At 61.8% G+C, this 45,737-nt stretch carries 35 protein-coding genes and 1 riboswitch; of the genes, 17 read left to right on the top strand and 18 right to left on the bottom strand.

What is annotated here, in order from left to right; all coding sequences use genetic code 11:
• Positions 1-172 precede the first annotated feature (172 nt).
• On the bottom strand, positions 173-1,114 hold the full coding sequence (gene rpoH, locus GZ093_RS01590) for an RNA polymerase sigma factor RpoH (RefSeq protein WP_296481135.1): 942 nt from the start codon (positions 1,112-1,114) through the stop codon (positions 173-175).
• A gap of 262 nt (positions 1,115-1,376) precedes the next feature.
• On the opposite strand from rpoH, the gene GZ093_RS01585 reads away from it, so the two are divergent.
• From GZ093_RS01585 to GZ093_RS01570, 4 genes are all read left to right on the top strand, one after another.
• Positions 1,377-3,053, top strand: coding sequence for an NAD+ synthase (locus GZ093_RS01585; RefSeq protein ID WP_296481133.1), 1,677 nt, complete (start codon positions 1,377-1,379; stop codon positions 3,051-3,053).
• A 25-nt stretch (positions 3,054-3,078) separates the two neighbouring features.
• Positions 3,079-3,417: a P-II family nitrogen regulator gene (locus tag GZ093_RS01580; protein ID WP_296481130.1), complete on the top strand. Its 339-nt coding sequence runs from the start codon at positions 3,079-3,081 to the stop codon at positions 3,415-3,417.
• A gap of 190 nt (positions 3,418-3,607) precedes the next feature.
• Positions 3,608-5,971: an ABC transporter permease gene (locus GZ093_RS01575; protein WP_296481127.1), complete on the top strand. Its 2,364-nt coding sequence runs from the start codon at positions 3,608-3,610 to the stop codon at positions 5,969-5,971.
• A gap of 4 nt (positions 5,972-5,975) precedes the next feature.
• A complete protein-coding gene (locus GZ093_RS01570; protein WP_296481122.1) occupies positions 5,976-7,172 on the top strand; it encodes an HlyD family efflux transporter periplasmic adaptor subunit in 1,197 nt (398 codons plus the stop codon).
• A gap of 8 nt (positions 7,173-7,180) precedes the next feature.
• On the opposite strand, the gene GZ093_RS01565 is transcribed toward GZ093_RS01570, so the two are convergent.
• Together GZ093_RS01565 and GZ093_RS01560 are read right to left on the bottom strand one after the other, a co-directional pair.
• Entirely contained in the window at positions 7,181-7,561 is a 381-nt protein-coding gene (locus GZ093_RS01565; protein WP_296481119.1) for a VOC family protein, read from the bottom strand.
• A gap of 317 nt (positions 7,562-7,878) precedes the next feature.
• On the bottom strand, positions 7,879-8,109 hold the full coding sequence (locus GZ093_RS01560; protein WP_296481116.1) for a hypothetical protein: 231 nt from the start codon (positions 8,107-8,109) through the stop codon (positions 7,879-7,881).
• Positions 8,110-8,438: 329 nt separating this feature from the next.
• Between GZ093_RS01560 and GZ093_RS01555 the strand changes: the two genes are divergently transcribed.
• The 3 genes from GZ093_RS01555 to GZ093_RS01545 all read left to right on the top strand — a co-directional run bounded on the left by GZ093_RS01555 (position 8,439) and on the right by GZ093_RS01545 (position 12,921).
• The gene (locus GZ093_RS01555) at positions 8,439-9,077 is read left to right on the top strand and encodes a hypothetical protein (RefSeq protein ID WP_296481113.1); all 639 of its coding nucleotides are present in this window, start codon (positions 8,439-8,441) and stop codon (positions 9,075-9,077) included.
• 371 nt (positions 9,078-9,448) lie between these two features.
• A riboswitch (TPP riboswitch) is annotated at positions 9,449-9,551 on the top strand.
• A gap of 105 nt (positions 9,552-9,656) precedes the next feature.
• A complete protein-coding gene (gene thiC, locus GZ093_RS01550) occupies positions 9,657-11,531 on the top strand; it encodes a phosphomethylpyrimidine synthase ThiC (RefSeq protein ID WP_296481111.1) in 1,875 nt (624 codons plus the stop codon).
• Between the two features lie 115 nt (positions 11,532-11,646).
• Positions 11,647-12,921, top strand: coding sequence for an HD domain-containing phosphohydrolase (locus GZ093_RS01545; protein WP_296481108.1), 1,275 nt, complete (start codon positions 11,647-11,649; stop codon positions 12,919-12,921).
• 42 nt (positions 12,922-12,963) lie between these two features.
• Here the strand turns inward: GZ093_RS01545 and GZ093_RS01540 are convergent, their stop codons facing one another.
• Together GZ093_RS01540 and argH are read right to left on the bottom strand one after the other, a co-directional pair.
• Positions 12,964-14,568, bottom strand: coding sequence for a FapA family protein (locus GZ093_RS01540; RefSeq protein ID WP_296481105.1), 1,605 nt, complete (start codon positions 14,566-14,568; stop codon positions 12,964-12,966).
• A 63-nt stretch (positions 14,569-14,631) separates the two neighbouring features.
• Positions 14,632-16,083 (bottom strand): argininosuccinate lyase, encoded by a 1,452-nt coding sequence (argH, locus tag GZ093_RS01535; protein WP_296481102.1) that lies wholly within the window; start codon positions 16,081-16,083, stop codon positions 14,632-14,634.
• A gap of 87 nt (positions 16,084-16,170) precedes the next feature.
• On the opposite strand from argH, the gene GZ093_RS01530 reads away from it, so the two are divergent.
• Positions 16,171-17,214 carry a histidine kinase gene (locus GZ093_RS01530; protein ID WP_296481099.1) on the top strand — a complete coding sequence of 348 codons (1,044 nt, stop codon included), beginning with the start codon at positions 16,171-16,173 and terminating at the stop codon, positions 17,212-17,214.
• Between the two features lie 19 nt (positions 17,215-17,233).
• Positions 17,234-17,974 (top strand): LytTR family DNA-binding domain-containing protein, encoded by a 741-nt coding sequence (locus tag GZ093_RS01525; RefSeq protein ID WP_296481094.1) that lies wholly within the window; start codon positions 17,234-17,236, stop codon positions 17,972-17,974.
• 18 nt (positions 17,975-17,992) lie between these two features.
• On the opposite strand, the gene GZ093_RS01520 is transcribed toward GZ093_RS01525, so the two are convergent.
• The 3 genes from GZ093_RS01520 to GZ093_RS01510 are packed head-to-tail and all read right to left on the bottom strand — an operon-like array spanning position 17,993 to position 22,707.
• A complete protein-coding gene (locus GZ093_RS01520) occupies positions 17,993-18,484 on the bottom strand; it encodes a YfiR family protein (protein WP_296481091.1) in 492 nt (163 codons plus the stop codon).
• A gap of 39 nt (positions 18,485-18,523) precedes the next feature.
• Positions 18,524-20,554, bottom strand: a complete 2,031-nt coding sequence (locus GZ093_RS01515; protein WP_296481088.1) for a TonB-dependent receptor — start codon at positions 20,552-20,554, stop codon at positions 18,524-18,526.
• 35 nt (positions 20,555-20,589) lie between these two features.
• Positions 20,590-22,707 (bottom strand): EAL domain-containing protein, encoded by a 2,118-nt coding sequence (locus GZ093_RS01510; protein ID WP_296481084.1) that lies wholly within the window; start codon positions 22,705-22,707, stop codon positions 20,590-20,592.
• A gap of 516 nt (positions 22,708-23,223) precedes the next feature.
• Between GZ093_RS01510 and GZ093_RS01505 the strand changes: the two genes are divergently transcribed.
• Positions 23,224-23,841 (top strand): hypothetical protein, encoded by a 618-nt coding sequence (locus GZ093_RS01505; protein WP_296481082.1) that lies wholly within the window; start codon positions 23,224-23,226, stop codon positions 23,839-23,841.
• Positions 23,842-24,123: 282 nt separating this feature from the next.
• Here GZ093_RS01505 and GZ093_RS01500 read toward each other — a convergent pair whose 3' ends face one another.
• The 9 genes from GZ093_RS01500 to ppc form a co-directional block, all read right to left on the bottom strand.
• Positions 24,124-25,629: a tripartite tricarboxylate transporter permease gene (locus GZ093_RS01500; protein WP_296481080.1), complete on the bottom strand. Its 1,506-nt coding sequence runs from the start codon at positions 25,627-25,629 to the stop codon at positions 24,124-24,126.
• Positions 25,629-26,075, bottom strand: a complete 447-nt coding sequence (locus GZ093_RS01495) for a tripartite tricarboxylate transporter TctB family protein (RefSeq protein WP_296481078.1) — start codon at positions 26,073-26,075, stop codon at positions 25,629-25,631. The genes GZ093_RS01500 and GZ093_RS01495 overlap by 1 nt, the downstream gene beginning before the upstream one ends.
• A gap of 57 nt (positions 26,076-26,132) precedes the next feature.
• On the bottom strand, positions 26,133-27,113 hold the full coding sequence (locus GZ093_RS01490; protein ID WP_296481075.1) for a tripartite tricarboxylate transporter substrate binding protein: 981 nt from the start codon (positions 27,111-27,113) through the stop codon (positions 26,133-26,135).
• A gap of 134 nt (positions 27,114-27,247) precedes the next feature.
• A complete protein-coding gene (locus GZ093_RS01485; RefSeq protein WP_296481073.1) occupies positions 27,248-28,657 on the bottom strand; it encodes a sensor histidine kinase in 1,410 nt (469 codons plus the stop codon).
• Entirely contained in the window at positions 28,654-29,322 is a 669-nt protein-coding gene (locus GZ093_RS01480) for a response regulator (RefSeq protein ID WP_296481072.1), read from the bottom strand. The genes GZ093_RS01485 and GZ093_RS01480 overlap by 4 nt, the downstream gene beginning before the upstream one ends.
• Before the next feature lie 35 nt (positions 29,323-29,357).
• On the bottom strand, positions 29,358-30,425 hold the full coding sequence (locus GZ093_RS01475; RefSeq protein WP_296481071.1) for an AbrB family transcriptional regulator: 1,068 nt from the start codon (positions 30,423-30,425) through the stop codon (positions 29,358-29,360).
• Positions 30,426-30,940: 515 nt separating this feature from the next.
• On the bottom strand, positions 30,941-31,405 hold the full coding sequence (locus GZ093_RS01470) for an OsmC family protein (protein WP_296481070.1): 465 nt from the start codon (positions 31,403-31,405) through the stop codon (positions 30,941-30,943).
• A gap of 128 nt (positions 31,406-31,533) precedes the next feature.
• Complete coding sequence (locus GZ093_RS01465) at positions 31,534-31,881, bottom strand: hypothetical protein (RefSeq protein ID WP_296481069.1); 348 nt, start codon at positions 31,879-31,881, stop codon at positions 31,534-31,536.
• 286 nt (positions 31,882-32,167) lie between these two features.
• Complete coding sequence (gene ppc, locus GZ093_RS01460; RefSeq protein ID WP_296481067.1) at positions 32,168-35,026, bottom strand: phosphoenolpyruvate carboxylase; 2,859 nt, start codon at positions 35,024-35,026, stop codon at positions 32,168-32,170.
• Positions 35,027-35,128: 102 nt separating this feature from the next.
• Here ppc and hemC point away from each other — a divergent pair, with 102 nt between their 5' ends.
• From hemC to GZ093_RS01435, 5 genes are all read left to right on the top strand, one after another.
• Positions 35,129-36,076, top strand: a complete 948-nt coding sequence (gene hemC / locus GZ093_RS01455; protein ID WP_296481065.1) for a hydroxymethylbilane synthase — start codon at positions 35,129-35,131, stop codon at positions 36,074-36,076.
• A complete protein-coding gene (locus GZ093_RS01450) occupies positions 36,077-36,898 on the top strand; it encodes a uroporphyrinogen-III synthase (protein WP_296481063.1) in 822 nt (273 codons plus the stop codon).
• Between the two features lie 174 nt (positions 36,899-37,072).
• A complete protein-coding gene (locus GZ093_RS01445) occupies positions 37,073-38,068 on the top strand; it encodes a uroporphyrinogen-III C-methyltransferase (protein ID WP_296481148.1) in 996 nt (331 codons plus the stop codon).
• Positions 38,069-38,076: 8 nt separating this feature from the next.
• Positions 38,077-39,366: a heme biosynthesis HemY N-terminal domain-containing protein gene (locus tag GZ093_RS01440; protein WP_296481061.1), complete on the top strand. Its 1,290-nt coding sequence runs from the start codon at positions 38,077-38,079 to the stop codon at positions 39,364-39,366.
• A gap of 34 nt (positions 39,367-39,400) precedes the next feature.
• The gene (locus GZ093_RS01435; RefSeq protein ID WP_296481060.1) at positions 39,401-40,474 is read left to right on the top strand and encodes a GGDEF domain-containing protein; all 1,074 of its coding nucleotides are present in this window, start codon (positions 39,401-39,403) and stop codon (positions 40,472-40,474) included.
• Between the two features lie 74 nt (positions 40,475-40,548).
• Here GZ093_RS01435 and GZ093_RS01430 read toward each other — a convergent pair whose 3' ends face one another.
• A complete protein-coding gene (locus GZ093_RS01430; protein WP_296481058.1) occupies positions 40,549-43,497 on the bottom strand; it encodes an Rne/Rng family ribonuclease in 2,949 nt (982 codons plus the stop codon).
• 526 nt (positions 43,498-44,023) lie between these two features.
• On the opposite strand from GZ093_RS01430, the gene GZ093_RS01425 reads away from it, so the two are divergent.
• Together GZ093_RS01425 and GZ093_RS01420 are read left to right on the top strand one after the other, a co-directional pair.
• Positions 44,024-45,064, top strand: coding sequence for an RluA family pseudouridine synthase (locus GZ093_RS01425; protein ID WP_296481056.1), 1,041 nt, complete (start codon positions 44,024-44,026; stop codon positions 45,062-45,064).
• Positions 45,042-45,728, top strand: coding sequence for an HAD-IA family hydrolase (locus GZ093_RS01420; protein WP_296481054.1), 687 nt, complete (start codon positions 45,042-45,044; stop codon positions 45,726-45,728). The genes GZ093_RS01425 and GZ093_RS01420 overlap by 23 nt, the downstream gene beginning before the upstream one ends.
• Positions 45,729-45,737: the final 9 nt, after the last annotated feature.

Below are 45,737 nucleotides of genomic sequence, written 5' to 3'. Positions count from 1 at the left end.
ATTAAAAAATCCCAAAACCAGAAACTTCCAAACAGGGTCAGTTTCAGTGGTCGGGGAAATTACAGAACGAATGTTGCACTACCAGCATTTTGCTGGGCATGGATATCCCTTGCATGAAAAATGCCCCTGAGGACCGTGACCGTCAGGGGCATTGTGTCGCAGCCGCTGGATGTCAGACGTATTCGACCAAGGTCTTCTTCATTTTCTTCATCGCCGCCACCTCGATCTGGCGAATGCGCTCGGCGCTGACGCCGTACACCGCAGCCAGTTCGTGCAGCGTCATGCCGCCCGAGTTGTCGTCGTTGACCTTCAGCCAGCGCTCTTCGACGATGCGCCGGCTGCGTTCGTCGAGCGCGTCCAGCGCCGTCGCAATGCCGTCGCTGGCCAGCAGGTCGCGCTGGTGCGCCTCGATCATTTCAGTCGGTTCGTGCCGGGTATCGGTCAGGTAGGCAATCGGGCCAAACGCGTCTTCACCGTCGTCAGAGGGGCTGGGGTCGAGCAGCACATCACCGCCCGAGAGCCGGGTCTCCATTTCAATGACCTCTTCGCGCTTGACCCTGAGTTCCAGGGCCATCGCGTCGATTTGGTCTTCATTCAGGGTGTCGCGGTGGGTGCCCAGATCAGCGGCAGCATCGTCCGACTTGTAGCGCTGCTTCATGGAGCGCAGGTTGAAAAAGAGCTTGCGTTGCGCCTTGGTGGTGGCCATCTTGACCATGCGCCAGTTTTTCAGGATGTACTCGTGAATCTCGGCCTTGATCCAGTGCAGCGCATAGCTCACCAAGCGCACGCCATGGTCCGGGTCGAAGCGTTTGACCGCTTTCATCAAGCCCACATTGCCTTCCTGAATCAGGTCGCCATGCGGCAGGCCATAGCCCAGGTACTGGCGCGCCACCGACACCACCAGTCGCAAGTGCGACAAGACCATTTTTCCGGCAGCGCCCAAGTCGTTGTCTTGCCGGAACTTGCGCGCAAACTCCTGCTCTTCTTCCAGGGTGAGCATGGGCAGGCGATTGGCCGCAGAAATATAAGCGTCAAGATTACCCAGCGCGGGCACCATCGACCACGGGTTCGCCACAGTCAAGGCAGCAGCGGATGCACCAGATTGATAAGACATGCCAGAACTCCTTTTTTCCATATTTGTTATGTTAGCACTCTCTGGGAGAGAGTGCTAACTCAGAAGTTCAATGTGGTTGAAGGCGGCAGGGATCGCGAGGGATGGCGAACCATGGGGACTTGCTGGCGCGTCACCAATGGACTGCGCCTGAGGCAGACCTGACGCAATCAGGCGCAGTGGCCTGATTCTGAGATGGTTTCTTGGGATATTCAGGATAATGGTCCAATTTGTGCTCGACCGACCTCTCTCTACTGGCTACCTTATGACACTCAAACTCTGCGTTGCCCAACTCAATTTTCTGGTCGGCGACATGGCCGGCAATGCGCAAAAAATCATTAATGCGGCGCGCACGGCCTATGCGCAAGGCGCGCGTTTGCTGCTGACGCCTGAGTTGTCCATTTGCGGCTACGCCGCGGAAGACCTGTTTCTGCGGGCTGCGTTCATTGCTGCCTGTGACGACGCAGTGAAGACAGTGGCCCGTGAGCTCGCTGGTTTGAAGGACATGAGCGTGGTGGTGGGTCATCCAACCGGGGGCGACAGCCGAACCCGCTCGGTGGCGGTGCAAAACCGCCACAACGCGGCCAGCGTGTTGCGCGAAGGCGTGGTGATAGCCACCTATGCCAAGCGCGAACTACCCAATTACCAGGTATTTGACGAACGCCGTTATTTCACGCCGGGGCAGGGCGTCTGTGTGTTTGAAGCGGGCGAAGCAGGGCACACGGTCAAGGTCGGCCTGCTGATCTGCGAGGACGCCTGGTATGAGGCGCCTGCGCGGGAAACGCAAGCGGCCGGTGCCGAACTGTTGGCCGTCATCAACGCCTCGCCCTTTCACATCGGCAAGGGGGATGAGCGTGAGCAGATGATGCGCGAGCGCGTGCAGGCCTGCGGCTTGCCGCTGGTGTATGCCCATTTGGTGGGCGGCCAGGACGAAGTGGTGTTCGAGGGCCGCTCCTTTGCGCTCAATGCCGATGGTTCGGTTGCCGCCCGTGCCCCAAGTTTTATAGAAAATAGCCTTGTAGCCCGCATCAAGCGTGCGCAGGCAGCTATTTATTTGGAAGCAGAAGTGGCGCCAGAACGAAGCTTGGATGCCGACCTGTGGGACGCGCTGGTGCTGGGTCTGCGCGACTACATTGGCAAAAACGGCTTCCCCAGCGTGATTCTGGGTCTCTCCGGTGGCATCGACTCGGCGCTGGTGCTGGCGCTGGCCGTGGACGCGCTGGGCAAAGACCGGGTGCGCACGCTCATGATGCCCTCGCCCTACACGGCCGACATCAGCTGGATTGATGCGCGCGAGATGGCGGCGCGCCTGGGCGTGCGCTATGACGAAATCTCCATCGTGCCCGAGTTTGAGGCCTTCAAGAAATCTCTGGCCGGTGAGTTCCGCGGCCTGGCCGAGGACACCACCGAGGAGAACATTCAGGCCCGCATTCGCGGCACGCTGCTGATGGCCTTGTCCAACAAGTTTGGCAGCATCGTGCTGACCACCGGCAACAAGTCCGAATTGGCGACGGGCTATTGCACCTTGTATGGCGACATGGCCGGTGGTTTTGCCGTCATCAAGGACCTGGCCAAGACCACAGTGTTCAGATTAGCGCGCTGGCGCAATCAAAACGACCCCTACGGCACGGGCCAGGCGCCGATTCCCGAACGCATCATCACCCGGCCACCGAGCGCCGAGTTGCGCCCGGACCAGACCGACCAGGACAGCCTGCCCGCCTACGCGGTGCTGGACGCGATTCTGGAGCGCTACATGGAGAATGATGAGAGCATCGAAGCCATCGTGGCGGCCGGTTTTGCCAGGACCGACGTCGAGCGGGTCACGCGCCTGATCAAGATCAACGAGTACAAGCGGCGCCAGGCACCGGTGGGTATTCGTGTCACGCACCGCAGTTTTGGCAAGGATTGGCGTTATCCTATTACCAATAAATTTCGCGCCTGACCGCTCACATCACTCAAGGACCACCATGAAACAGATCACCGCCATCGTCAAACCGTTCAAGCTCGAAGAAGTGCGCGAGGCACTGGCCGAATGTGGCGTGACCGGACTCACCGTGACCGAAGTCAAGGGCTTTGGCCGCCAGAAGGGCCACACCGAGCTTTACCGTGGCGCCGAGTATGTGGTGGACTTCCTGCCCAAGGTCAAGATCGAAGTGGTCGTCAAGACCCTGGATGTGGAGCGGTGCGTCGACGCCATCGTCAAAGCAGCTCACACGGGCAAGATCGGCGACGGCAAGATATTCATCACTGCCGTGGAGCGCGTTGTGCGCATCCGCACCGGCGAGCTGGACGAGTCGGCCATCTGAGCCGTTCGGGGGAATTTGCTCAGCTTATTTTGGGGCGGGTGCTGACTGCGCCGCGCAGTTGAGAAAGATCAATGCTGAAGGCGGGGTGTTGCCTAGACTGATGATTTAGTCTGACCTTCATGGCCCTACAACGGCCGGTCCCCATGGCAAACATTGAACAAGTTGCTGCACCTTGCCCGGGGCGGATCTGGTGAAAGCACTTGACCGCAAGCTGCTGCGCGACCTGTGGCAGATGAAGAGCCAGGCACTGGCTATCGCCTTGGTGGTGATGTGCGGCGTTGGCACCTACATCATGTTTCTCAGCACGCTCGGGGCGCTGCGTGCCACCCAGGACCGCTATTACCGCGACTACCGTTTTGCCGAGGTGTTTGCCAGCTTGAAGCGGGCGCCGCAGGCGCTCTTGCCGCGCCTACAGGCCATCGCCGGCGTGGATCAGGTCGAAACGCGGGTGGTGGCCCAGGTGCGGGTGGACATGCCGGGTTTTGCCGAGCCGGTCACAGCCTTGATGGTGTCGGTATCCGACGGCGGGCGCCGCGGTCTCAACGCGCTGCACTTGCGCCAGGGGCGCCTGCCAGCGCCGGGCCAACCAGATGAGGTGGTGGTCAGCAGCGCCCTGGCGCAGGCGCATCACCTGCAACTGGGCGGCCGCTTTGTGGCCATCCTCAACGGGCGGCGCCAGGCGTTGACGCTGGTGGGTACGGCGCTGTCGCCGGAATTCATTCAGCAGATGCGGCCCGGCTCGGTGTTTCCCGACAACAAGCGCTTCGGTGTGATGTGGATGGGGCGTCGCGCGCTGGCGCAAGCCTACGACATGGAGGGTGCGTTCAACGATCTGGCCCTGAGCCTGCGACCCGGCGCGGCCAGTCAAACCGTGATTGACCGCGTCGACGAACTGCTCCAGCCCTATGGCGGCCTGGGCGCTTACAGCCGCAAGGACCAGCTGTCGCACCGCTTTCTCAGCCAGGAGTTGGACCAGCTGGGCACCCTGGCGAGTCTGTTTCCGGTCATGTTCATGGGCATCGCCGCCTTTTTGCTCAATGTGGTGATCGGGCGGCTGGTGGCGATGCAGCGCGAGCAGATCGCCGTCCTCAAGGCCTTTGGCTACAGCAATCTGGCCGTGCTGTGGCATTACCTGCGCATGGTCTCGGTGATCGTGGGGCTGGGCATTGTGGGCGGCACGGCGCTGGGCCTGTGGCTGGGCCGGGCGCTGTCAGATATCTACACGGAGTTCTATCACTTCCCCTACCTGATGTTCCGTTTGCAGCCGGGCACGCTACTGCAGGCCTGCGCTGCCAGCCTCCTGGCGGCGGGGACCGGCACAGTGTTTGCAGTCTGGCGCGCTGCCAGCTTGCGCCCCGCGCAGGCGATGCGCCCTGAGCCGCCCGCAATCTATCGCGAGACCTGGATCGAGCAAATGGGCTTGAAGCGCTGGCTGTCGCCGCCGATGCGCATGATCATCCGCCACATCCAGCGCCGGGCCTTGAAGTCCATGCTCACAGTGCTGGGCATTGCCATGTCCTGCGGCATCATCATGACCGGGCTGTTTCAGCGCGATACGGTCAGCTACATGGTCAACCTGCAGTTCGGCATGGCCCAGCGCGAGGACCTGTCGGTGACCTTCAGTGACCCCGCCAGCTACCGCGCGCGCTTCGACCTGCTCGGCTTGGCCGGGGTGCAGCACGTGGAAGTGTTTCGCGCCGTGCCGGTGCGGCTGCGTCACGGTCATCTCACTTATCGCACCGGTATTCGCGGTGTCGAACCGGGCGGCGACATTGTGCGCCTGCTCGACGCCGATTTGCGGCCCGTCCCTCTGCCGTTGGAGGGCATCTTGCTCACCGACTATCTGGCCCAACTGCTGGATGTGCGGGTGGGCGACCGGCTGACCGTCGAGGTGCTTGAAGGTAGTCGGCCGGTGCGGGAGGCCACTGTGGTGGGGCTGGTCAGGGAGTATCTGGGCGTGTCGGGCTACATGCAGCTGGCGGCGCTGAACCAGTTCATGCAGGAAGGCCCGACGATCTCGGGTGCCTACCTGAGCGTCGACAGCGCCCAGTTGACCGCGCTGTACACCCGGTTGAAGGGTATGCCGCGCATCGCCGGGCTGGCTGAGCGGGTGCAGGAGATCCGCAATTTCAACCGGGTGATGGACGAGACCATGCTGTTCTTCACCTATGTGGCCACCGTGTTTGCCGTCATCATCGCCTTTGGCGTGATCTACAACAGCGCCCGCATCGGGCTGACCGAGCGTGGTCGCGAACTCGCCAGCCTGCGGGTGCTGGGTTTCACCCGCGCCGAGGTCGCCTACATCCTGCTCGGTGAACTCGGTCTGCTGACCCTGATCGCTATCCCGCTGGGCCTTTGGCTGGGTGTGGGAATGTGCTACTACCTCGCCAATTCGATGCAAAGCGACCTGTTTCGCGTGCCGGTGGTGCTGGTGCCCCAGACCTATGCCTTTGCCTGCGCTGTGGTGCTGGTGTCGGCGCTGCTGTCGGGCCTGGCCATGCGTCGTCGTCTGGATCAACTGGACCTGATTGCCGTCCTCAAGTCGGCGGAGTGACTCTATGAAAACCAATGTGCAATGGCGTCGTCGTACCGTGTGGGGCCTGCTCGCCCTGCTGATCGCCTGGGGTCTGTTTCAGGGTTTTCGCCCGCAAGCGGTCGAAGTCGATGTGGGCAGCGCCAGCCGCGCCGCGCTGCGGGTTGTGCTGGAGCAGGAGGGGCGCACCCGCGTGCTGGACCGTTATGTGGTCACCGCGCCCGTCGCAGGCTATGCACGCCGGATTCGCCTGGACGTCGGCCAGTCAGTTGAGCGCGGTGCGCTCTTGGCCGAACTGGAGCCGGTGCGCGCCGAGGCGCTGGACCCGCGCCGCCGCGCTGAGGCCCAGGCTCGCATCGCCGCTGCCGAGAGCGGCGTCAGTGCCACCGAGCAGCGCAGCAAGGCCGCTGCCAGCAGTGCCGATCTGGCGCAAGCAGAACTGCAACGCGTGCGTGCACTGCGCCTGCAGGGGCATGTCAGCGCCGCCGCCGAGGACCGCGCGGCCAGCGAGGCGCAGCGCAGCGCTGCGGAACTGCGATCAGCTCAATTTGCCGTCGCCAGCGCGCGCCACGAGCTTGAAGCGGCCCGCACCACTTTGAGATTCGCCGGCAGCGCCAGCAGCAATGAGCGGGTGGCTGTGCGCTCGCCGGTGGCCGGACGCGTGCTCAAGGTGGCGCACAAGAGCGAAGGGACCGTGTCCAACGGCCAGCCACTGGTCGAGATCGGTAACCCCGGCGCACTGGAGGTCGAGGTGGACCTGCTGTCGGCCGATGCAGTGCGCATCCACCCCGGCACCCGCGTCGTGTTCGAGCGCTGGGGCGGGGAGGGCGTGTTGGAGGGGGTTGTTCGCGTGATTGAGCCGGCCGGCTTCACCAAAGTCTCGGCGCTGGGCGTGGAAGAGCAGCGCGTCTGGGTCATCGTTGCCTTCACCTCGCCCGCGAGCCAATGGCAACGCCTGGGCGACGGCTACCGCGTCGAGGCCAGCTTCATCGTGTGGGAAGGCCAGGACATCCTGCAGATCCCCGCCAGCGCGCTGTTTCGCGATGGCGACGGTTGGGCGGTCTTCGTGTTAGAGCACGGCAAAGCGGTCAAACGCGGTGTCGAGGTCGGACAACGCACCGGCCTGAGCGCCCAGGTCGTCTCCGGCATCCAGTCCGGCGAACGCGTGATCAACCATCCTGATGACCGGGTGCGGGAAGGCGTGAGCGTGGCGGCGCGTTGACAACGGCGTTAGCGCGCGTTCTCGTCTTCCTGAATCAGCCCGAACAGGAGGCCACCGGGCTCGGCGCAGGTGGCATACCAGCCTACGCCGGGGATGGCCGTCCGGGGCTCGACAATGCGCCCGCCGTGGGCCTGCACGCGGGACAGCACTTCGTCAAGGTTCGCAACGGGCATGGTGATTTGTGTCAGTGGGTTCCCGCCGCTCACTGGCGCGTCCTTGACACTTCCCATGCTGCCGTCGATGCCGGGTTCGCCGGGTGGTCCTGCCTGGATGCGGTAGCACTCATATGGCATGGGGAACCGCTCGAAACGCCAATCCAGCACCGCCTCCAAGAACTCGCGGGCTTGGCCGAGATCGCGGACCGAGAGATCGAAGTGGACGGGCTTCATGGGGGGCTCCTCAAGGGATGAAGGCTATGTGTCTTGCTTGGTCGCTGCCGGGCTGGTCCAACGTCTGAGATTCGGAATATGCCGTGTCAAGATTCATGCGAGTGGTTTCATCACGCCCTGTTCCCGCAACTTTGGCAATAGTTGTTCATACGTCCCCGGATATCTCTGTGTTGGCGCACGACCTGGTTGTTGAAGAGGGGCAACTCCTGCAGCAGAAAACAGGATTGAACTGAATCATCCCTCGCGGCAGTTCGGTCGATGGCCCACGCAGAGCTGACAACGATAGACGAAGAGACAAAGAGTCGTCATGCGAAATGTCAATGCTGTGTCGAAGGCATGGGCTGTAGCGCGTCCACCGCCTCATCAAACAAGCCCGGCCCGTTGAAGCTGGCGCGCTCGACCTGTAGCAAGCGCCGTGTGGTGGTGATGCCGCCATTGGCCGAGAACCTGCCCGCGCGCTCGTCGGCGGTCTCGTCCTGTTCAGGCAGTAGTGCACCGGTCAGACTAAATGGCGATCCGGTGGCGCAAAAGACGCCTCCGCTATTCAAGACCGCCGTGCTGTGCGGTCGATGATGGTCAATGTCTGACAGTGGAACTGCAGTGCTGGCGGGATTCTGGCCTCAACGCTCCCTTGGCGGCATGCGGTGACTCCAAAAAGTAGCCATTCATCCATCTGCACATGGCCCGCTCTCTGGCGGAGCCTTGGATGTCCTGCGCGATCAAACAGGTGCTGATCGATCTCGGAAGCGAAGACTGGTCCCGCTACACAATTGAGGTTTGTCAACCACGCGCTCCACCAAAATTTTAGACTCTCAAAGGCAGACCACACAGTATGGTAAGCGTCGCAGACGCCCGGTCCATAAACTGAGGCGGCCTGTTGGCCTTGTTGTTTTTACGTTCAACAAGGGAGTTCCAAATGAAGACGAGAATCACAAATTTGACAGTATTGGTCGCCGCTATTTCCATGGCGTTTGCCGGTGTGGCTTACGCCGCCGGTGCAGGAGGTGCAGGTGCCGGAGGTGCTGGTGCTGGTGCTGGTAGCGCAGGTGGCGGGGGTGTTGGTGCGATGACCCAAAGCAAGGATCAGACGCAGCAGCAGACTCGCATCCAGATTCGTGACCAGTTGAAGGTTCAGGATCAAGTCCTGAATCGCACGCGCACTCAACTGAAGACCCAGGAGCAGGCCCAGACGCGAGCCCGTGATCAGCAAAAAATCCAGGAGCAGTTGCTGACCCGAACCCGCGATCAGCTGAAAATTCAGGAGCAGCTCCAGACTCAGGTACGTGACCAACTGAAGGCGCAGGACCAGACCAGAACGCAGGCCCGCGACCAGCTTCAGGCCCAAGACCAGATCCACGCGCAAACGCTTGAGCAGTTGAAGGCGCAGGAACAGGTGCAGACGCAAACGCTCGATCAACTGAAGACCCAGGATCAGATCCAGACCAAGACCAGGGATCAGCTAAAAACCCAGGAACAGGTTGACTTGAAGACCCGTGATCAGCTGAAAGCGCTCTAGCTGGCGACGTTGCCATGCCGATTGCATAGCCGGGATATGCGAGACCCGCTTGCACGGCTTTGAATGGATCGGGGCTTGCCCATTGCGCCAGTTTGGCTTCATGGGCGGCTGCAGGCGCCGTTGGCGTTGCCTGCCCACAATGGCCACCCCCGAATGGTGTCTGCTATCTATGAACAGCATCCAACGTTTGTCAGCACGTTCGCAGGCTAACCTATTCAGCCTTGAATGGCTGGGTGACCGGAATCGGCACATGACCTCAAGCCAGTTAGGCCTGTAGCCACCGTTATATATGCACAGTGCGCTACATAATTTGTAGCAATCCGGGTTGGCCGAAGGTATTGCAGACATTATTCAGCTGCATCGCTTAAACTTCGTCCCGCCCGGGGTGCGCTGCAAATGCGCTGAGATGGTCGACCAAACCCGCGAACTTGATCCGGTTCATACCGGCGGAAGAAGAGCCAGACTTGCAGCCCCTTGGCCCCTTGACGGGGTGATTTGGGTTTCGTGCCGTCCTCTCTGTTCGCGTGTTTCATTGACTGTTCTCCGGAGCTGTTTTTCACACCTTCAGGAGACCCCGCGATGAATGCACCCGACAAATTCAGCCAGTTGATGAGCCTCACGCGCGAGCCTTTACCGGCCTCGCGCAAAATCTACGTGCCCGGGTCGCAAGCCGACATTCAGGTGCCCATGCGTGAAATCATGCAGAGCAATGGCGAGGCCGTGGTGGTCTATGACACCTCCGGCCCCTACACCGACCCGCAAGCCATGATCGACGTGCGTCAAGGCCTGCCCTCGGTGCGCAGTCCCTGGATCGAGGCGCGCGGAGACACCGAGTCGTACACCGGCCGTCCTGCGTTTGCGCTCGATGATGGCCTGAAGAATGGCGACTCCGAGTCGTTGGCTTCTCTGCGCCTGCAGGCCGCCGGGCTGCAGCGCAAGCCGCGCCGCGCTAAAGCGGGCGGCAACGTGTCGCAGATGCACTATGCCCGGCGCGGCATCATCACCCCCGAGATGGAATATGTGGCGATCCGTGAGAACCAGAAGCTGGCATGGATGGAGCAATACCTGATTAATCCCGAGCGCGAGGCACGGCTGGCCGGCAACAGCTTTGGCGCCAGCATCCCCAAGGTGATGACGCCCGAGTTTGTGCGTGACGAGGTGGCTCGTGGCCGCGCGATCATTCCGGCCAACATCAACCACCCCGAAGTGGAACCGATGGCGATTGGGCGCAACTTCCTGGTCAAGATCAATGCCAACATTGGTAACTCGGCCGTCACTTCCAGCATTGAAGAAGAGGTGGAAAAACTGGTGTGGTCGATGCGCTGGGGCGCCGACACCGTGATGGACCTGTCCACCGGCCGCAACATCCACACCACGCGCGACTGGATTTCGCGCAACTCGCCGGTGCCGATCGGCACGGTGCCGATCTACCAGGCGCTGGAGAAGGTCGGCGGCGTGGCCGAAGACCTGACCTGGGAAATTTTCCGCGACACGCTGGTCGAGCAGGCCGAGCAGGGCGTCGATTACTTCACCGTGCACGCCGGCGTGCGCCTCGCCTTCATTCACATGACGGTCAACCGCATGACCGGCATCGTGTCGCGTGGCGGCTCGATCATGGCCAAGTGGTGCATTGCTCACCACAAAGAGAATTTCATCTACAGCCACTTTGATGAAATGACGGAGATCCTGAAGGCCTATGACGTGAGCTACTCGCTGGGCGACGGCCTGCGTCCCGGCTCCGGTGCCGACGCCAACGACGAAGCGCAATTCGCCGAACTGCGCACCCTGGGGGAGCTGACGCAGCAAGCCTGGCAGCAGGACGTGCAGGTGATGATCGAAGGCCCGGGCCACGTGCCGCTGCACATGGTGCAGGCCAACATGACCGAGCAGCTCAAGCACTGCCACGAGGCACCGTTCTACACGCTGGGACCGCTGACCACCGACATCGCGCCCGGCTACGACCACATCACCAGCGGCATTGGCGCGGCCATGATCGGCTGGTTCGGTACCGCCATGCTGTGCTACGTGACGCCCAAGGAGCATCTGGGTCTTCCGGATCGTGATGACGTGAAAGTGGGCATCATCACCTACAAGATTGCGGCCCACGTCGCCGATGTCGCCAAGGGTCACCCGGGGGTGCGCGCACGGGATGACGCGCTGTCCAAGGCGCGCTTCGAGTTCCGCTGGATCGACCAGTTCAACCTGTCGCTCGACCCGGACACGGCGCGCAGCTTTCACGACGAGACCTTGCCCAAGGATTCATCCAAGGTGGCGCATTTTTGCTCCATGTGCGGACCCAAGTTCTGCTCGATGAAGATTTCGCAAGAGGTGCGTGACTACGCCAAGACACGGGGTGTGAGCGACGAGCAGGCGTTCAAGTCCGGTATGGACGCCAAATCGCAGGAATTCAAGCAGGGCGGCGGCGAAATCTACATCTCGATCCGCAAGACTTGACAACAGCGCCGGGCCCGGCTGCTCGCAATGTGTCTCTGCCACCGTATGGACCGCTGATGTGTGGATTGGGACGCATAGAATCCAAGGCTGTCCCAACAAGCGACCATCAAGCAAAATGTCTTCATCCAACGACGGGTATGTCACGCCCGCGCAACTGTGCATCGGGATGTATGTGCAGCTCGACCTGTCATGGACGGAGCATCCGTTTACCTTCTCAAGTTTCAAGATCAAGAATCTTGAACAGATCGTGGCCTTGCAGGCGCTCGGGCTTGAGCGCATTCAGTACAAGCCGGCCAAGAGCGATAGCGAGCCATTGAAAGTCCCGCAAGACTTTGCGCCCGGGTCGCCGCCGGCCAAACCACTGGACGACGGCCCCCTTTATCTGGCCAAGCGTGTACGTATCGAGCGCTTGCTGTCGCAGCAGGCGCGGGTCGCGGCCTGCGAGCGTGAGTTTGTGAGCTCCGCGCGCGCTGTCAAGTCAATCAATCAAAACCTGTTTGCCAAGCCGGAGCAAGCGCGCACAGAAGCCGAAACGCTGGTGCAGGCGATTGCCGATTCGATGCTGACCGAGTCAGACATCGCGATCAATCTGATGAAGGATCAGGTGGGAGGAGAAGATGTCTACTTTCATTCGCTCAATGTCACGCTGCTGTCCATGATGCTGGCCAAGGAATTGAAGGCCCCGGCGGAGGCGATCCGCCTGATGGGCATGGGGGCGATGTTTCATGACGTTGGCAAGCACGATATTCCGGACCGCGTCGTGCGCAAGATCGAGGCCTTGAGCAAACCCGAATTGTCCTTGTTGCAGCAGCATTGCGCCTATGGCGTCGAGACCGGGCGCAAACTGGGTCTGCCAGCTGTGGCTTTGCTGGTGATCGCGCAGCATCACGAGTACATGGATGGCAGCGGTTACCCGAAGGGTTTGACCGGTGCCGACTTCAACATGCTGGCCCGTATTGTCGCCATCGTCAACGCCTATGACAACCTGTGCAATCCGATCAAATCGTCTGTGGCCTTGACGCCGCATCAGGCCCTGTCCTTGATGTATGCGCAGCAGCGCGTCAAGTTTGATGCAGCCGCGTTGACCGCTTTCGTGCGCTGCATGGGTATTTATCCACCTGGCACGATCGTTGTTTTGTCGAACGACAGCGTGGGCATGGTGGTGTCGGTCAATAGTTCCAAACCGCTCAAGCCGACGGTGCTGATCTATGACCCGCAGGTGCCGCGGGACCGGGCGATCCTGGTCGAGCTTGAAAGCGAACCGGATGTGTTGATCAGCCGCGCAATCAAGCCCGACCAATTGCCACAGCCGATCTATGACTATCTCTCGCCACGTCGGCGCGTGACCTACTACTTTGACGCCGAATCGAGTCGCGCGGGCGCCCAGTAGCGTCAAAAGGCTACGCCTTCTGCCCGCGCCGGGGCGCCTGCATTACGAACTGGTCGGCACGGCGTCCCCGGCGGCGTCGATGAAAACGATCTGCGCGTCTGCGTCAACACTGAAGGAGCCGACACCAAATTCCTGGCGCAGCCGTGCCTTCAGCTTGTCAAAGCAGAGGTCCACCGCCCCGTCGACGCCAACGCTCACCTCAACCTTGGCGGCTCGCCCCAGCGCGATTTGTTTTTCCAGTTCAGCTTGCTCGATCAGGGATTGACCCCAGACCTGGACGGCGTGCGCTCGGGATGCTTTGACACGTGCCAACAAACCTTTGAGGTCCCCCGCGGCGGTGAGTTGCTTGAGCAGTTTTTCCAGGTTCTCTTCAATCGATTTTTCTTTGGCGATGCGCTCTTGCAGTGCCTGGTATTTGGCCTCCAGCTCGGGGTTGGCGCCCAGCGCCAATTGCGTCACACCGGCCTTGGCCGAGCCCAGCAGGGGCACCTTGATCAGCATCATGGCGCTAGCCGAGCCACCGATCAGGCGCCCACGCTTGGGCGATGTGGCGCCGACAATGATTTGGTTGAGCGACTGCATTTCACACTCCAAAGCCATGTCGTCCAGCGCAATCACGGTGCCGGCATAAATATGGGCACCTTGTGCAAAACGTGCGCTGACTGAGCCGCCTGCACGCAGCCTGGCATGGGCGATGACGCCGCCTGTCACCTTGATATTGCCACCGGACTCGAGCAGCCCGCCGTCCACCATGCCACCCACCACAATGTCGCCGCTAGCCTGGACTTTCATGCCCTGGAGGACGTCGCCGTCGACCTGCACTGTGCCGTCATAGTGAATATTGCCGGTCGTCATATTGACTTCGGCGACCCGCAGGACGGGCTCCACCATGATGCCGCACTTGACGCGCACCGGCTGCCCGCTCACCGCTGCCTGCAGCAGGTTGGGGTCGTCACTGGCCACCTGGGCGCCGGTCAGTCCTGCGGCAAAAGGTTGATCGCGGCCGGGGTGGGGTGCCAGCACACGGCCCCGGATGCTGTGGCCGACAACGCCCGCCGTTGCTGGGATGCGGCGCATGAGCGGCGCACCGGACTGCACCATGGCAATGGTGCCATGCTCGCGGTAATCGATCAGACCATTTTCATCAAGCTGCGGTGCTCGATCTACCGCTTGCGGAATCATTTCTTCGAAAACAGTGTCATGCCCGTCTTCAGGGCTGACGCCGCTGGCCACACGAACCGGCTCGCCGCTGCCCGGCGCGCAGGCCCGCAGCAATGCCGCTTCGTCGACGCCGAACATCACCCCGGCCTCGACCAGCGCCCGCATGAGGTCTTCCATGGTGGCCGCTTTACCGCCCCGTGCGGGGCTGAGGCTGACCTCGGCGGCCATTTCGTCGGGCGCAATCTGCACCTGGATCGCGGCGTCGCTGCGCTGGGCGACCAAGCGCTCAAAAGGATTCTGCTCGGTGCTGCAATCGCGCGCAGCACTGGCAATCGCCTCTTCGTGCGGCAGGCAATCGCCATAGCCGGCTTGTGCGAGCAGGGCATGCAGAGCGGCGCTGTCAACGGGAAGACGCTCTGGCGCTGGCTCGCAGCGCAAGAACACTTGTCCGTCCGCCTCTCTGAAAGAAATGTTTGGAAGGTCCATGGTCTATAGTTTGCCCGACTTTTCTCAGTGGCTTCGTTGGACTGAGGTCTGCGACCGGTGCCCTTACCCCAACCGGGCCCGATGCCGTGTAATCTGCATCCGCACCTGGTTTGGCGCGGTGCCACCCAAAATGTCGCGCGCATGGAGCGAACCGCGCAAGGACAGCACTTCGTACACGTCCTTCTCAATACTCGGGTTGAACTCCCGCAACACACTCAAAGGCAGTTCCGCCAAATCGACCTGGTGCGTGATGGCGGCTTTGACGGCGTGCGCGACGGTCTCATGCGCGTCCCGGAATGGCAGCCCTTTTTTGACCAGGTAGTCGGCCAGATCGGTGGCGGTGGCGTAGCCTTTGAGGGCAGCGCGCTCCATCGCCTCCAGGTTGACCGTGATGCCGCCTTCCTTGACGCCGGTGGCTGGGTTGAGCTGGCCGCCGATCATCTCGGCAAAGATGCGCAGCGTGTCCTTGAGCGTGTCCACCGTGTCAAACAAGGGTTCTTTGTCTTCCTGGTTGTCCTTGTTGTAGGCCAGCGGCTGGCCCTTCATCAGGGTGATCAGGCCCATCAGATGGCCGACCACGCGCCCGGTCTTGCCGCGCGCCAGTTCCGGTACATCCGGGTTTTTCTTCTGCGGCATGATGGAACTGCCGGTGGTGAAGCGGTCGGCGATTTTGATGAAACCAAAGTTCTGGCTCATCCACAGAATCAGCTCTTCGCTCATGCGGCTGATGTGCACCATGCACAGGGCGGAAGCGGCGGTGAATTCAATGGCGAAGTCGCGGTCGCTGACGGCGTCCAGCGAGTTCTGGCAGACCTGCGGCTGGCCTTGGTCGTCGACCATGCCCAGACTGACCGCCACACGTTCGCGGTCCAGCGGGTAGCTGGTGCCGGCCAGGGCGGCGGCACCCAGCGGCAGCCGGTTGGTGCGCCGGCGCACCTCCAGCATGCGCTCGCAATCGCGGCTGAACATCTCGACATAGGCCAGCATGTGGTGGCCGAAACTGATGGGTTGCGCCACCTGCAGATGGGTGAAGCCCGGCAGAATCACTTCAACATTTTTCTCAGCCACGTCCAGCAGCGCCATTTGCAGGTCGGTGAGCAGTGCGCCAATCAAGTCAATCTCCCCGCGCAGCCAAAGCCGCACATCGGTGGCGACCTGGTCGTTGCGGCTGCGGCCGGTATGCAGGCGCTTGCCTGCCAGGCCGACGAGCTGGGTCAGACGCGCTTCGATGTTGAGGTGCACGTCTTCGAGGTCAAGCTGCCAGTCAAAGTGGCCTGCCTCGATCTCGGCGCGAATGGTGGCCATGCCACTTTGAATCGACTTGTGGTCCTCTATGCTGATGATTTTTTGCGCAGCCAACATGTCGGCATGGGCTAGAGAGCCCGCAATATCGGCTTGCCACAGCCGCTTGTCAAAAAACACGCTGGCGGTGTAGCGCTTGACCAGATCGCTCATTGGCTCGGAGAACAGGGCGGACCAGGCTTGCGATTTCTTATCAAATTGATTGTGTGACATGGGGCGGGTCTATGCGGGTGGGGCTTGCGCCAGAGAATCATCAATAATCAGCCCCAAGCCGGCTTGAGCTTGCAACCTCATTGATCAATGAAAGATTCTGAAATTTTATCGACCTTCCAGGAACTGGCGCCAGAGTCCTCTGCGACGGCGTCCAAGCCTGCGGCCGCGCTGGTGTTTGACGCCTGCCATGTGGGCGTCATGCTGCGCGCTGTTCTGTTTGTTGAAGCGGTGGTGGCGGTGGGGGCCATGTTTGGTTCTGCGACGTTTTTTGACTGGCTGACGCGGTTGTCTCTGCTCACGGGCGGCGCCTTGCCCGCCACGCTGGTGTGGTTGATTGCGGCGTGCAGCCTCAAGAGACTGATGGCCCGCCTGAGCAGCACTGTCCAGCAGGTGGCGGGGGTCGTTCTCGGGGCCGTGGCCGGCTTGTACGGCTGTGGCGTGCTGTCCTTGGTGGGGCTGTTGGAACCGGCGCCCTGGCTGGCCAGTGCGGCCAGCGGGGCCTTGTTGTCGGCCGCGCTGGTGGCGGCGCTGGTGCTGCGCGCCAAAGGCGAAACCCCGGCGGCGACGGCGGCGCGCTTGAGCGAGTTGCAGGCGCGCATTCGTCCGCATTTCTTGTTCAACACGCTCAACACGGCGATTGCGCTGGTGCGTGCCGAGCCGGCCAAGGCCGAGACCTTGCTGGAAGATCTGAGCGACCTGTTTCGCCATGCGCTCATGGAACCGGGCAAATCAGTCACCCTGCTTGACGAGATCATGCTGGCGCAGCGCTACCTGGCGATTGAAAAGCTGCGCTTTGGCGAGCGCATTCAGGTGGAGTGGGCGCTGGACCCTCACGCCTCGACCGCCAAGTTGCCGCCCTTGGTGCTGCAGCCGCTGGTGGAAAACGCCGTCAAACATGGGGTCGAGCCCAGCCCGCAAGGGGCGCAAATCAAGATATCCACGCAGCGCCGCGGCTCCACCGTCGTTATCAAAGTGACCAACACCGTGCCCGTGGCCAACAGTGAGCCGGGCAGCGGGGTGGCGCTGAACAACGTGCGTGATCGGATTCGCTTGCTGCACGACGTACAGGGCCAGTTTCAGCACGGGCTGAAGAACGGTGTGTTCCAGGCTCGGATCGAGGTGCCGCTATGAGGCCAGGGAGAGCGGCGCGATGGCTCTGAAGGTCTTGATCGTGGACGATGAAGCGCTGGCGCGCGCCCGCCTGCGAACGCTGCTGGGCGATTGCCGCGCGCCTGCGGCCAGCGTGGAAGCGGAAGTCGCCAACGCCGCGCAGGCTCTGGCGTGGCTACAGCACCACCCGGTCGATGTGGCCTTGATTGACATTCACATGCCGGGTGCCGACGGCCTGAGGCTGGCGCAGCTGCTCCGCGCGCTGCCCCAGCCACCCGTGGTGGTGTTCGTCACGGCTTACGCTGAACATGCCGTGCAGGCTTTTGAGCTTGAAGCGGCGGACTACCTGACCAAGCCAGTGCGCTTGGAGCGTCTGCAGCTTGCGCTTCAAAAAATAGAGCGTAATAACAAACAAACACGGGGGCTAGAGCCTGATTTCCCTGAAGAAGTGTTGGTGATTCAAGACCGGGGCCGGACCGAGCGTGTGCCCTTGTCCCAGGTGCTGTACCTCAAGGCCGAGCTGAAGTACATCACCGTGCGCACGGCGGACCGGAGCTACCTTCTGGAAGGCTCCTTGAGCGAGCTTGAAGACACCTACAAGGTGCGCTTTCTGCGTATCCACCGTAACGCCCTGATTGCAAGGCGCGCCGTGCGCTCGCTGGAAAAATACCATGACCCGCTTGAGGGCGACGGCTGGGCGGTGCGGCTCAACGGCGTTGATGAATTGTTGTTGGTGTCGCGCCGGCAACTGGCGGCGGTGCGGGAACTGGTGGCTGGATAAGCCCTGCTGCCCTGCTGTTCATTTCACGGTCCCTGCCAACTTGAGCAGCTGCGAGCTGACGCGCAAATCGGCCCGCCGTGCCACGCCCAGATTGATGTCGAAGCGGTAGCGACCACCGACGGGCACCAGACCAATCATTCCGCCCGCCTGGATGAAATCGGGCAGGTCACCAATGGTCAGCGCCCCCGTTTGCAGCGCTGCCCTGAGCCAGGTCGATGCCTCGCCGGGCGTTTCTGCCGGCAAGTACAGGACATGGCAACCGTCGACATCGCTGCCGCGAGCCACTTGTTTGACCTGAATCGGTCGACCTTTGATATCCTGCTGCGCCAGTTGCCCCAACTGGGTCGCCATATTAACGTCGCCCGGGGCCAAGCAGATCCTCAGCGGTGCTTGCGGCTGCAAATGGGTCTCGGGCCATTCAACAAAGCGTGCGAAGTTGAGCAAGAATCCGATCCGCACGTCGACCGGTTCCTGGCCCCAGGCGCTTCCCGCCAGGAGCAGCCCCCCCATTGCAAGCATGATTCTCGGCCGGCAACGCATGGCGCAGGCTCAGAATTCCAGGCGCAGTTGCGCCGACAGACTTCGCGGTTGGCAGCTTGGAATCGCGCCCGTGTTGGAGGCGACCAGGGCCAACCCGGAGAGGGCATCGCAGCTGCCCTGATTCAGATTCTGGCCGACCAGTGACCACTCCATATTTTTGCGCGGCGCCCACCCCAGGCGCAGATCAAACCCGCTGAACGCATTGCGCTGCAGTTGCGTGTGCGTTGGCACGCCCGGCCGGGCACCGGTGTGGCGCAGCCAGGCATCGATGTTGAGGCCGCTGGCAGGCATCCAGGACACGCGCAAAGACGTGATGCTTTTGGGCAAGGTGCCGGTGGGGTCGGGCGTGACGGTGCTGTCCTGTGTCACGCTGTTCCAGGTTTGCGCCAGCTGCAGGCGCCAGTCAGGGTTGATGCGCCAGTCGGCGGCCAACTCGGCACCGTTCACGGTCATGGCGCCGCCGTTGCCGATGTCGATATTGACCACCGTGAGCGGAAAGCCGGGAACCGGCGTCATCTGGCCCGCCGTTCGCAGCAGGTGGTCGTAGCGGTGCGTGAACAACACCAGATCGGTGGACAAGGCGTTCGTCCATTGCGAGCGCAGGCCAAGCTCGGCGGCCTTGAGCTGTTCGCTGCGCAGATCCTCGGCGCCGTGCATCACCAGCAGCGTATTGGGCACGAAAGAAGTCAGGTCACCGGGGATGTAGGCGAGATTTCGGTTGAAGCCAGCGTCAGCCCGCGACGGGGCACGCACCGCCTTCGACAGTGCTCCCCAAAGGGTTTGGTTGGGTTGCAGGTTCCACGACAGGCGCGCCGTGGGCTGGGCATCCCAACCTGAAATCGGGTTGCGGTCCATGCGCAGCCCCAGGGTCAGCCGCCAGGTGTCGGCCAGGCTGATTTCATCTTGCGCAAACAGGCCCAGGTAGTTCATCCGGCGCGACGGCGTGTCCATGTGCATCACCAGACCCGGGGTGATGGTGTCGCTGCTCAGGCGGTAGTTGACGCCCCACACCAGTTCCTGCTGTTTGCCCAGGTGAAAGCGATGCTGCAGGTCCAGATCGGCGGTGCTGCGCACATCGGTCATGGCATAAGGAATGCGCAGGGTGGTCTGGGCGTAGGCGGCCTGGAACTGCAGGTTGCCGCCGCCGTCGATTCCCTTCTCGTAGCGGGCGCGCAGCGTGGTGCCACGGTGGCGCTCGGTTTGCTGGTCGATGGTCGTCCCGCTGGCTTGATGCATAAGCGCCAGGGTGTCGCTGTGATTGGAGAAAAAGTCAGCCGACATGTCCCAGCGTGCGCCCGCGGCGAGATAGCCATCGAGGCGCAAGCCGGCAGATTCGTTGCCGTAGGTATCCTGCCCGCTGCCGCCGCCCAGACTGGCCGGCGCTTTTTGGGCGTTGGCGTGCTGGGTCGAGCCATAAACCCGATAGAACAGGCTGCCGTCGGCATTCTGGCCGCCCCAGCGCACGCGACCATAGCTTTCTTGGAGTGTCCCGGTGCCGAGCACCGCCAGTCCGCCTGGGGTCGAGGCAGCGGATCGGGTGATGATGTTGATGACCCCGTTCATGCCGTTGCTGCCCCAGATGGCGGCAGCCGGCCCCCGAATGACCTCAATGCGTTCGATATCTTCCAGGGGAAACTGAAAGTCCTGCCACATCACGCCCGAAAACGCCGGGTTGAAGGCATTGCGACCATCCACCAACACCAGCAACTTTTCAGCGAGCAACTCGGCAAAGCCGCGCGCGGAGACCGACCATCGATTGGCAGAAAACCGTGTTGCATCCATCCCGGGCGCCAGCCGCAGCACCTCGGCGATAGAGTTTGCGCCTGAAAGCCGGATATCCTCGGCGCTGATCACATGCACCGCAGCGGCAACATGGGCGAGTTTCTGCGGTTTTTTGGACACCGAGGTGACCTCGATCTGCATCAAGTCTTCCAGCGACAGCTGCGCCACCTTCTCTGTGGCATCGACGGCCAGGGCGGGAATGGCCACCAAGGCCAGAGCGCTGACGGCGAGACCCTGTGTGAGCGGGCCGAATTTCATGGCGACACTCCTGCGCTGAAGGGCGCGAGGCGCACTCATATCCAGGCGCCCCACTGGCTGATGACGGCATCTGGCGGCGACTCTGGCTGCGGTGCCGACGTGGCTGTCAGCCTTTGCTGCCCCTCAAAGTTGGCGATGAAATCAGGCACGTGAGCCGCCGGCAGTGGCCGCGCAAAATAGTAGCCTTGGAAGTTGTGGCAACCGACCTGGCGCAGCCACGTCACCTGCGCTCTGGTTTCCACACCCTCGGCGACGACTTGAATGTGCAAGTTGCGCGCCAGGCCCACCATGGCAGCGGTGATGGACTGATCATCGGCATTGGTGCTGATGTCATCAACAAAACTCTTGTCAATCTTGAGCTTGGTCACTGGCATGTTTTTCAATTGCGCCATGGAGGAGTAGCCAGTACCGAAGTCGTCGATGGCTATGCCGATGCCGCACTGGCGCAGCCGCTCGAGCAGAGTCCGGGTCTTGCCGCCGTCATGCATGAGCGCGCTTTCCGTGATTTCCAGTTCCAATTGCTGCGCCGTGCAGCCGGTCTCCATCAGGATGGCCAGCACTTCATCGGGAAAGCTGTCGTGTACCAGTTGGCGTACGGAAACATTGACTGCTACCTTGAGTCCCGTGAGGCCGCCACGCGACCAGGCTGCCATCTGCTGACAGGCACTGCGCAACACCCATTCGCCCAGCGGCCGGATGAGACCGGACTCCTCTGCCACAGGAATGAACTGCAGGGGGCTGATGTAGCCCCGCTCCGGATGGTTCCAGCGCGCCAGCGCCTCAAGACCCGCGACCTCGCCAGTGGGCAAGTCTATTTGCGGCTGGTAGTGCACTTCGAACTGGCCCGCGGCCATGCCGGCGCGCATCTGGTTTTCCAGTGTCAGGCGCAGCGTGCTGCGACTGACCATTTCGGGGTCGAACCGGCGCCAGGTGTTCTTGCCTGACCCTTTGGCCGCATACATGGCGGCATCGGCAAAGCGCAGCAGTCCCTCCGCGCTGTCAGCGTCGTCGGGGCACACGGCCACGCCTACGCTACCGGTGACCACCAGGTCATGGCCATCGAGCCGTAGTGGTCGAATCAGACTCTGCATCATCTTGTCAAGAATCAGCTCAATCTGTTGCGTATCCACCAGATTTTCCAAAATGATGGCGAATTCGTCACCGCCCAAGCGGCACACCACGTCGCTTCCGCGCAGCGCCTTGGACAGGCGCTCGGCCACCGCGCGCAACTGTTCGTCGCCGATGTCGTGGCCGAAGGAGTCGTTGACCAACTTGAAGTTGTCCAAATCAACGAACAGCACCGCCATGATCTTGTCCAACTGAAGACTTTGTTGCACGGCCATCTTCAGGCGCTCGTTGAAGAAGCGGCGGTTCGGTAAATGAGTGACGGTGTCGTAATGCACCAGTCGATCCAGCTTGTCTTGCATACGCTTGCGTTCGCCGATCTCCTTGTTCAGATGCACGTTGTGTATTTCCAGCGCGCCCAGCATGGCATTGAAGCCCCGCGCGAGTTCGCCGATTTCGTCGTCGCTCAGGACGTCCGTGCGTTGTCCGTGCGTACCGTCGCGTTCCACTGCGCGCATCAGGGCGGTCAGACCTTCTATCGGCGCTGTGACCGACCGGCTCATGCGACGAAACAACACGAGAGCGGCAAGCAGGATGACGGCGCCGATGCCGGTGCTGGCAACCAAGAGCAGAAGCGTCTCCTGATTGAGTTTTTCCAGACTGGCCACGAGCACCAGGCGCGCGGGTGTGTTGCCCTGGGTCGCAATGGTCTCTGCGACACCATGCTTGTGCAGCGCGATATAGCCGGTCTGTCTTGAATCGAGCAGCAGCTCATCCTGTTCCGCTAGCGCGCCTAGCGAGGCATAGCGGGCAAAGTATTTGCCGTCCGCCAAGACCACGGCCGCCATCAGAACATCGGGATAGTGTTGCAGGGCTTGCAGAGTCTGCCGGGCGAACGCGACATCGCCGAAAACCAAAGCGGATTCGAGATTGCCCGCCATCGCCACGGCCTGCGTGGTGAGATTTTCATGCGCAACGTTCCGGGCGTGCCGGTAGAGATAGATTTGCGAAATCAGACCACTGCTCAAGAGCACCAGCAGCGCGACGACGCGGTAGATGCTGGTGAGCTTGGCGGTGATGGTACGCATCACGTCACTGCGGGTTTGGCACCGGCGGAGATGCCTCGCTACTGCCTTGAAAACTGAGCCGACACGAAACCGACAAGTCTCTGGCGCCTGGCCCAAACCGGATGAGCAGCCCTGGCCAAGTGGGAATTTCTGGTGACTGAAACATGCCTCCGACTCCCAGGTTTGTAATAATATGTGACAAGTCATCATATTCCTTATTGCCGCAACTTGGGTGCCGAAATTGCGCGTGGTCATCCCCTTGGCAAGTTGGCAAGGTCAATCAGGAAAAGGGCTGGTCAGCCTTTCAGGCCGGCGCTCAATGATGGATATCAGTGGTGTGACGTCGACGCTGACGGCGATCGCCCATCAGACTGACAAATCAGCGGGTCGCTCATCATTTGATGGCGGTGAGGCTGCAGCCTGATTGGAACAAAAAATAATTGGTGCGTGAACGAATGGTTGATCCCGGCAATCGCTCGCCCACGAGAAGGCGGTGCGGTGCGGGAACTGTTGCCTGGCTGAATAATGGAGCTCATCATGAAACATGTAAACCTGAAATATTTTGCCCTCGCCGGATTGATGGCGCTGGCGGCGCTGCCCGCGCTCGCCCAGTTGCCCCAACGCGACTTGATTGTCGACGTGCGAGAAGTGAATGTGGGCGAGGGCGCTGCCTATGCAGTGGAGACCCAGGCGAGCAAGGCCTTGCTGGCGCCGCAGCAGCTGCGCGTGCGCAACGGTGAGAAGGCCAGCCTGAGCGTGGGCCGATCCATGCCGATGCAATGGATTGAATCAGCGTCAGCTCACCACGCGACCTTATCGTCAGCTGGCGTGGCCGCCAGCAGCAGCAGCGCCAGCGCGACTGGCGCTGTGACATGGATGGACTCTGGCCAAAGCATCAAGCTGCAGCCGCGCTGGCCCGGTCCACAGCAATGGGTGACCGTGGAGATCGAAGTCCAGTCAGCCAGCGTGGAAGGCCGCACGGGCACCGACCTGCCGGCGCAGTCGCGCAGTCAGTTCACCACCACGGTCAGCGCGCCTTTGGGGCAGTGGGTCTCGGTGGCCTTCACCGGGAAAAACCCGCAGAGCGGCGTCTACGGGAGCGAGGCGGACAGCGACCCGAGGCGTGTGCTTCAGATTCGCGTGCTGGCACCTTGAATCGGTGCCGGGTCCGGCTGTCATTGGCGAGTGCCAGGCGCACAGCAGTTTGCAGGTGCAACCCCTAGCCGAACATGCTATTGAAACAATAGCTGTATGTGCTTACTCTATGAGGGCTACAGCCTGATTTGGCATAAATTAGGAGCAAATGGCTGAATGATTTCAGTCGGCGGCGAGATGGTGTGCCAGAGTCAAAACAACTGGCGATTCCCGGCCGATTTTCCAAGCAGAGACTGCCAGCCCGGGCCACCAAGGCCCAACCCGGGCTTGCGCTGACTTTCCTTATATGGCGGCCAGGGCCTGGCGGCCAGCCCGCATACGCATCAGTGGCGGCACCACAATCATCGCGGCGGCGATGATCCACAGCCCCTTGGAAATTGGGCTCGATACCAAAATGCCGAGCTCGCCGTTGGTGATCGACAAGGCGCGGCGCAGGTTCTGTTCCATCATGTCGCCCAGCACAAAGCCCAGAATCAGCGGCGCCATCGGCACGCCCTGCTTGCGCAGCAGGTAGCCCGCCACGCCAAAAGTGGACATCAGCATCAAGTCAAAGGTGGTCGCGTGCACCGAGAACACGCCCACGGTGCTCACGGCCAGAATGCCGGGCACGAGCGCCCAATTGGGCACGCGCAGCACGCGGGTGAACACGCCCACCATCGGGATATTGATGCAAAGCAGCATCACGTTGGCGACGAACAGCGACGCAATCAAACCCCACACCAATGTCGGGTTCTGTGAAAACAGCGCCGGCCCCGGGGTGATGTTGTACAAGGAGAGCGCGCCGACCATCACGGCGGTGGTGCCCGAGCCCGGCACCCCCAGTGTCAGCATCGGCACAAAAGAGCCCGCCGCCGAGGCGTTGTTGGCGGCCTCGGGGGCCGCAACCCCGCGGATGTCGCCCTGCCCAAAATGGCCGTGTGCGCCAGCCACGCGTTTTTCCATCGAATACGCCATGGCGCTTGCGATTGTGGCGCCGGCACCCGGCAGCACACCGACGATGAAACCCAGCACCGCCGAGCGCACCGTGCCCCACCAGGTCAGCGCCAACTCCTTCATGTTGAACAGCGCGCGGCCGGTCTCCTTGATGATGCCTTCGCTCTTGTGGTGCTGCTCCAGCATCAGCAGGATTTCGCTGATCGAGAACACGCCAATGACCACCACGATGAACTGGATGCCGTCAGACAAATGCAGGTTGTCCCCGGTGAAGCGGTACACGCCAGAGTTCGAGTCCAGTCCGATGGTGGACAGCGACAGGCCAATCACCGCGGCAAGGGCCGCCTTCATCGGTGCGTCGCCCATCAGCCCGGTGATGCAGGCAAACGCAAAGCACATCAGGGCAAAATATTCGGCGGGTCCGAACGCCAGCGCCCAGCGTGCCAGCAAGGGCGCGAACAGCACGATGCCGATGGTCGCGATCAATGAGCCGATGAAAGAAGCCCAGGCCGAGATCGACAGCGCCACACCGCCCATGCCTTTCTTGGCCATGGGGTAGCCGTCCAGCGCGGTCATGATGGCACCCGCGTCGCCCGGCACATTGAGCAGAATCGACGAGATACGACCCCCGTATTCACAGCCCATGTAGACCGCAGCCAGCAGGATCAGCGCAGTTTCAGGCGGGAGTTTGAGCGCAAAGGCCAGGGGCATCAAAATAGCCACGCCGTTGATCGGCCCCAGCCCCGGCAGCATGCCGACGATGGTGCCGATGAAGGCGCCGATCGCGGCCACCATGAGATTGGTGGGGGTCAGGGCCACACCGAAACCGGTGAGAAGATATTGCAGCGTCTCCATCAGCGCCCCCCAAGAATGAACGACAACAAGCCTGTGGGCAGAACGACATCGAGCAGCTTGTCGAACAGCAGGAACAGCACCAGCCCCAGGCCAGCGCCAGCGGCCAGTGACTGCTTCCAGCTGCCGCCGAAGGCCATGCCGACCGGCAGCGCCATGACGGTGGTGGCGAGCGTGAATCCAAGCCATTCATACAGTGCTGCGTAGACGAACACGGCTACCACCGCAAAACTGATCGGCTTGAGATGATTGCGTGCGAGCCCAAAGCCGTGGGGCCCGGGGCGCACCACCAGCCAGGCACCGGCGCCGGCCATCAGACCGGCCATCAGCAGCGGAAAGGCGCGCGGGCCCACCGGTTCGTACGATATAGGGGCGGCATAGCCGTGGGCGGCCCAGGCCATGCCCGCGCCCACGATCACGCACACCGCGCCCAAAATTCGGTCGCTCATTGCTCTGTCTCCTTGAAGGTTGGCAACCGGGCGACGCGCCCGGTCACGCTGCGCCAATTACTTGGCGACGTTGAGGCCGAAGTCGGCCGCCATGGTGCGGTAGTAGGCGACGCGCTGTTTGACGTAGGCCGTCAATTCGGCGCCGGTCATGGCGAACTTGAACAGCCCGCGCTCGGCGCGCAACTTGTTGAACTCGGGTGTGGCCAGCATCTTGTTGAAGGTGTCGACCCAGACCTTGTAGTCCGCATCACTGACCTTGGGGCCGACGTAGTAGCCGCGGATGATGGGCCACTCGACATCCATGCCCTGCTCCTTGGCCGTGGGCACGCCTGACAAGCTGCCTTCCAGGCGCTTGTCGGACATCACCGCCAGCACCCGAATCTTGGCGCCGGCCTTGATCTGCTCTTCGGCCTCCGATGCGTCGCCGGAATAGACCTGCACATGGCCGCCTTGCAGCGCCGTGATCGCCTCGCCACCGCCTTCAAAAGCGACGAATCGCATCGATTTGGGGTCCAGGCCCGCGGCGCGTGCGGTCAATGCGGCCTTCATCCAGTCCTGGCTGCCGACGGAGCCGCCCGCGCCAAAGACCACCTTGGTGGGGTCGGCCTTGATCGCGGCGACCAATTCCTTGAGCGACTTGAACGGCGAATTTTCTGCGACGATGACGGCGCCGAAGTCGCTGCCCACGGCAGAGACCCAGCGCACATCGTTCTCGTTGTAACGGCCAAACTTGCCCTGCGCAATGTTCAACAGCGACCCGCCCGAGTAGGCGACCAGCGTGCCAGCCTCGGCCGGGCGCTGCGCAATGATGGTGTTGTAGGCCACCGCGCCAATGCCGCCGGGCATGTAGGTGATGCGCATCGGGTCGGACACGTACTTGCCTTGCATCAGGGCCTGCTGCACCAGTTTGCAGGTCAGGTCAAAACCGCCGCCCGGCTTGGCTGCTGCGATGCACTCGGTTTTGTCGAGCGCTCCGGCCGTGCTCACGGCTGCAAGGCTGGCCAGGATCACTGAAAGAAGGGGTGACTTGAATTTCATGGTAGCTCCAGTAGTTTTTGGATTACGCCCCCTGCGATGGCTTGCCCATCAGGAGGAGTGAGCGAACTTTAGCGAGACCGGGCTTTCAGCGTGCTTTCAAGTCAAGCACCAAATCACTAGGGAAAACCCTTGAACTAGCTGACGATGCGTATGAGGGGCAAAACGATGGCAACGGCCAAGCCTTGAGCATTTGCATTGGCGTCTACGCGCAATTCACCGCCATGACGCTCGGCAATGGAGCGCACGATGGCCAGGCCCAGACCGGTGCCCGGCTGGGACGCATTGCTGCCGCGAAAGAAACGATCACCGGCGCGGGCGAGTTCCTCCGTGGGCATGCCTGGGCCGTTGTCGACCACGGTGATCACCCCCTCGCAGTCACTGTGCGTCAATTGCACCGTGACTTGCCCGCCCGGTGGCGTGTAGCGAATCGCGTTATGCAGCAAATTGGACAGGGCTTCTTGCAACATCGCGGCATCCACCAGCACGCGCAGCGGCTCGGCATCGGGCTCAAATCCCAGATCAACACCGTGTTCGCGCGCATCTAGCCACCACTCGCGCGTCGTCCTTTCAACCAACTCAGAGGCATCCACGACTTCTGTCTTGAGCCCGGCGCTGTCAACGCGCGCCAAAGCCAGCATCTGGTTGGTCTGCCTGACCATTTCTTCAAGCTGGGTCTTGATGGCGCTTAGCGCCTCGCGCTGGTGCGCGGGATCAAGTTCACGCAAGGCAAAGCCCACTTGCGTACTCAGGGTCGCCAGCGGCGTCCTCAATTGATGCGAGGCATCGTCCACAAAACGCTGGCGCGCCTCGGCCTGCTGGCGGCTGCGCTCAATGTGGTGGTTAATGGCCTGCACCAGCGGTTGTACATCGGCTGGCACGCCGGCGGCCACGATCGGCGTCAAATCCAGGGCGGAGCGTGCTTCGACTTCATTGCGCAGTCGCGCCAGGGGCAGCAGCGCCCAGCCGACCGCCAGCGTCATCAGGCTCATGGCCACAATGAGCAAAAGCAGGTCGCGCGCGACTGACTCCAGCACCAGAGCACGCGTGAAGGCCTGGCGCGACTCCAGAGTCTCCGCGATCTGAATGACCACGCGCTGGCCCTTGGCCTGCCCTGCCAATGGAGGGTCGAGCACGCGGGCATAGGAGCCCACGCGTACCGGTTCTCCAAAGAAGCTGGCATCGATGAATTGAGGCCGTTCAGTCACCAGCACCTGGGGTGGGGGCGGCAGCCCGGCGGTGCCAATTTCAACCAGGCCGTCTTCGGTCGCCACCCGGTAATAAACACGCCCATTGGCAGTCAGCTCAAAGAACTCAAGCAGGCGATAGGGCAGCTCAACGCCCAGACCTCCGCTGGCTGTGGAAATGTTGGCATCCATGGCCTTGATTGCGCCCAGCAGTGAGCGGTCGTAGGCGGCATTGGCCGCGCCCACCGCAGTGCGCCAGGTTTGCCACACCCCGGCGCCACCCACCGTCAACAAGCCAGGAATGAGTACCAGCAGCAAGGTGCGGCGCAAGCTCAAGGCGTGCAAGGCGTTCAGGTTCAAGGCTTGCATTCCAGGACGTAACCCAGGCCACGCAGGGTGGCGATGTGAACCGGGCTGTTGGCGAGTCGTTTGCGCAGCCGGTGCACCAGCACTTCAATCGCCTCGGGATGCACGTCCTGCTCATCGGAAAACACCCGGTCCAGAATATCCTGCTTGGACAAGGGTTCGCCGCTGTGTTGAATCAGCGCGCGCAGCGCGGCGTGTTCGCGCGGTGTCAGCGTCAAGGGCTCATGGCCCAGGCTGAACTGTTTGCTGGCGGCATCAAAGGCCAGTGGCCCGCAGGCAAAGCGCGGATGCTCGCTGCCGCGCGCGCGCCGGATCAAGGCGATGAGGCGTGCCTCCAGTTCGGCCAGCTCGAATGGCTTGGCCAGGAAGTCGTCGGCGCCCTCGCGCAAGGTGCTTACCCGTTCGATCAGGGAATCGCGCGCTGTCAAGATCAGCACGGGCAATCGATGGTCGGCTTCGCGCAGGTCGGCCAATACGTCATGCCCGCCCAAGCCGGGCAGGCCCAAGTCAAGGATCAGCGCGTCGTAGCGCGTGCCTTTGAGGGCGCTGCGCACCAGGCGGCCGTCATTGACCCAGTCGACCTGAAAATCGACCTGCTGCAGCGCGCGAACCAGCCAGTTGGCGAGCTCGCTTTCGTCTTCAGCCAGGAGGATGCGCACGGCTTAATCTTTTAAAAGTAAAAGATGAAATGAAATCATCGGTCGATGCGTGATTGTGTCGCAACAAACTTCGACACGCGCGGCCCCAACACCAGCACCATCAGAAAGCGCGCCAGTTGCATCGCCATCACGAAGCCGGCGTCGACGGCACTGGTGGCGGCGATGATGGCCACAGAATCGGCACCGCCCGGGCTGCTGGCCAGATAGGACGTCAACGGGTCATAACCCGCCAACTGGGTCAGGCCCACGGCAATGAGCAGCCCAACGGCCATCAGCGCAACGATCGACCCCAGCACCGCGGGCAAGGCGCGCAAGGCATGCAGCAGAATGCTGCGCGTGAAGCGCAGGCCGATGCTCCAGCCAATCACGGCATAGGACAAAGCCAGCAGCGCCGGCGGCAGTTCAATCACCAGCCAGCCCATGGCTTGCAAGGCCGCGCCCAGAACCAGCGGCGCCACCATCGCGCCGCCCGGAATGCGCCGCCAGCGCGCGATGCTTGAAACGGCAAAGGCGAGCAGCAGCGTCCAGCCCAGGTTGCCTGGGTTGATGACCGCGAACCAATGCACTTCAGCGGCCAGTGGCGCGCTCTGGGTAGTCCAAAAATGAGCGACCAGGGCGGCCACCGCCGTCACCACCGCCACGCGTAAGTACTGCATGAAGGCCACCAGCCGCACGTCGGCGCCATACGACTCGGCCATTACCACCATGGCCGAAGCTGCGCCCGGGGCCAGGCCCCACACCGCCGTCGTGCCCGGGAACACCTGGCGGCGCATCAGGAGCCAGCCCAAGCCCGCGCTGGCGGCAATGAGCGAGACCGTAGCGCCCAAAAAAATAGGCCAGTCATTGGCCACCTTGACCAGCGTGGCGGGCTGCAGGCTTTGGGCCATCAGGCAGCCCAGCACCCCTTGCGCCAGCACGAACAGAGGGGAAGGTACGCCAAGTCGAATATCCCGGGACGACAACACGATGCCCGCCAGCATGCAGCCGAGCAGCACCCCGGCGGGTAAATGGAGCGCGGTCAGCGCCCAGCCCAAGATCGCGCTGATGAATAAAAGGACGCTCCACCACAGGGCTGGTTTCAGGCGGACAGGGCTGGCAAACATGGGGCCCTAATGTGCCACACATTCTTTTCTGCTCAGCTGTTCTCTTGATGCGCCTTTGGCGTGGGGCAGGCCGCATGAGCACGGCGATCGCCGGCACTGAGCATTGGCTCTGGCGCGGCAAATTGGCTGGACTGGCCCTTGGTGGCAAGCCGTGGTTGGCGCCAAGTCAAGCGATGGTTGCCGTGCTTATGCTATAGAAAATATAGCTATATACGCTTATGGAACGTGGGCTGCAGCCTGATTTGCTATAAAACACTGCACAGGAGGCAGGCTGGCTTCAGTGAGCAGGTTCGCATTGCAAACTTTTCAGCCACTGATTGTTTTCAAACCGAGCCCTTCGGGCGGTTCCAGACCCATTGCCGCCATTCGCTTGGTCACCGTGTGAGGACTTGTCGTTGATGAGTGAAAGGTTTGGACCTGCCCCGGGAAATGCTCGTTTCGTAGCCTCCAATGTCTGGAATTTTTCATCAGCGATGGAGTCCGTTTTTCGGGGGCAAGATCACTTTGGCGTAGGGTTAGAAAACTGGCTCACAACGTACCTCGGTTTTCACGGAATTGGCGATAAAACACTGTTCATGAGCTTCGTGATGCATCTGACTGATTTGCTCCCGCGTGGGTAAGCGCTCTCCTGAAAAGCGTACTTCAGGTCGGAGCGTGACCACGGTCATGGCCATTTTTCCTTCCGCATTTTTCTCCATGGCACCAGCCGCAGCATCAAAGTAGCGATCAACGCGAAACTTATGTTTAGCTGCGATGGACAGCAACCACAGCATATGACAGCTTGAGAGGGAGGCAACAAATGCCTCTTCGGGGTCCACCGCCGATGCATCAGACATCGGAAGGGAAACAACGTGAGGGGATGAGGAGCCCGGTACTTCCAAGCCACCGTCAAAACGAAGCACATGCTTTCTGCTGTAGCGATTGTCGAGAAAGTCCTGTTCGTCCCTTAGCCAAAGCACTTGTGCGGTGTAGTGCGCCATGATGGGTTCTCCAACGATTGAGCTAAGCCGCGTGCGGAGGCAGCAGGCCTTGGCACGTGGGCTGGAGCGACGGGTTATGCGTCATTTCGAACGGCTCCCCGTCGGCGCGCCCACGCCAAGGCGAGAAACTAAACGAACCAAACAACAGTGCGGAACGTCATGGCCTGAAGGCTCTCGCTGGCGATGGGACCATTCGGCGTGTAGAGGTAGCGGATGAATCCAAGAGCCGACAAATTGAGTACACAGATCGCGGCGGCTCCGTAGACGCCGACCTTGAGACTTCGCCACGCGATGATGCCGACGGCAACATAAGCGACTCCCATGATGATGTTGAAGCGCAGGAGCGGCGGGTACACGATGTATCCAGGGTCGGCTCCGAGCAGCGCGCGAACACCGGCAATCGTGGTGGCGACCCCGAACAAGACAGCCGCAATCACTACGGCCAGAACCAGCTTTTTACCGTGCAAATGCAGCAACGCGTTCTCCGATGAAAGGTCTAACGAACGAAAGGGACGTTCCCGTCTTCAGCGAGCCGTGCCCCGTCAGGGTGGCGGTTTACGGCAACAAAATGCCACGATGGAAAGGCCAGACTTTTCATCAACTCACTTGAGAGGGGAGACCATGATCATCGTACCGCATGAGCGGCAAACGCGGCAAGAACGATGCGGCTGATGCCACCGCCATAGCCAAGTCCGCCACTCGCGCGGACTGTCTCAATCATGAGTCGTCTGCAAGCGATCCTGCTGACGCGCGAGCTGGTGCCTAGCCGGTGTTGCGCAGCCCCGCTGCAATGCCGTTGATCGAGATGTGAATGCCGCGCTTCAGGCGCTCATCGGTTTGCCCGGCGCGGTAGCGGCGTACCAGTTCTACTTGCAGGTGATGCAGCGGGTCAATGTACGGAAAGCGGTGGCGGATGGAGCGCTGCAAGGCGGCGTTGTGGGCCAGTCGCTGCGGGTCGCCGGTGATCAGGCTCAAGGCGTTGGCGGTGCGGTGCCACTCGGCTTCAATGGCGCCAAAGACTTTTTTGCGCAGCCGGGCGTCTGTCACCAGCTGGGCGTAACGCGACGCCAGCGCGAGGTCGCTTTTGGCTATCACCATGTCCATGTTGGAGAGCAAGGTGTTGAAAAACGGCCATTGCTTGTGCATCCTTTGCAGCAGCGCCAGCTGGTCTTTCTGCACGCCCTGGGCCAGAAACAATTCAACCGCCGAACCAAAGCCGTACCAGCCCGGCAGCGTCAGGCGGCATTGGCCCCAGCTAAAGCCCCAGGGAATGGCGCGCAGATCTTCAATTTTTTGCGACGGCTTGCGCGATGCCGGGCGCGAGCCAATGTTGAGTTCGGCAATTTCCCGGATCGGCGTGGCACTGAAAAAGTAGTCGGTGAAGCCTGGGGTTTCGTACACCAGCCGGCGGTAGGCGGCCATGCTGCTGAGCGACAGCGCGGCAGCGGCCCGCAGAAACGGCTGGGTGGCCGACTTGGTGGGCTTGAGCAGTGTCGCCTCTAACGTGGCGGCGACCAGGGTTTCCAGGTTGCGTCGGCCGATTTCGGGGTTGGCGTATTTCGAGCCGATGACCTCACCCTGTTCCGTCAGCCGGATTTGCCCGCGCACGGTGCCGGGGGGCTGCGCCAGAATCGCCTGGTAGCTGGGGCCGCCGCCTCGCCCCACGGTGCCGCCACGGCCATGGAACAAGCGCAACTGAATGTCCCCCGCGCCTCGGGGTGTGCCATCGGCGTTCAAGTCGTGCTGGTTGATTTTGTCAAACACGTCCACCAGCGCGATCTCGGCCTGATAGAGCTCCCAGTTGCTGGTGAAAATGCCGCCGTCCTTGTTGCTGTCAGAGTAGCCCAGCATGATGTCCTGGTCGCGGTACTGGTCAGGGCGGCTGCGGCTGACCAGCTGGCGGATGCCGGGCAGGGCGTAAAAGTCCTGCATGATGGGCGCTGCGTTGCGCAAGTCTTCAATCGTCTCAAACAGCGGCGTCACAATCAAATCGCACTGGGCCTGGTCATCCAGCGTGCCCAGCAGCAAACCGACTTCTTTTTGCAGCAGCAGCACTTCAAGCAAGTCACTCACGGCCTCGGTGTGACTGATGATGTAGTGGCGAATCGCCTGCGTCCCAAACTGTGAGCGCATGACTTTGGCGGTCTCGAAAATTGCGAGCTCGCTTTGCGTCAGGGCTGAATAGGTGGCGCCCATGACACGCAATGGCCGCGCGTCGTTCAGCAGACCCATCAGCAGGCGGCGCTTGGCCAGCTCATCGAGCTGGGCGTAAGCGCCTTCCAGCCGCGCCACCAACAGCAACTCGGCCAGCACGGCTTCATGCTGATCCGAGCTTTGGCGCAAGTCGACGGTGGCCAGATGAAAGCCAAACACCTCGACCGCCCGAATCAAGGGGTGCAGGCGTTGCGCCGCCAGCACCTCGCCATGGTGCGCCAGCAGCGATGCTTCGATGGTGCGCAAGTCGGCCAGAAATTCTTGCGCGCTGGGGTAGGCGTTTTGGGGTGCCACGGCGTGACGGGTCGCCTCGCCGCCGGTCAGGTCCTTGAGGGTGGCCGCCAGTCGGGCGTAGACGCCGATCAGGGCGCGCCGGTACGGCTCGTCCTGGCGGTGCGGGTTGTGGTCGGGTGACTGGTCGGCCAGCGCCTGCATCGCGGGGCCAAAGTCCACCAGCAGTGCCGACAATGACAGTTCGGCGCCGAGGTAGTGCACCTCGGTCAGGTAATGCCGCAGCGCCACGTCGGCCTGGCGGCGCAGGGCATGGCTCAGGGTCTGCGCGTTGACGTTGGGGTTGCCATCGCGGTCGCCGCCAATCCACTGGCCCATGCGAAAAAAACTGTGCACCGGGTGTTGCCCAAGTTCGCGCTCGAGCTGTGCGTAAAGCTTGGGAATCTCCCGCAAAAAAGTGCTCTCGTAATAGCTCAAGGCGTTTTCCACCTCGTCGGCCACGGTGAGCTTGCTCGAGCGCAACAGCCGGGTCTGCCACAACTGCAGGACGTGGGCTTTCATCTGCGCTTCGTTGTCCAGCAGTTCGCGTGGCGTCAGGGCATCATTCTTGATCTTCAAGGCGCTGGCATGGACCTTGATGTCGTCGCGCACCGTCAACAGCTGGGCGATGGCGCGCTCGGCGTCCAGAATGCTCTTGCGCTGGACTTCAGTCGGGTGGGCGGTCAGCACCGGGGAGACATAGCTGTGGGCCAGGGTTGTCGCAATGGCTGCAGGGGCGATGCCCGCCGCCTTCAGTCGTGCCAGCGCGACTTCAATGCTGCCCTCTTGCGTCCTGCCGCTGCGCTCGTGGATGGCCCGGCGACGAATGTGGTGCCGGTCTTCCGCCAGGTTGGCGAGGTGGCTGAAATAGGTGAAGGCCCGCACCACGCTGACGGCTGCGTCAACGCTCAAGCCCTTGAGCAGTCGATTGAGCGCCTTGTTGGCGTCGTGATCGGCATCACGCCGAAACGCCACCGAGAGCTGGCGGATTTGCTCGATCAACTCGAAGGCGGCAACACCTTCCTGCTCACGAATCACATCGCCCAGGATGCGGCCCAACAGACGGATGTCATCAACCAGCGGTTGCTCGTTGTCCTGGGTGTGCTGGAGGGACGCGATTTTTTGGACTTTGATCATGGCAGTTTTGAAGCAGGTGGCGCAAGATGGCAACGTTGGTCATGCTAGCATCCTGCGCACCTTAATGATTACCAGCAGGCTACGTCCTGCCAATCCATCTCCATGAGTACTTTGACGATAGCCACCCGCGAAAGCCGCCTTGCCATGTGGCAGGCAGAACATGTTCAGGCGCTGCTCACGCAGGGCGGTCATGAGGTCAGCGTGTTGGGCATGACGACCCTGGGCGACCAGATTCTGGACCGCGCTTTGAGCAAAGTGGGCGGCAAGGGCTTATTTGTCAAGGAACTGGAAGTTGCGCTGGAAGGCGGTCAGGCCGACCTGGCGGTGCATTCGCTCAAAGACGTACCGATGGAGCTGCCCGAGGGCTTTGCGCTGGCCTGCGTGATGGAACGCGAAGACCCGCGCGACGCGTTTGTGTCGAATCACCATGCCAACCTGGCCAGCCTGCCGCAAGGCGCTGTGGTGGGTACCTCCAGCTTGCGCCGCATGGCCTTGCTGCGCGCCCTGCGACCGGACCTGAAGATCGAGCCCTTGCGTGGCAACCTCGACACCCGCTTGCGCAAACTCGATGAGGGCTTGTACGCGGCCATTGTGCTGGCGGCAGCCGGTCTGAAGCGGCTTGGTTTGGGTCAGCGCATTCGCGCCACTTTTGAGCCCAGTGAGATGTTGCCCGCTGCCGGGCAAGGCGCGCTCGGCATTGAGGTGCGCAGCCAGCGCCAGGATGTGATCGATGCCTTGGCGCCCTTGGCGCATCACACCACCTGGTTGGCGGTCTCGGCCGAACGCGCCGTGAGCCGGGCCATGGGCGGGAGTTGCTCCATGCCGCTGGCCGCGTATGCCACCCTGGTTGCCGACACTTTGACGATCGACGCTGCCTGGGGCGACCCCGATGGCAAGCTGGCCTTGGTGCAGGTGCGCGCCAGTGCCGTGGTGTCCGATCTCGCCAGTGCCACGGCGCTGGGCACGCGGGTGGCGGCAGATTTGCGCGCCGGCGTGCTGGCCCAGGGCGGCACAGTGCTGGTGGCGGATGCGGTGCAGGGCCAAGCCTGAATGCGGCTTATCGTGACCCGCCCCGAGCGCGAGGCGCAGCGCTGGGTACTTGATTTGTCAGCACAAGGCCTGCCAGCGGTCGCGTTGCCGCTGATCGAGGTGGGACCGGTGGACGACACGGCCGATCTGGCTCGGGCCTGGCAACATCTGGATGACTATGTCGCCGTCATGTTTGTCAGTGGCAATGCCGTTGACTATTTTTTTAGATCAAAACCGGCTCTAGCCCCCGTATTCATTGCGCATTCAGCTATTAAAATAAGAGCATGGGCAACCGGCCCCGGCACCACGCGCGCGCTGTTGCGGCAGGGTGTTGCGCCAGAACGGCTGGATGCGCCGCCAGTCGATGCCGGTCAATTTGATTCCGAAGCCTTGTGGCAGGTGGTGGGCCCGCAGGTGCAGCCGGGTGACCGGGTGCTGATCGTGCGTGGCGGTGATTCTCTGGGCTCAGCCGGCGCCACAGCGCGGACAGATCAGGGTTCCGGGCGCGACTGGTTCGCCAGCCAAGTCAGGCAAGCCGGTGGCCGGGCAGAATTTGTCATGGCCTACCAGCGCGGTGTGCCCGAACTCGGCAGCCAGGCGCGCGCGTTGGCATTGCGGGCCGCGGCCGATGGTTCGGTGTGGCTGTTCAGCAGCACGGAAGCTGTTGCCAACCTGAGCGCCTGCCTGCCGGGGCAGAGCTGGGCGGGTGCCCGGGCCGTGGCCACGCACCCGCGAATTGCCGCGGCAGCGCAGCAGGCTGGTTTTGGCATAGTCCAGGAGTCGCGCCCGACGCTCCCTGAGTTGATCGCCTGCATCAAGCAGGTACAACTGTCCGCAGCCTGAGCTGCCAACGCGCTCAGCACCCTGACCCGTTTCGGGCTCTGACCCCAACACTTTAGAATCCAGGCGATGAACTCTGATGCCAACGCCGACGCTAACGCGGACACGCCTACGCCTGGCGCAGCCAACCTGGACCTGGACGTCGCTGGTGCGGCAGCGGCGCCAGCCAGCGCGCCCATGCCGCTGGGGCTGCCGCACTGGCAACGCTTGTTGGCGCTGGCCATTGCGGCCGCCGCGATGCTGGCCTTGTTGCTGAGCGGTTTGTCATGGCAAAAGCTGTCCTCCATGCAGGAACAGCTGGCACGCCAGAGTGCCGATGCCAGCGCCCAGTCACTGGAGGCTCGCTCCACGGCCAAACTGGCGCAGGAGTTGGCCCGCGAGTCGGCGGCGCGGGTGGCCGTCTTTGACGCGCGCTTGAGCGAGATCACGCTGCAGCGCTCCCAGCTGGAAGAGTTGATGCAGAGCCTGTCGCGCTCGCGCGATGAAAATCTGGTGGTGGACATTGAATCAGCCATTCGCCTTGCACAGCAGCAGGCCCAGCTTACCGGCAGCGTGGAGCCCTTGCTGGCGGCCTTGAAAACGGCCGATCAACGCGTTTCGAGAGCGGCCCAACCGCGGCTCACTTCCTTGCAGCGTGCGATCCGGCGTGACATTGACCGCATCAAGGCGGCGGTGGTGAGCGACACGCCTGGTTTGCTGATGAAACTCGATGACCTGGCGCGCCTGGCCGATGAGTTGGTGCTGGCCAATGCAGTAGCGCCGGTTTCGGCCACCGGCTCCATCAAGCGCCAGAGTCAGGAAACCCTGCCCACTTGGTGGCAGCGCAGTTTGCAGGTGGTACTGGCAGAGGCACGCAGCCTGGTGCGGCTCAGCCGCATTGAACAGCCCGAAGCAGCCCTGCTGTCGCCGGAACAGTCGTTCTTTGTGCGGGAAAACCTGAAACTGAAGTTGCTCAACGCTCGCCTCGGACTGTTGGCGCGGCAGATCGATTCAGCCCGGGCGGATTTGGCCGCGGCTCACCTGACGCTCAACAAATATTTCAACCCGACGGCGCGCAAGACGCAGTTGGCGGTGGACCTGTTGCAGCAGGTACAAAGTCAAATGAAAACGCTGCAACTGCCGCAAGTGGATGAAACGCTCGCCGCCCTCGCCACTGCGGCGGCCGGAAGGTAGATCTACCTATGCGGGCGGCCCTTTGGTTTTTAGGCTTATTTGGTGTGGCGGTAGCCATCGCGTTGTTTGCGGGCAATAACCAGGGCACGATCACCGTGTTCTGGCCGCCTTACCGGGTGGATCTGTCGCTCAATCTGGTGGTGCTGTTGTTGGCCTTGTTCGTTTTGGTCCTGCATGTGGCCTTGCGTGCACTGGCCGCCTTGTTTGCCATGCCGGGCCATGCGCGCAGCTGGCGCATCCAGCACCAGGAGCGCGCCATGCACGTCGCTTTGCTGGACGCTCTGTCGCACATGATGGCGGGGCGCTTTATTCGCGCCAGAAAGGCCGCTGAGGTGGTGCTGGCGCGGGAGAGTGCCATGGCCCGCAGCGGTGAAACACTGGTCTATTCTGCGCGCCTGCGCGCGCTGTCGCACTTGCTGGCAGCCGAGAGCGCCCAGTCGCTACAGGACAAGGTGGCGCGCGAGGATCATTTGCGCCAGTCGTTGGAACAGGCGTCCAGGCACGATGCCCAGGAGACCTGTGAAGGGGTGCAGTTGCGGGCGGCGCGTTGGTCGCTGGAAGACCACGATGCGCAAGGCGCGTTGCAATGGCTGAATGAACTACCGCAAGGCGCGTCCCGGCGCACCCTGGCCTTGCGTTTGCGGCTGCAGGCCGCACGCATGGCACACCAGACGCAGATGGCCCTGGAAACGGCCCGCTTGTTGGCCAAACACCGTGCCTTTTCCGAAGTGGCGGCGCCTGGAATCTTGCGCAGCCTGGCGCTTGACCTGGTGCTGACCGCCTATGACCCGGACCAGCTGCAAACGGTGTGGGGTCAACTCGACGAGGCAGAGCGTCTGATGCCCGAGGTTGCCATTGAAGCCAGTAGCCGCCTGCTGAAAGTGGGTGGCGATATTGAACTGGCGCGCCACTGGCTGCTGCCGGTCTGGGAGCGCATGCTGGCGCAGCCGGGGGCCTTGACGGACGCGCAGCGTATCAGTCTTATTCGGGCACTGGAGAGCAGCTTTGCCATGGCCACTGGCACACCCGAAGCGACCTGGTTGACACGCATTGAGCGGGCGCAAATGGCCAATCCAGCCGACTCAAGCTTGCAGTATCTCGCCGGTATCACCTGCATGCGACTGCAGTTGTGGGGCAAAGCCCAGCAGTTGCTGCAACAGTCACTGCCCAGGCTGCAGGACGTCAGCCTGGAGAGAAATGCCTGGGCCGCGCTGGCCGAGTTGGCCGATCGCCGGGGCGACGTTGTGGCGGCCACGCAAGCCTGGAAAAACGCGGCCAAGATCACCACTAGCGCGTGACCGCCTCGGTGTTCGGGACTATTATGCGAAGCCTATGAGTACCTTGATCGAACATATCCTCAAACTGACCGACCACCGGGATCGGGATTTACTGGAACTCACGCTCTCCAAGGCGCTGATTGATCTGCTGCCGATTCAGCGCATCGTCATTGCACGCGTGATGAGTGAGGAGGGTGAACAGCGATGGCTGGAGGTGGCGCGGCTCGATGCCAAGGGCGGCGGCAAGATCGTCGATCCGATGCGGGTTGACTTCTTGACCCTGGCAAATCTGAGCGACGCAACCGACCGCCTGAAGTGTCTGCTGGGGCGTGAAATGGTCGAAATTGCCTGGGCTGGGGACGAGGGTCCTCGCATTTACATGCTCCCGCTGTTTTCAGATTCACGCAAAGATGACGCAGGCGTGATCGAACTCCATTCAGATTCGACCTTGACCGCAGAGCATCTTCTGATGGTCGAGCAATTGCGCCGAATTTACCGCAACATGTACTCCTTGCTGGAATACAGCGACCGCGATGCCCTGACCGGCCTGCTCAATCGTAAATCGCTTGATGACGCGTTTTACAGCGCGGTGCTGGAAGAGCTTGATGGGCTCACGGGTGAGGCCCATATGGCAGGCTCGCCCAAAGCACTGGATCAGGAACGTCGCCATCGGGTGCCGGCCAATTATTGGCTCGGCTCAGCCATCGTGGATAACTTTGCGCTGATCAGTGAGAAGCACGGGCACCCGATCGCCGAAGAAGTGCTGCTGCTGGTGGCGCGCGTGATGAATAACACGTTGCGGACTTACGACCGCAGTTACCGCTTTGGCGGCGAGCATTTTGGCGTCTTGATGCATTGCCCGGACGAGGCGCTAGTGCTGGCCGCCTTTGAGCGTTTTCGGGCCAATGTTGAAAAATTCAGTTTCCCGAAAGTCGGCCGGGTGACGGTGAGTTGCGGCTTTACCAGTGTGCTGGCCGATGATTCACCCAGCAGTGCGCTGGAGAAAACCGAGCTCGCCGTTGATTTTGCGCAGCGAAGCGGTCGCAACAAAGTTTGCAGTCACCTTGGCTTGGTGCGTCGGGGCTTTTTTGGGGATGCGCCCAAGGTGGGGGCCGTCGATATTTCTTGAGCGAGCGCAGGTATAAAAAAAAGGGCACTTGACGTGCCCTTTTTTGTGGCTGCCCTTTGGGGCAGCAAATCAGTTTACTGCGGTTCCTTTTCTTCAAAGGGCAGTGTCATGCTGCGTAAATCACGCTTGGTCTCCACCAAAACCAGCGGCTCACCTTCGATTCGCACCACGGCAGGGCGTTCACGGGGCACGTGAATCGGCTTGGGCTCGGCTGCAATAGCCGCTTGAACCGCTGCTATCTTGTCAGGGTTCGAGTTGACCCAATTCAGGCCAGAACTCTGTGCGACCTGAACCAACTCGCCCAACGGTAGCTCAAACTGTTCAAGCGCGGGCATGGCTACTGCTGCCGCTACCGGTGCGACGGGTGCTGCCACGGGGGTTGCAACCACCGGCACAGCGACCGTCTCGGCTGCGGTCACGGCCACAGACACTGCGGCCGGCGCGGCAGCCAGCGTTGTGGCAGCAGCGACTGGTGCTGTGGAGGCTCCGATGGCTTCGGTGCTGGCCGTGAAGTAGGACCTGCGGGGTTCTTCTGTTAGAGCCTCTGGCACAGCCTGGTTGTCACGCATCGCTTGGTCTTGACGCTCGCCTTGCTCGGGTCGTTCAGCGCGAGGGGCGCGATCGCGGCCATAACGGTCACGGCTGCGCTTCTCACGCGTTGCAGAACCTTCGGCGCGCTCGGCCGCTTGATCGGCAAGAAAACCAGCCTCAAGGTCCACAACCTGCGCTTGCGGCAAGGCGGCGGCATCGGCGCGGTTGACATCCTGATTGACCGCGTCAGCGGGCGCACTGGCTGCGCTTGCGTCAGGCCGGCGGCTGCGTTCGGGACGGCGCTCATTGCGCAGGTCGGGCCGAAGCTCATCGCGTTCTGCGGGGCCGGTCGACTCGACGCCCTCGACTCGCTCGCCGCGGTTGCGACCGCCGCGGCCACCACGGCCGCCACGCTCTGAATTGCGCGGCGGGCGCTCTTGGCCGGGTTCTGCTCCGGGGGCTCCCTGTGAAGGCCTGATCTGAGGCGCCTGCATTGGCGCAGCGCCGGCATCCATCGCGCCGGGGCGGCCTTCGCCGTCGAAGCGCTCACGCAGGCCGGAGGCGGGGCGCTCGCCGCGGCCACCTTTGGCGCCACGACCGTCAGCCCGACCTTCGCCACGACCACCGCGCCCACCCCGGCCGCCACGACCTTCTTCGCGACGGGCACCGTCACGGCTGGGGCGTTCCTCTTGCTTGCTGGCTTGCCCGGCGTCCACCTTGGGCTGCGCTTGCACTGCGGGTGCGGCTTCAGGCGCAAACAGTCGCTTGAGCCAGGCAAAGAATCCACTCTCGACCGGCGCCGCCGGGGCCGCAGGCACGTGCCGGGGCGCGGTGTGCGCGGCGACGGCCGGCTTGACGGGCTCGGGCTTTGGAATGGCCGCAGGCGCCGGTGCATCGGGCAAGACGCCCTTGATGATCGGCGTCTGCTTGTTGGTGGGCTCTTGTGAGCGACGCGTCACTGCCGTGGCGTCTTCCATCTGATCGGCCATCTTGTAGCTCGATTCGATGTTGTCCAGGCGCGGGTCATCATGCTTGAGGCGCTCGAGCTTGTAATTGGGGGTTTCCAGGTTTTTGTTGGGCACCATCAGCACATTGATGCGCTGCTTGAGTTCGATTTTTGTAATTTCGGCCCGCTTTTCATTGAGCAAGAAGGAGGCAACGTCAACTGGCACCTGGCACAGTACCGAGGCTGTGTTGTCTTTGAGCGACTCTTCCTGGATGATGCGCAGGATCTGCAAAGCACTCGATTCCGTGTCACGGATGTGGCCGGAACCGCCGCAACGCGGGCAGGGAATGGAGGCGCCTTCTGACAAAGCGGGACGCAGGCGCTGGCGGCTCATTTCCATCAGGCCAAATTTGCTGATGGTGGCAAATTGCACGCGGGCGCGGTCTTGCCGCAGCGAGTCGCGCAGGCGGGTTTCGACGTCGCGGCGGTTGCGGCTTTCTTCCATGTCGATAAAGTCGATCACGATCAGGCCGCCCAGGTCGCGCAGGCGCATCTGGCGCGCCACTTCTTCAGCCGCTTCCAGGTTGGTGCGGGTCGCAGTTTCTTCGATGTCACTGCCCTTGATGGCGCGGGCCGAGTTCACGTCCACCGACACCAGCGCTTCGGTGTGGTCAATCACAATCGCGCCGCCGCTGGGCAATTGCACGGTGCGGGCGTAGGCCGATTCGATCTGATGCTCGATCTGGAAACGGCTGAACAGCGGTGCATCGTCGCGGTAGCGCTTGACGCGGTCGGCGTGCTCGGGCATCACGTGGGCCATGAATTGCTGGGCCTGGTCAAACACGTCATCGGTGTCGATCAGGATGTCGCCGATGTCGTTGTTGAAGTAATCGCGAATGGCCCTAATCACCAAGGACGATTCCTGGTAAATCAGGAAGGCGCCCTTGGCACCCTTGGATGCGCCGTCAATGGCAGTCCACAATTTGAGCAGGTAGTTCAGGTCCCATTGCAACTCGGGTGCACTGCGGCCTATGCCGGCGGTGCGGGCAATGATGCTCATCCCATTGGGGTATTCAAGCTGATCAAGGGCTTCTTTCAGGTCGGCCCGGTCTTCGCCTTCAATGCGGCGCGACACACCGCCACCGCGTGGGTTATTGGGCATCAGCACGACATAGCGCCCGGCCAGCGACACAAAGGTTGTCAGGGCTGCGCCTTTGTTGCCGCGTTCTTCCTTTTCCACTTGCACCAGCAGTTCCTGGCCTTCACGGATGGCGTCCTGGATGCGGGCCTGGCCGACAGCCACGCCTTGTTGAAAATACTGGCGGGAAATTTCCTTGAACGGCAGAAAGCCGTGGCGGTCTTCGCCGTAATCGACAAAACAGGCTTCGAGGGAGGGCTCAACGCGGGTGACGATGGCCTTGTAGATGTTGCCCTTGCGCTGTTCGCAGCCTTCAATTTCAATCTCGTAGTCAAGGAGTTTTTGTCCATCGACAATGGCCAGGCGGCGTTCTTCAGCCTGCGTGGCGTTAATCAGCATCCGTTTCATGGGGAGCATTCCTTCAATTCAAATAACAAATAAGCTCTTGACGAGCCATTGATACCGGAACTGACGCTTTGAATTGAGGAGGAAAAAGCCGGAGAACCAGGACTTAGAGAAAAAGTCCGGGCGTAGGCGCGTGGAGGGGAACGGGTTGCCAGGGTTGTGAATTTGCTACTGAATCAATAGCTCTATGCGCCCATTTTGTGGGCGCTAATGGCCAATTCATGCCAAATCGAGGCGCGCAAACGCGCCCCAGGCAGTGGTGAATCAGGCTCAACAACACAAACATCTCGTTTCATTCCGATCACAGGCAAAACTGTCTGTGATCTTGGGGTATTCCGTATCAGGGTTTCAAAGCGTCGTCTTGACCGTTTGTTTTGCGGGCCACTGCAAGCAACTGGCTTGCGGTTTGCGGGCATGGGCAATCGGCGGTATCGACCTTCTGGCGGGGCTGCTCCGTGCTGGTGAACTAAACTCCGTCCACAACTTGAATTAACTTCTCGTTAAATCAACCACTTACAGCTCTTCGCTAGTGAAACACATTATAGGGGGCAATCCAGCCCCGCCAAAACCTCAGGTGACAACGATATGCGTCGATGAAGACTCGGCCGGGCAGCGTCTGGACAATTTTCTGATGGGCCACTTGAAGGGGGTGCCCAAAACCCATGTCTATCGCATCATTCGCAGTGGCGAAGTCAGGGTGAACAAAGGCCGCGCCACTGCCGATGCGCGGGTGGCAACGGGCGATACCGTGCGTCTGCCGCCGGTTCGAATTTCCGAGCGGGTGGCGGAAAAAGCCGAGGCGATGGCGCAAGGCATGGCGCGTGGCGCGCCGGCGCGTGATTTCCCCATTTTGTTTGAAGATGAACATGTGTTGGTGATCGACAAACCGGCCGGCGTGGCTGTGCATGGAGGCTCAGGCGTGAGCTTCGGCGTGATTGAACAATTGCGCATGGCCCGCCCACAAGCCAAGTTTCTGGAACTGGTGCACCGACTGGACCGCGACACCAGCGGCATTTTGCTGATTGCTAAAAAACGCAGTGCCCTGACCAAACTGCAAAGCCAATTTCGCGAGCGTGAAACCGGTAAGACCTATCTGGCCTTGGTGGCCGGGCACTGGCCTGCCAACAAGAAGGTTTTGGACAAACCGCTCTACAAATACCTGCTGCCTGCCAAGGACGGCAGTGCTGGCGAGGGTGAACGACGGGTCAAGGTGGTGCCCCGCGACGACCCCGAGGGCATGCCGTCAGTCACTCTGGTGAAAGTCCGGGCGAGCAAAGCCACTGCATTTACCTTACTGGAAGTCACGATCAAGACCGGGCGCACGCACCAGATCCGTGTCCATCTTGCCAGCGAGGGCTATCCGATCGCAGGCGATGATAAATATGGCGACTTTGGCCTGAACAAAAAATTATTGCAGTCCGGGTCACGGCCCGCCCTCAAACGCATGTTTTTGCATGCCTGGCGCTTGCAGTTCAACCATCCTGCCAGCGGTGAGCGACTGGAACTGCTGGCCCCCCTCCCCACTGAACTTGAAGCTTTTTCCGACCATGCCGCACCTTCTGCATCCTGAGACATCCAGAGCACGCCAGTTCGATTTGATTGCCTTCGACTGGGACGGCACCTTGTTTGATTCCACGGCCATCATCACGCGTTGCATTCAAAACGCCGTGCGTGACGTGGGCGGCGCGGTGCCGAGCGACAAGGATGCGGCCTATGTGATCGGCATGGGCTTGATGGAGGCTTTGGCGCACGCGGCGCCGGACGTGCCGGTGGAGAAATACCCCCAGTTGGGCGCGCGTTACCGCCACCATTATCTGGCCCGCCAAAGTGACATCAGCTTGTTTGAGGGCGTGTTGTCGCTGCTGGCAGATTTGAAGACGCGCCAGCACTGGCTGACGGTGGCCACCGGCAAGAGTCGGCGTGGCCTGGACGACGCCTTGCAGGCAGTAGAACTCAAGGGTTTGTTCGATGCATCGCGCACGGCGGATGAAACGGCGGGCAAGCCCGATCCCCGCATGTTGCAGGAACTGATGCGCGAGTTTGATGTCGCACCACAGCGCACGCTGATGATTGGTGACACCACGCACGATCTGCAAATGGCACTCAACGCCGGTTGTGCCAGCGTGGCGGTGAGCTATGGCGCCCATGAGCCTGAGGCGTTTGCTGCCTTGCGTCCTCGCTTCATTGCCCATTCGGTGGGCGATCTGCACCACTGGCTGCTGGGCAATGCCTGACAGCCTTGA

It is taken from the genome of Rhodoferax sp., assembly GCF_010365055.1.
Classification (GTDB): Bacteria; Pseudomonadota; Gammaproteobacteria; order Burkholderiales; family Burkholderiaceae_C; genus Rhodoferax.
Note: the sequence above shows the minus strand (reverse complement) of the source record. Positions and strands in the feature narration are given on the sequence as shown.

Excerpts from the sequence above, each read along its gene's own strand:
- rpoH (WP_296481135.1), bottom strand. The coding sequence starts at position 1,114 with ATGTCTTATCAATCTGGTGCATCCGCTGCTGCCTTGACTGTGGCGAAC.
- GZ093_RS01585 (WP_296481133.1), top strand. The coding sequence starts at position 1,377 with ATGACACTCAAACTCTGCGTTGCCCAACTCAATTTTCTGGTCGGCGAC.
- GZ093_RS01580 (WP_296481130.1), top strand. The coding sequence starts at position 3,079 with ATGAAACAGATCACCGCCATCGTCAAACCGTTCAAGCTCGAAGAAGTG.
- GZ093_RS01570 (WP_296481122.1), top strand. The coding sequence starts at position 5,976 with ATGAAAACCAATGTGCAATGGCGTCGTCGTACCGTGTGGGGCCTGCTC.
- GZ093_RS01565 (WP_296481119.1), bottom strand. The coding sequence starts at position 7,561 with ATGAAGCCCGTCCACTTCGATCTCTCGGTCCGCGATCTCGGCCAAGCC.
- thiC (WP_296481111.1), top strand. The coding sequence starts at position 9,657 with ATGAATGCACCCGACAAATTCAGCCAGTTGATGAGCCTCACGCGCGAG.
- GZ093_RS01545 (WP_296481108.1), top strand. The coding sequence starts at position 11,647 with ATGTCTTCATCCAACGACGGGTATGTCACGCCCGCGCAACTGTGCATC.
- GZ093_RS01540 (WP_296481105.1), bottom strand. The coding sequence starts at position 14,568 with ATGGACCTTCCAAACATTTCTTTCAGAGAGGCGGACGGACAAGTGTTC.
- argH (WP_296481102.1), bottom strand. The coding sequence starts at position 16,083 with ATGTCACACAATCAATTTGATAAGAAATCGCAAGCCTGGTCCGCCCTG.
- GZ093_RS01530 (WP_296481099.1), top strand. The coding sequence starts at position 16,171 with ATGAAAGATTCTGAAATTTTATCGACCTTCCAGGAACTGGCGCCAGAG.
- GZ093_RS01525 (WP_296481094.1), top strand. The coding sequence starts at position 17,234 with ATGGCTCTGAAGGTCTTGATCGTGGACGATGAAGCGCTGGCGCGCGCC.
- GZ093_RS01520 (WP_296481091.1), bottom strand. The coding sequence starts at position 18,484 with ATGGGGGGGCTGCTCCTGGCGGGAAGCGCCTGGGGCCAGGAACCGGTC.
- GZ093_RS01515 (WP_296481088.1), bottom strand. The coding sequence starts at position 20,554 with ATGAAATTCGGCCCGCTCACACAGGGTCTCGCCGTCAGCGCTCTGGCC.
- GZ093_RS01510 (WP_296481084.1), bottom strand. The coding sequence starts at position 22,707 with ATGCGTACCATCACCGCCAAGCTCACCAGCATCTACCGCGTCGTCGCG.
- GZ093_RS01505 (WP_296481082.1), top strand. The coding sequence starts at position 23,224 with ATGAAACATGTAAACCTGAAATATTTTGCCCTCGCCGGATTGATGGCG.
- GZ093_RS01500 (WP_296481080.1), bottom strand. The coding sequence starts at position 25,629 with ATGGAGACGCTGCAATATCTTCTCACCGGTTTCGGTGTGGCCCTGACC.
- GZ093_RS01495 (WP_296481078.1), bottom strand. The coding sequence starts at position 26,075 with ATGAGCGACCGAATTTTGGGCGCGGTGTGCGTGATCGTGGGCGCGGGC.
- GZ093_RS01490 (WP_296481075.1), bottom strand. The coding sequence starts at position 27,113 with ATGAAATTCAAGTCACCCCTTCTTTCAGTGATCCTGGCCAGCCTTGCA.
- GZ093_RS01475 (WP_296481071.1), bottom strand. The coding sequence starts at position 30,425 with ATGTTTGCCAGCCCTGTCCGCCTGAAACCAGCCCTGTGGTGGAGCGTC.
- GZ093_RS01470 (WP_296481070.1), bottom strand. The coding sequence starts at position 31,405 with ATGGCGCACTACACCGCACAAGTGCTTTGGCTAAGGGACGAACAGGAC.
- ppc (WP_296481067.1), bottom strand. The coding sequence starts at position 35,026 with ATGATCAAAGTCCAAAAAATCGCGTCCCTCCAGCACACCCAGGACAAC.
- hemC (WP_296481065.1), top strand. The coding sequence starts at position 35,129 with ATGAGTACTTTGACGATAGCCACCCGCGAAAGCCGCCTTGCCATGTGG.
- GZ093_RS01450 (WP_296481063.1), top strand. The coding sequence starts at position 36,077 with ATGCGGCTTATCGTGACCCGCCCCGAGCGCGAGGCGCAGCGCTGGGTA.
- GZ093_RS01445 (WP_296481148.1), top strand. The coding sequence starts at position 37,073 with ATGCCGCTGGGGCTGCCGCACTGGCAACGCTTGTTGGCGCTGGCCATT.
- GZ093_RS01440 (WP_296481061.1), top strand. The coding sequence starts at position 38,077 with ATGCGGGCGGCCCTTTGGTTTTTAGGCTTATTTGGTGTGGCGGTAGCC.
- GZ093_RS01435 (WP_296481060.1), top strand. The coding sequence starts at position 39,401 with ATGAGTACCTTGATCGAACATATCCTCAAACTGACCGACCACCGGGAT.
- GZ093_RS01430 (WP_296481058.1), bottom strand. The coding sequence starts at position 43,497 with ATGAAACGGATGCTGATTAACGCCACGCAGGCTGAAGAACGCCGCCTG.
- GZ093_RS01420 (WP_296481054.1), top strand. The coding sequence starts at position 45,042 with ATGCCGCACCTTCTGCATCCTGAGACATCCAGAGCACGCCAGTTCGAT.